This window comes from Nocardia sp. NPDC051981, from assembly GCF_040680715.1.
Lineage (GTDB): Bacteria > Actinomycetota > Actinomycetes > Mycobacteriales > Mycobacteriaceae > Nocardia.
In genome coordinates this window covers 1-56197 of the sequence record NZ_JBFAXK010000022.1, presented here as the reverse complement: position 1 = coordinate 56197, position 56197 = coordinate 1, and the positions used below count along the sequence as shown (strand labels likewise).

58 protein-coding genes, 2 pseudogenes and 1 riboswitch (1 of these 61 cut by a window edge) are annotated in these 56197 nt (G+C 67.8%); of the genes and pseudogenes, 35 read left to right on the top strand and 25 right to left on the bottom strand.

The window, feature by feature from the left end; translation table 11 throughout:
• Positions 1–435, bottom strand: partial view of a hypothetical protein gene (locus AB0L60_RS30835; protein WP_364621016.1) — the 5' portion only. The gene continues 309 nt to the left of window position 1, outside the view; only the first 435 of its 744 coding nucleotides appear in the window; its start codon is at positions 433–435; its stop codon lies beyond the left edge, outside the window.
• 2 nt (positions 436–437) lie between these two features.
• The gene (locus AB0L60_RS30830; RefSeq protein ID WP_364621013.1) at positions 438–1379 is read right to left on the bottom strand and encodes an ATP-binding cassette domain-containing protein; all 942 of its coding nucleotides are present in this window, start codon (positions 1377–1379) and stop codon (positions 438–440) included.
• Positions 1380–1487: 108 nt separating this feature from the next.
• On the opposite strand from AB0L60_RS30830, the gene AB0L60_RS30825 reads away from it, so the two are divergent.
• Entirely contained in the window at positions 1488–2660 is a 1173-nt protein-coding gene (locus AB0L60_RS30825; RefSeq protein WP_364621010.1) for a histidine kinase, read from the top strand.
• Between the two features lie 4 nt (positions 2661–2664).
• Positions 2665–3312: a response regulator transcription factor gene (locus AB0L60_RS30820; RefSeq protein ID WP_364621007.1), complete on the top strand. Its 648-nt coding sequence runs from the start codon at positions 2665–2667 to the stop codon at positions 3310–3312.
• A gap of 16 nt (positions 3313–3328) precedes the next feature.
• Here AB0L60_RS30820 and AB0L60_RS30815 read toward each other — a convergent pair whose 3' ends face one another.
• Positions 3329–4753 (bottom strand): MFS transporter, encoded by a 1425-nt coding sequence (locus AB0L60_RS30815; protein ID WP_364621004.1) that lies wholly within the window; start codon positions 4751–4753, stop codon positions 3329–3331.
• Between the two features lie 102 nt (positions 4754–4855).
• Between AB0L60_RS30815 and AB0L60_RS30810 the strand changes: the two genes are divergently transcribed.
• Complete coding sequence (locus AB0L60_RS30810) at positions 4856–5821, top strand: helix-turn-helix transcriptional regulator (RefSeq protein WP_364621001.1); 966 nt, start codon at positions 4856–4858, stop codon at positions 5819–5821.
• Positions 5822–6063: 242 nt separating this feature from the next.
• Positions 6064–7398 carry an MFS transporter gene (locus tag AB0L60_RS30805; protein WP_364620998.1) on the top strand — a complete coding sequence of 445 codons (1335 nt, stop codon included), beginning with the start codon at positions 6064–6066 and terminating at the stop codon, positions 7396–7398.
• A gap of 20 nt (positions 7399–7418) precedes the next feature.
• Here the strand turns inward: AB0L60_RS30805 and AB0L60_RS30800 are convergent, their stop codons facing one another.
• Positions 7419–8030, bottom strand: coding sequence for a TetR family transcriptional regulator (locus tag AB0L60_RS30800; protein ID WP_364620995.1), 612 nt, complete (start codon positions 8028–8030; stop codon positions 7419–7421).
• Positions 8031–8253: 223 nt separating this feature from the next.
• On the opposite strand from AB0L60_RS30800, the gene AB0L60_RS30795 reads away from it, so the two are divergent.
• From AB0L60_RS30795 to AB0L60_RS30785, 3 genes are read left to right on the top strand one after another with little or no spacing between them, the layout of a single operon-like run.
• Positions 8254–9348, top strand: coding sequence for an FAD-binding oxidoreductase (locus AB0L60_RS30795; protein ID WP_364620992.1), 1095 nt, complete (start codon positions 8254–8256; stop codon positions 9346–9348).
• 30 nt (positions 9349–9378) lie between these two features.
• Positions 9379–10527: an acyl-CoA desaturase gene (locus AB0L60_RS30790; protein ID WP_364620989.1), complete on the top strand. Its 1149-nt coding sequence runs from the start codon at positions 9379–9381 to the stop codon at positions 10525–10527.
• A complete protein-coding gene (locus tag AB0L60_RS30785) occupies positions 10528–10875 on the top strand; it encodes a hypothetical protein (protein ID WP_364620986.1) in 348 nt (115 codons plus the stop codon).
• A 9-nt stretch (positions 10876–10884) separates the two neighbouring features.
• Here AB0L60_RS30785 and AB0L60_RS30780 read toward each other — a convergent pair whose 3' ends face one another.
• Positions 10885–11511, bottom strand: a complete 627-nt coding sequence (locus AB0L60_RS30780) for a DUF4254 domain-containing protein (RefSeq protein WP_364620983.1) — start codon at positions 11509–11511, stop codon at positions 10885–10887.
• Positions 11512–11973: 462 nt separating this feature from the next.
• Here AB0L60_RS30780 and AB0L60_RS30775 point away from each other — a divergent pair, with 462 nt between their 5' ends.
• On the top strand, positions 11974–12294 hold the full coding sequence (locus AB0L60_RS30775; RefSeq protein WP_364620980.1) for a hypothetical protein: 321 nt from the start codon (positions 11974–11976) through the stop codon (positions 12292–12294).
• A gap of 339 nt (positions 12295–12633) precedes the next feature.
• Here AB0L60_RS30775 and AB0L60_RS30770 read toward each other — a convergent pair whose 3' ends face one another.
• Genes AB0L60_RS30770 through AB0L60_RS30755 form a run of 4 tightly spaced genes read right to left on the bottom strand, consistent with a single transcriptional unit; the run spans position 12634 to position 16607 of the window.
• Entirely contained in the window at positions 12634–13194 is a 561-nt protein-coding gene (locus AB0L60_RS30770; RefSeq protein ID WP_354835302.1) for an ATP/GTP-binding protein, read from the bottom strand.
• 16 nt (positions 13195–13210) lie between these two features.
• On the bottom strand, positions 13211–13648 hold the full coding sequence (locus tag AB0L60_RS30765; RefSeq protein ID WP_364620977.1) for a DUF742 domain-containing protein: 438 nt from the start codon (positions 13646–13648) through the stop codon (positions 13211–13213).
• Positions 13645–14073 (bottom strand): roadblock/LC7 domain-containing protein, encoded by a 429-nt coding sequence (locus AB0L60_RS30760; RefSeq protein ID WP_354834451.1) that lies wholly within the window; start codon positions 14071–14073, stop codon positions 13645–13647. The genes AB0L60_RS30765 and AB0L60_RS30760 overlap by 4 nt, the downstream gene beginning before the upstream one ends.
• 11 nt (positions 14074–14084) lie before the next feature.
• Entirely contained in the window at positions 14085–16607 is a 2523-nt protein-coding gene (locus tag AB0L60_RS30755; RefSeq protein WP_364620973.1) for a nitrate- and nitrite sensing domain-containing protein, read from the bottom strand.
• A gap of 312 nt (positions 16608–16919) precedes the next feature.
• On the opposite strand from AB0L60_RS30755, the gene AB0L60_RS30750 reads away from it, so the two are divergent.
• Positions 16920–17561, top strand: coding sequence for a DUF4389 domain-containing protein (locus AB0L60_RS30750; RefSeq protein ID WP_364621227.1), 642 nt, complete (start codon positions 16920–16922; stop codon positions 17559–17561).
• Here AB0L60_RS30750 and AB0L60_RS30745 read toward each other — a convergent pair.
• From AB0L60_RS30745 to AB0L60_RS30735, 3 genes are read right to left on the bottom strand one after another with little or no spacing between them, the layout of a single operon-like run.
• On the bottom strand, positions 17525–18514 hold the full coding sequence (locus tag AB0L60_RS30745; protein ID WP_364620970.1) for an ATP-binding cassette domain-containing protein: 990 nt from the start codon (positions 18512–18514) through the stop codon (positions 17525–17527). The two genes, AB0L60_RS30750 and AB0L60_RS30745, sit on opposite strands and share 37 nt — an antisense overlap.
• On the bottom strand, positions 18511–19326 hold the full coding sequence (locus tag AB0L60_RS30740; protein WP_364620968.1) for an ABC-2 family transporter protein: 816 nt from the start codon (positions 19324–19326) through the stop codon (positions 18511–18513). The genes AB0L60_RS30745 and AB0L60_RS30740 overlap by 4 nt, the downstream gene beginning before the upstream one ends.
• Positions 19319–20122 carry an ABC-2 family transporter protein gene (locus tag AB0L60_RS30735; RefSeq protein ID WP_364620965.1) on the bottom strand — a complete coding sequence of 268 codons (804 nt, stop codon included), beginning with the start codon at positions 20120–20122 and terminating at the stop codon, positions 19319–19321. Before AB0L60_RS30735 ends, AB0L60_RS30740 begins: the two co-directional genes overlap by 8 nt.
• A gap of 209 nt (positions 20123–20331) precedes the next feature.
• On the opposite strand from AB0L60_RS30735, the gene ectB reads away from it, so the two are divergent.
• A complete protein-coding gene (gene ectB / locus AB0L60_RS30730) occupies positions 20332–21594 on the top strand; it encodes a diaminobutyrate--2-oxoglutarate transaminase (protein WP_364620962.1) in 1263 nt (420 codons plus the stop codon).
• A 77-nt stretch (positions 21595–21671) separates the two neighbouring features.
• Here ectB and AB0L60_RS30725 read toward each other — a convergent pair whose 3' ends face one another.
• Positions 21672–21881 carry a hypothetical protein gene (locus AB0L60_RS30725; RefSeq protein WP_364620959.1) on the bottom strand — a complete coding sequence of 70 codons (210 nt, stop codon included), beginning with the start codon at positions 21879–21881 and terminating at the stop codon, positions 21672–21674.
• Between the two features lie 360 nt (positions 21882–22241).
• Between AB0L60_RS30725 and AB0L60_RS30720 the strand changes: the two genes are divergently transcribed.
• The 6 genes from AB0L60_RS30720 to AB0L60_RS30695 all read left to right on the top strand — a co-directional run bounded on the left by AB0L60_RS30720 (position 22242) and on the right by AB0L60_RS30695 (position 28192).
• A complete protein-coding gene (locus tag AB0L60_RS30720; protein ID WP_364620956.1) occupies positions 22242–23054 on the top strand; it encodes an ABC transporter permease in 813 nt (270 codons plus the stop codon).
• Entirely contained in the window at positions 23027–23830 is an 804-nt protein-coding gene (locus AB0L60_RS30715; protein WP_364620954.1) for an ABC transporter ATP-binding protein, read from the top strand. Before AB0L60_RS30720 ends, AB0L60_RS30715 begins: the two co-directional genes overlap by 28 nt.
• On the top strand, positions 23827–24822 hold the full coding sequence (locus AB0L60_RS30710) for an ABC transporter substrate-binding protein (RefSeq protein WP_364620952.1): 996 nt from the start codon (positions 23827–23829) through the stop codon (positions 24820–24822). Before AB0L60_RS30715 ends, AB0L60_RS30710 begins: the two co-directional genes overlap by 4 nt.
• A gap of 10 nt (positions 24823–24832) precedes the next feature.
• On the top strand, positions 24833–25978 hold the full coding sequence (locus AB0L60_RS30705; protein ID WP_364620949.1) for an LLM class flavin-dependent oxidoreductase: 1146 nt from the start codon (positions 24833–24835) through the stop codon (positions 25976–25978).
• A gap of 348 nt (positions 25979–26326) precedes the next feature.
• Positions 26327–26473, top strand: a complete 147-nt coding sequence (locus tag AB0L60_RS30700; RefSeq protein ID WP_364620946.1) for a hypothetical protein — start codon at positions 26327–26329, stop codon at positions 26471–26473.
• Between the two features lie 36 nt (positions 26474–26509).
• Positions 26510–28192, top strand: a complete 1683-nt coding sequence (locus tag AB0L60_RS30695) for a bifunctional metallophosphatase/5'-nucleotidase (RefSeq protein ID WP_364620943.1) — start codon at positions 26510–26512, stop codon at positions 28190–28192.
• Positions 28193–28225: 33 nt separating this feature from the next.
• Here the strand turns inward: AB0L60_RS30695 and AB0L60_RS30690 are convergent, their stop codons facing one another.
• The gene (locus AB0L60_RS30690) at positions 28226–28993 is read right to left on the bottom strand and encodes a glucose 1-dehydrogenase (protein ID WP_364620941.1); all 768 of its coding nucleotides are present in this window, start codon (positions 28991–28993) and stop codon (positions 28226–28228) included.
• A gap of 185 nt (positions 28994–29178) precedes the next feature.
• On the opposite strand from AB0L60_RS30690, the gene AB0L60_RS30685 reads away from it, so the two are divergent.
• From AB0L60_RS30685 to AB0L60_RS30675, 3 genes are all read left to right on the top strand, one after another.
• Positions 29179–29733: an HD domain-containing protein gene (locus AB0L60_RS30685; RefSeq protein WP_364620939.1), complete on the top strand. Its 555-nt coding sequence runs from the start codon at positions 29179–29181 to the stop codon at positions 29731–29733.
• Between the two features lie 46 nt (positions 29734–29779).
• A complete protein-coding gene (locus AB0L60_RS30680; RefSeq protein WP_364620936.1) occupies positions 29780–30688 on the top strand; it encodes a LysR family transcriptional regulator in 909 nt (302 codons plus the stop codon).
• A gap of 237 nt (positions 30689–30925) precedes the next feature.
• Entirely contained in the window at positions 30926–31201 is a 276-nt protein-coding gene (locus tag AB0L60_RS30675; protein ID WP_354834502.1) for a hypothetical protein, read from the top strand.
• Positions 31202–31374: 173 nt separating this feature from the next.
• Here the strand turns inward: AB0L60_RS30675 and AB0L60_RS30670 are convergent, their stop codons facing one another.
• Both AB0L60_RS30670 and AB0L60_RS30665 read right to left on the bottom strand, forming a co-directional pair.
• Positions 31375–33147, bottom strand: coding sequence for an NRAMP family divalent metal transporter (locus AB0L60_RS30670; protein WP_364621224.1), 1773 nt, complete (start codon positions 33145–33147; stop codon positions 31375–31377).
• A 341-nt stretch (positions 33148–33488) separates the two neighbouring features.
• A riboswitch (M-box (ykoK) riboswitch) is annotated at positions 33489–33667 on the bottom strand.
• A 447-nt stretch (positions 33668–34114) separates the two neighbouring features.
• Positions 34115–34282 (bottom strand): annotated as a pseudogene (locus AB0L60_RS30665) (molybdopterin cofactor-binding domain-containing protein); the annotation flags it as partial.
• 46 nt (positions 34283–34328) lie between these two features.
• Here AB0L60_RS30665 and AB0L60_RS30660 point away from each other — a divergent pair.
• A complete protein-coding gene (locus AB0L60_RS30660) occupies positions 34329–34577 on the top strand; it encodes a hypothetical protein (protein ID WP_364620932.1) in 249 nt (82 codons plus the stop codon).
• Between the two features lie 60 nt (positions 34578–34637).
• Here the strand turns inward: AB0L60_RS30660 and AB0L60_RS30655 are convergent, their stop codons facing one another.
• Both AB0L60_RS30655 and AB0L60_RS30650 read right to left on the bottom strand, forming a co-directional pair.
• Positions 34638–34991, bottom strand: coding sequence for a hypothetical protein (locus tag AB0L60_RS30655; protein WP_364620930.1), 354 nt, complete (start codon positions 34989–34991; stop codon positions 34638–34640).
• Positions 34992–35121: 130 nt separating this feature from the next.
• Positions 35122–36543, bottom strand: coding sequence for an amidase (locus AB0L60_RS30650; RefSeq protein WP_364620927.1), 1422 nt, complete (start codon positions 36541–36543; stop codon positions 35122–35124).
• Between the two features lie 81 nt (positions 36544–36624).
• On the opposite strand from AB0L60_RS30650, the gene AB0L60_RS30645 reads away from it, so the two are divergent.
• The 6 genes from AB0L60_RS30645 (at position 36625) to AB0L60_RS30620 (ending at position 41804) form a co-directional block, all read left to right on the top strand.
• Positions 36625–37263: a TetR family transcriptional regulator gene (locus tag AB0L60_RS30645; protein ID WP_364620924.1), complete on the top strand. Its 639-nt coding sequence runs from the start codon at positions 36625–36627 to the stop codon at positions 37261–37263.
• A gap of 4 nt (positions 37264–37267) precedes the next feature.
• Positions 37268–37474 carry a hypothetical protein gene (locus tag AB0L60_RS30640; RefSeq protein WP_364620921.1) on the top strand — a complete coding sequence of 69 codons (207 nt, stop codon included), beginning with the start codon at positions 37268–37270 and terminating at the stop codon, positions 37472–37474.
• Positions 37475–37594: 120 nt separating this feature from the next.
• Positions 37595–38014: a YciI family protein gene (locus AB0L60_RS30635; RefSeq protein WP_357011886.1), complete on the top strand. Its 420-nt coding sequence runs from the start codon at positions 37595–37597 to the stop codon at positions 38012–38014.
• Positions 38015–38025: 11 nt separating this feature from the next.
• Complete coding sequence (locus AB0L60_RS30630) at positions 38026–39306, top strand: sigma-70 family RNA polymerase sigma factor (protein WP_364620918.1); 1281 nt, start codon at positions 38026–38028, stop codon at positions 39304–39306.
• A 94-nt stretch (positions 39307–39400) separates the two neighbouring features.
• A complete protein-coding gene (locus tag AB0L60_RS30625; RefSeq protein ID WP_364620916.1) occupies positions 39401–40573 on the top strand; it encodes a serine hydrolase domain-containing protein in 1173 nt (390 codons plus the stop codon).
• 127 nt (positions 40574–40700) lie between these two features.
• Positions 40701–41804 carry a glycoside hydrolase family 43 protein gene (locus tag AB0L60_RS30620; protein WP_364620914.1) on the top strand — a complete coding sequence of 368 codons (1104 nt, stop codon included), beginning with the start codon at positions 40701–40703 and terminating at the stop codon, positions 41802–41804.
• Between the two features lie 2 nt (positions 41805–41806).
• On the opposite strand, the gene AB0L60_RS30615 is transcribed toward AB0L60_RS30620, so the two are convergent.
• Complete coding sequence (locus tag AB0L60_RS30615) at positions 41807–42820, bottom strand: AraC family transcriptional regulator (RefSeq protein WP_364620911.1); 1014 nt, start codon at positions 42818–42820, stop codon at positions 41807–41809.
• A 163-nt stretch (positions 42821–42983) separates the two neighbouring features.
• Between AB0L60_RS30615 and AB0L60_RS30610 the strand changes: the two genes are divergently transcribed.
• From AB0L60_RS30610 to AB0L60_RS30595, 4 genes are read left to right on the top strand one after another with little or no spacing between them, the layout of a single operon-like run.
• Positions 42984–43505, top strand: a complete 522-nt coding sequence (locus AB0L60_RS30610) for a hypothetical protein (RefSeq protein ID WP_364620908.1) — start codon at positions 42984–42986, stop codon at positions 43503–43505.
• A gap of 11 nt (positions 43506–43516) precedes the next feature.
• The gene (locus tag AB0L60_RS30605; RefSeq protein ID WP_364620905.1) at positions 43517–44851 is read left to right on the top strand and encodes a peroxidase; all 1335 of its coding nucleotides are present in this window, start codon (positions 43517–43519) and stop codon (positions 44849–44851) included.
• A complete protein-coding gene (locus AB0L60_RS30600) occupies positions 44848–45864 on the top strand; it encodes a hypothetical protein (protein WP_364620902.1) in 1017 nt (338 codons plus the stop codon). Before AB0L60_RS30605 ends, AB0L60_RS30600 begins: the two co-directional genes overlap by 4 nt.
• A gap of 43 nt (positions 45865–45907) precedes the next feature.
• The gene (locus AB0L60_RS30595) at positions 45908–46558 is read left to right on the top strand and encodes a GAP family protein (protein WP_364620900.1); all 651 of its coding nucleotides are present in this window, start codon (positions 45908–45910) and stop codon (positions 46556–46558) included.
• 173 nt (positions 46559–46731) lie between these two features.
• Here the strand turns inward: AB0L60_RS30595 and AB0L60_RS30590 are convergent, their stop codons facing one another.
• From AB0L60_RS30590 to AB0L60_RS30580, 3 genes are all read right to left on the bottom strand, one after another.
• A complete protein-coding gene (locus tag AB0L60_RS30590; RefSeq protein WP_364620897.1) occupies positions 46732–47865 on the bottom strand; it encodes a hypothetical protein in 1134 nt (377 codons plus the stop codon).
• Positions 47866–48135 carry a hypothetical protein gene (locus AB0L60_RS30585; protein WP_364620894.1) on the bottom strand — a complete coding sequence of 90 codons (270 nt, stop codon included), beginning with the start codon at positions 48133–48135 and terminating at the stop codon, positions 47866–47868.
• Positions 48136–48389: 254 nt separating this feature from the next.
• Positions 48390–49295 carry a TIGR03620 family F420-dependent LLM class oxidoreductase gene (locus AB0L60_RS30580; protein ID WP_364620892.1) on the bottom strand — a complete coding sequence of 302 codons (906 nt, stop codon included), beginning with the start codon at positions 49293–49295 and terminating at the stop codon, positions 48390–48392.
• Between the two features lie 79 nt (positions 49296–49374).
• Between AB0L60_RS30580 and AB0L60_RS30575 the strand changes: the two genes are divergently transcribed.
• Complete coding sequence (locus AB0L60_RS30575) at positions 49375–49980, top strand: helix-turn-helix domain-containing protein (protein WP_364620890.1); 606 nt, start codon at positions 49375–49377, stop codon at positions 49978–49980.
• A gap of 297 nt (positions 49981–50277) precedes the next feature.
• Here the strand turns inward: AB0L60_RS30575 and AB0L60_RS30570 are convergent, their stop codons facing one another.
• Positions 50278–50481, bottom strand: coding sequence for a hypothetical protein (locus tag AB0L60_RS30570; protein WP_364621235.1), 204 nt, complete (start codon positions 50479–50481; stop codon positions 50278–50280).
• Between AB0L60_RS30570 and AB0L60_RS30565 the strand changes: the two are divergent.
• Positions 50413–50577: pseudogene (locus AB0L60_RS30565) on the top strand (site-specific integrase); the annotation flags it as partial. The gene AB0L60_RS30570 and the pseudogene AB0L60_RS30565 sit on opposite strands and share 69 nt — an antisense overlap.
• Positions 50578–50995: 418 nt before the next feature.
• Here AB0L60_RS30565 and AB0L60_RS30560 read toward each other — a convergent pair.
• Entirely contained in the window at positions 50996–51394 is a 399-nt protein-coding gene (locus AB0L60_RS30560) for a YbaB/EbfC family nucleoid-associated protein (protein WP_364620887.1), read from the bottom strand.
• Here AB0L60_RS30560 and AB0L60_RS30555 point away from each other — a divergent pair.
• The 3 genes from AB0L60_RS30555 to AB0L60_RS30545 are packed head-to-tail and all read left to right on the top strand — an operon-like array spanning position 51394 to position 54718.
• The gene (locus tag AB0L60_RS30555; RefSeq protein ID WP_364620884.1) at positions 51394–51870 is read left to right on the top strand and encodes a type VII secretion target; all 477 of its coding nucleotides are present in this window, start codon (positions 51394–51396) and stop codon (positions 51868–51870) included. The genes AB0L60_RS30560 and AB0L60_RS30555 overlap by 1 nt on opposite strands.
• Positions 51870–54302, top strand: coding sequence for a WXG100 family type VII secretion target (locus AB0L60_RS30550; RefSeq protein WP_364620881.1), 2433 nt, complete (start codon positions 51870–51872; stop codon positions 54300–54302). Before AB0L60_RS30555 ends, AB0L60_RS30550 begins: the two co-directional genes overlap by 1 nt.
• On the top strand, positions 54299–54718 hold the full coding sequence (locus AB0L60_RS30545) for a hypothetical protein (RefSeq protein WP_364620879.1): 420 nt from the start codon (positions 54299–54301) through the stop codon (positions 54716–54718). Before AB0L60_RS30550 ends, AB0L60_RS30545 begins: the two co-directional genes overlap by 4 nt.
• Before the next feature lie 639 nt (positions 54719–55357).
• Here AB0L60_RS30545 and AB0L60_RS30540 read toward each other — a convergent pair.
• Positions 55358–55924, bottom strand: a complete 567-nt coding sequence (locus AB0L60_RS30540; protein WP_364620876.1) for a pentapeptide repeat-containing protein — start codon at positions 55922–55924, stop codon at positions 55358–55360.
• Positions 55925–56197 lie beyond the last annotated feature (273 nt).

Below are 56197 nucleotides of genomic sequence, written 5' to 3'. Positions count from 1 at the left end.
CGCGCGCCACGCCGCCGGATCCTCGGCCCGCACCCGCTGCTCTCCCAGCAGTGGTTGCCCGACGAAGAAACACAGCGCCGCGGTCGGCAGACCGGCCAGTAGCGTGCTGGCGCCGATCACCATGAGGTTCGCCGAATAGACCAGGCCGCGCCGCGGTACCGCCGCGAACCAGATGCGCGCTCCGTTGCTCCTGAACTGCGCTGCCGCACAGACGGCTCCGACACAGATAGCGGCGAGCTGACCGAAATTGATTCCGTAGAACGAGATCAGCAGCGCATCGAAACCCGGTTTGCCCGCATCGTGCCTGCCGAGGCTGGCGGTCCCGGTCAGCGAAAACCCCACGGTGGCCGCGAACATCAGTGCGACCAGGCCGCTCAGCACCGGCAGCGATCGGGCCTTGATCCATTCGGAGCGCAGGACAGCTGTGAAAGACATTGTCACATCACCTTTTCCGGTGTCGCCGGGGTCGAAGCGGAGGCTGCGAACTCGGTGGCATCCGCCGTCAAAGCGAGGTACGCCTGCTCCAAAGTTCCTGACTCGTCGGCAAGTTCGAGGACCGGGACCCCGGCCCGGACGAGCAGTGGACCGACCGCGTCGACCCGGGCCCCGTGGACATACCAGCGCCCCGAATCGCCCGCGACAGGATCGAAGCCGGCGTCGGTCAGCACGGTGTGCAACGGTTCGGGGGAGTCGGTGCGAATCCGGACCCGCGGCCGGGCATGGCGATCGATGAAGTCGTCGAGGCCGGTGTCGGCGAGGACCCTGCCCCGACCCAGCACCACGAGATGGTCTGCGAAGGAGGCGGTTTCGGTCATCAGATGGCTGGAGACGAACACCGTCCGGCCCTCGTCGGCAAGGCTGCGCAGAGTGCTGCGCAGCCAGATGATGCCCTCCGGGTCGAGTCCGTTGGACGGCTCGTCGAGCATCAGGATCGGCGGATCGCCCAGCAGCGCGGCGGCGATCCCGAGCCGCTGACGCATACCCAGCGAGAACGTCCTGATCCGTTTGCCGGCCACCGTCTCGAGACCGACTGCTCCCAGCACGTCGTCCACGCGCCGGCGGGGAATCCCCTCCGCGGCGGCGAGTGCCGACAGGTGTGCGAACGCGGTCCGGCTCGAATGCATCGCGAAGGGGTCGAGGAGTGCGCCGATCAGACGCTGTGGACGGCGCGCGTCGGTGAATGGGCGACCGGCCACCGTCGCACGGCCCGAGGTCGGCCGATCGAGGCCGAGCACGAGCCGCATCGTGGTGGATTTGCCTGCGCCATTGGGACCGAGGAAACCGGTGACCCGGCCCGGCCGCACCGAGCAGGTGACCCGGTCCAGCACCCGCTTCGGGCCGTAGTCCTTGGTGAGCTCGTGAAGGTCGATGGTGGTCATGGACCTCAGCCTGGTTTCGCATCGGGGTCGTGTCCTCCCGCTGCCGGGTGAATCGTCTCCCCAATTCGGGGGAGCCGAGCCCCGGGAGGCGGCTGGCACGATGAAGCCATGATCAGTTCGGTCGCGTCACGGTTTTCCGATCCGGTGACGTACTCGCGCGGGCTGCATCTGGCGCTGCCGCTCGCCATCGTGGCACTGTGGCTGTATATCGACCGCACCCACTGGTACCTGCCCGCGGCGCTCGCCGTACCGGTCGGGCTGATCCCTGCGACACGCCTGGCGGAGGGTCTGCAGGCACAGCTGTTCCTGGTAAACCGCGAACACGGTGCGCCCCAGCGTTCGATCACGGCCACCCGTTCGGTGGACCGGTCGGATCGATGGCGGACCGTGTTGTGGCTGGAAGTCCGGCTCGGGCTGAGTGTGATCCTGCTGGCGACGTGTGTGCCGGCCGTGCTGCTCACCCGGGACCTGGTGCGCGCGGCGACCGGGAGCCCGCCCGCCCACGACGCCATCGTGCGAATCACGCACCCGCACTGGTGGTTCGGGCTGCTGATACCGGTGACCATCGCTCTGCTCGGCATCGTCGTCATCGGCCTGGGCGACCTGGTCACCGTCGCGGCGCGCACGCTGCTGGCGCCGTCCGCCGCGCAGCGGCTGCGAGCCCTGGAGGAGAGCACCGAGCGACTGCTGGAACACAATCGGATCGCGCGCGAACTGCACGATTCGATCGGCCATGCCCTGACCGCCGCGGTCCTGCAGGCCGGCGCCGCGCGAGCGGCCGGTGACCCCGAGTTCACCGAACGCGCTCTGACCGCCATCGAGGACACCGGGCGGGCCGCGCTGGAGGATCTGGATCGGGTTCTGCTCGTGCTGCGCGAGCCCCACCGTCCGATCCATGAGAGACCGACCCTCGCGGACGCCGAGCGGCTGTTCGAAGCAGCCCGGTCCGCAGGTGCGACGGTCGACGCCGCCGTAATCGGTCCGCTGCATCGGATTCCGGGTCCGGTCTCGCGGGAGGGCTACCGAATCCTGCAGGAGGCCATCACCAATGCCATGCGCCATGCCGGACGGGTGCCGATCGAGGTTCGGGTGCTGTCCGGGCCGGACCGGCTCGACCTCGATATCGCCAACGAGCTGATCGGCCCGATATCCGCCGGCGCCGGAACCGGGCTCCGCGGCATTCGCGAGCGTGCCGAACTGCTGGGCGGATCGGTGCGGCTGGGTGCCGAGGACGGCAGGTGGCGGGTGCGGGTCGAGCTGCCGGTCCAGGCTCGAGGGTGATCGAATGCCGGTGACAGTTCTGCTCGTCGACGATGAACCACTCGCTCGCGCGGGCCTGCGCGCGATCCTCGACGCTCAGCCCGACATCGAGGTGATCGGCGAGGCCGCCGACGGCGTGACCGTCGTTTCGCTGTGCAGACAGCTGAACCCCGATGTGATCGCCATGGATGTGCGAATGCCGTTGATGGACGGCATCGAGACCACCCGCGCCATCCTGCGTTCCACGGCGCGGCCACCGAAGATCCTGGTGATCACCACGTACGAGAACGACGATTATGTCTACGCTGCCCTGCGCGCCGGCGCCGACGGGTTCCTTCTCAAACGTGCCCGCCCGGCCGAAATCGCCAACGCGGTACGGACTGTCGCAGTCGGGGATTCGCTGCTGTATCCCGCCGCCGTCCGCGCGCTCGCTCACGGGCGCGGGAATCCCCGCGCCCGTGAGCAACTCGTTCGCGCCGGCCTTACCGACCGTGAGGAAACCGTTCTCCTGCTGATGACCCGCGGACTGTCGAACCGGGAAATCGCCGACCAACTCCACATCGGAGCCGAGACCGTCAAGACCCACGTCAGTGGGATCCTCACCAAACTCGACGCCCGGGACCGCACCCAGGCGGTGATCCTGGCCTACGAATCCGGCTTCGTCGACCGCTGATTCGAATCCCGAGCCGTCAGCGGGCGGCCCTGACCGCGAGGGCCGCGGCGACCAGGACGGTGATGCCCTCGGCCGTGGCGGTGGCGCCGACGGCGGAGGCAGCGGAGAGGGCGGTGGAACCGGCGAGGGTGAGAAATGCGGTGCCGAAGGCAGCCACGCCGATCACGACGCCCAATTGGACGCACGTGACGAGGATGCCGCTGGCGTCGGCGGCCAGGGCGAGGGGGATCCTGCTGGTAGCGCGGGCCATGAGGGGGCTGAAGGCGAGGCCGTATCCGATGCCCATCACGCCGAAGACGGTCAGTTCGAGCGCGCCGATGTCGCGGCCGCCACGCATCTGCAGGCCCATGACGATGGTGGTCAGGGCGGCGATCAGCAGGCCGGTGGGAATCATCGCGCGGTGGAAGCGGGCGGGGATGCGGGTCCAATTCAGGCTCACCAGGCCGAAAGTCACGCCATTGGGGAGGAACAGGAGTCCGGCGTGCAGAGCGCTGTAGCCGAGGGTGGACTGGAGATGGATGGTGAGGACGAAGACCCAGCCGCCGAAGGTGCACATGACCAGGAACAGGGTGGCCGCGGTGAGCACCAGGCCGGGGGCCCGTAGCACGCGGTCGGCGAAGAGCGGTTCCCCGCCGCGGCGGTGCACCCAGCGCTCGACCAGGGCGAAGGCGCCGAAGCCGAAAGCGGACGCGCCCAGGGCGATTCGGGTCCACAGCGGCCAATCCTGTTCGTGCCCGAGCACCAGCGGCACGACCAGCGCCAGCACCGAGCCGGTCAGGACGGCCAGACCGGCCAGGTCGAGTTTGCGGTCCACGCCGGTCGTGACGGCCGGCAGGATGCGCGGAGCGGCGGCGAGCAGTGCCAGGCCGATCGGCACGTTCACCAGAAACACACCGCGCCAGCCGGTTCCGGCGATATCGCTGCTCACGATGAGGCCGCCGAGGATCTGACCGACGACCATGCCGCCGGAGATGACGGTCGCGTAGGCCGACAGCGCCCGCGCCCGGGCGGGTCCGGTGAAGGAGCGCTGCAGGATGGTCATCACCTGCGGCACCATGGCCGCCGATCCGACGCCCTGCAGGAACCGGAAGACGATGAGCGCCCCGGAACTCCAGGCCAGCCCGCACGCCAGCGAGGCGAGGGTGAACAGCGCCAGTCCGGTGACGAACAGGGTGCGCTGCCCGAACCGGTCACCCAGCCGCGCGCCGGTCACCAGCAGCACCGCGTACGCGATCACGTATCCGGAGACGATGAGCTGCAGCCCGGAACCGGTGGCGTGCAGGGAGGTTCGGATGGAGGGGATGGCGACGTTCACGATGGAGGCGTCGAGTACGGCCATGAACTGGCCGAGCAGGATGACGGTCAGGACTGCGAGGGGACGTCGGACGGCTACCGGGGCGGGAGCCGCCGCGGGTGGAGACTGGGTCAGGCTCTGTGTCATGGGAATCAGCGTGCGCGGCGGCCGAAACGGCGGACAGGAGTCTGTTTATACGGGTACTGGCACCACCTGGATACCCTTAGCGATTACCGCCACCATGGAGGCATGGTGTCAGGAGCGGGATGCGGCGATCTCATCGAGTCGAGTGTTACCGAAGCGTCCGTGCGCAACGGTGATTCGCGGTCGGTGCGCAAGGTGCGCCGGGTGGAGCTGTCGACGTTCCTCAAGTCGCGGCGGGCGCGTATCCGCCCGGAGGCTGTCGGCCTGCCCGCGGGCGCCCGCCGGCGCACCCCGGGGCTGCGGCGTGAGGAGGTGGCGCAGCTGGCCGGGGTGGGGATCACGTGGTACACCTGGCTCGAGCAGGGGCGCGACATCAATTGCAGTGTCCAGGTGCTGGATGCGATCGCCCGGGCGCTGTGCCTGGACGGCGCGGAGCACGCGCACCTGTACCGGCTCGCCGACGTCCCGACCGCGCCGACGCCGATCACCGAGGAGCTGGTGCCCGAGGAGGTGCAGATCATCCTCGACCACATGCACCCGCTGCCCGCCGCCCTGTTCAGCGCCAAATACGATGTGCTGGCCTGCAATACCGCCTACGCGACGATGTATCCGACGTTCATGAGCGGCTCCCGGAACGTGCTGCGCAAGGTCTTCCTGGCCGACGAGTGCTGCACGCCCTACCCGCCACACTCGGAGCCGGACCACCTGGCCCGCATGGTCGGCTACCTGCGCGCCGCGTACGCCCGCAACCTCGGCGACCCCGAATGGGTGGAATTCATCGACGACATGGTCTCGGCGAGCCCGCATTTCGCGGAACTCTGGGCGCGTAACGACGTCGCCCTCCCGCTGGGCCGCACCCGCATCATCCGCAACCTCGCCATCGGCGAACTCGAGATGTACATGACCAGCATGTCGCTACCGTCCATCGCAGGCGCGTGGATGCAGGTCTGGACGCCATCCGGCGCCGCGGCCTGGGACAAACTCCACGCCCTGCTGGCCATGACCCCCGAAGACCGCCGCCGCCCCTGGGCCGACCACGTCGAGCGAGTCCACAACCGCGTTCTGATCTGACCGAGCCGCATTCCCAGCTGACAGAGCTGCCCGGCGCCGATCGGCCGGCACGCACCGGCTGGAAGCCCTTCGGGCCGGGGCGAATCCGGGCCCGGCCGCCGGTCCGCACTGATTCCGGACGCGAGATCCGGTCCCCCTGGAGCGTGGTCGATGCTGCGCGCAGCCCGGGGTCTCTGCGGACGGCGGGACCACGTGCGTGAATGTTGTGCCGAATTCCGGTTCGGTCGCCTAGTCTGCGCTGCATGACCGAGCGCGCGGGCGAAATCACCGTCGGGCAGGCGACCGGGCGGGCGACGGTGCTGGCGTGGGGGTTCTGGGACTGGGCGGGCGCGGCGTTCAACGCGGTGATCCTGACCTTCGTGTTCTCGGTGTATCTGACCGACAAGGTGGGCAAGGATCTGCCGGGCGGGATCTCGCCCAGCGCCTGGCTGGGGTGGGCGCTGGGAGCGGCGGGCTTGGTGGTGGCGGTGACCGCGCCGGTGGCCGGGCAGTGGTTCGACGCCACCGCCAGACGCAAGCTGGCGCTGGGACTGCTGACCTCGCTGACGGTGCTGGTGATGGCGGCCATGTTCTTCGTGCACGGCGACTACCACTACCTGTGGCTGGGATTGGCCCTGCTGGGCGTGGGTTCGGCGACGTTCGAGCTCTCGCATGTGCCGTACTTCGCCATGCTGCGGCAGGTGTCCACGCCCGCCAATGTCGGGCGGGTGTCCGGGTTCGGCTGGGCCATGGGCTATTTCGGCGGGATCATCCTGCTACTGATCAGCTATGCCGGCTTCATCGCGGGAAAGGGCGACTATCGCGGACTGCTCGGCGTGCCGATCGAGGACGGGCTGAACATCCGCCTGGTCGCGGTGCTGGCGGCGGTCTGGTTCGCCGGATTCGCGGTGCCGCTGTTCCTGTTCGTTCCCGAGGTGCCGCGCACCACGGCCGATCCCGGTGCGGCGGTGCGGGGCCGGTCGTTCCTGCGCTCGTACGGGGTGCTCTTCCGCGACATCCGGGAACTGTGGCGCGTCGATCGGCGCACCGTGGCGTTCCTGCTGGCCAGCGCGGTGTTCCGGGACGGCCTGGCCGGGGTGTTCACCTTCGGCGCGATCCTGGCGGTGCGGGTGTACGGCATCGCGGACTCGGATGTGCTGCTGTTCGGCATTGCCGCGAATGTGGTTGCGGCCCTGGGCGCGCTGGTCGGCGGCCGATTCGACGACCGCACGGGCCCGAAGGCGGTGATCGTCGCCTCGCTGGCGGGCATGATCGTGTGCGGAGCGTTCCTGCTGGTGCTGTCCGGTCCGCTCATGTTCTGGATCTTCGGCCTGGCGCTGACCGTATTCGTCGGCCCCGCACAGGCTTCCGCACGCTCGTTCCTGGCCCGGGTGTCCCCGCCCGGCCGCGAGGGGCAGATGTTCGGGCTCTACGCCACCACGGGGCGCGCCGTATCCTTCCTGGCCCCGACTCTTTTCGGCTTCTTCGTCTGGGCGTTCGACGCCGAGCGGGCGGGAATCGTTGGCCTGCTACTCGTCTTGATCGTCGGCCTGATGCTCTTGCTGCCGGTGCGCGGAGATGATGTGCGCGGCCGCTGATTTCAGGGGCTACCCATCCCCTATCCGGGCCGCCACGCGCCCATGCCGAGCGCGATGAGCCGCACCTGCAGCACCGCACGCTCCACGGTCCGCACGCTCTCCCGGGATTCGGCCATCAGGTAGTCGGCGATCCGGTCGGCGACCGTGGACACGATGAGGTCCGCGGCCAGCTCCAGATCATCGGGCGACCACGCGTCCAGCGCCCGCACCCGAGACAGGTCGACCACCAATTCCCGTACGATGAGCTGCATTTCGACCGCGATGGCCCCGCGCAGCGCGGCCGAGCCGCCGTGGCGTTCGCGAATCAGGAAGCCCCACAGGTCGCGCTTCCCGTCGACCTGCTCGAAGACGAAGCGCACGGTCTGCGCCAGCGTCGCGTGCGGGGTGCGCCGCATTTCCCGTAGCGCCAGGCGCAATTGGCGCACGCCCTCCTCGACCAGGGTGGTGCCGAGTTCGTCGAGTGAGGCGAAGTGCCGGTAGAAGGCGGTCGGCACGATGCCGGCCGAGCGTGCGATCTCACGCAGGGACAGCGCCGCGAAGCCGCGGTCCGCGGCCAGGGCGAGGGTGCCGTCGAGTAGCGCCGCGCGGGTGCGCTCCTTGCGCTCGCCTCGGGTAGCTGCCTGCTCGCTCATCTCGATCACCATACATGCGTTCACATTCGTTCCATTCGCAAGATGTCGTGTGGGTCACACGAACTGCCGGTTGAACTGGAGTGGCTTCACCCGGCACACTATCTCAGTGTACAGATGTGCACCGAAATGGAACTCGGGGTTCGGTCTGACATCGGGGTCACGCCGGAGGCGCATCGACTGCGAAGAGGCGTCGCTCAGCCCGGCGACGCGACAGGAGGCTCACATGGTCGGACTACTCGACCTGGTGCAGAAGACAATGACCACCCCGCACCCGCTGGATCGTTACCTCGAGCTGGTGCGTCCGACCCTGACCCGGCGCTCGATGCGCGCGGAGATCACCCACGTGCGGCGCAGCGCGGTCGGCTCGGTCACTCTCACCCTCAAGCCCGCCCGGCAGTGGTCCGGGCACGTGGCGGGACAATACGTGCAGATCGGCGTCGTGATCGACGGCGTCCGCCACACCCGCTGCTATTCACCGGTCAATGCCGAGGGGCGCCGCGACCGGCACATCGAACTCACCGTCAAAGCCCATCCGCACGGCCTGGTCTCGAACCACCTGCACGAGAACGCGATTCCCGGCATGGTGGTGGACCTGGAGCCGGCCGCGGGCGTGTTCCACCTGCCCGAGCCGCGGCCCGAGCAGATCGTGCTGATCAGCGGCGGCAGCGGCATCACTCCGGTGCTGTCCATGCTGCGCACCCTCGCCAACGAGGGCTACCGCGGCCGCATCCTGTTCCTGCATTACAACCGTTCTCCGGAATGGGTGCCGCATCGCCAGGAACTCGAGGCGATCGCCATGCAGCACGGCAATGTCCGCATCGAATTCCGCTACCCGAACCCGCCCGGAGCGAAGCGTAGGGCAAATCAGGCAGAGCGCGACGCCCACTTCGGCTACGACGAGCTGGAGTCCCTCGCGCCCTGGTTCCCGTCCGCGCAGACCTACCTGTGCGGACCGCCCGGCCTGATGGCCGCGGTGCGCACCGTCTACGAGGCCGAACAGCTCGGCGATCGGCTGCACAGCGAGGAGTTCACCCTCACCACCGCGGTCGTGGACCCGGCCGACGCCGAGGGGAAGGTGACCTTCTCCGGCAGCGGCGTGGTCGCCGAGAACACCGGCGAAAGTCTGCTCGAACAGGCCGAATCCGCGGGCCTGAGCCCGGAGTACGGCTGCCGCATGGGCATCTGCTTCTCCTGTACGGCCGTCAAGCGCAGCGGCTGCACCCGCAACCTGCGCACCGGGGAGCTCGACAGCGACCCGGACCAGCCCATCCAGATCTGCATCAACGCCCCCGTCGGGGACGTCGACCTCGCTCTCTGACTCATTTCTGCCATCTGAACAGGAGGGATCATGGCGATCCTCACCGAAACCACCGAGGGCCCGCTGGTGCTCAGCGTCGATCAGGTCGAGGAGATCGGCCGCGAGCTCGACGCGCTGCGCGCCCGCATCACCACGGACCTGGGCGACCGGGACCGCGAGTACATCTACACGGTGATCAAGGCCCAGCGCGGCCTGGAGATCGCCGGCCGCGGCCTGCTCTACCTGGGCTTCCTGCCGCCGTTCTGGCTGGCCGGCGTGGCCGCGCTGAGCGCGTCGAAGATTCTCGACAATATGGAGATCGGCCACAACGTCATGCACGGCCAGTGGGACTGGATGCGTGAGCCGACCCTGAATTCCCGTGTCTTCGAATGGGATACGGTCTGCCCGGGCGACCAGTGGCGGCACTCGCACAACTACATGCACCACACCTACACCAACATCCTCGACATGGACCGCGACATCGGTTACGGCATCCTGCGCGTGGACGAGGCGCAGAGCTGGAACGTGCTGCGGCTGGGCAACCCGCTCTACGCCTTCGCACTGATGGTCGCGTTCGAGTGGGGCGTGATGGGCCACGACCTCGAGGTCGAGAACATCGTCCGGGGCAAGAAGTCCTGGCAGGAGGTCAAGACGCTGGTCAAGGGCCAGTGGCGCAAGGCCAGCCGGCAGGTGCTCAAGGACTACGTGGTCTTCCCGGCGCTGACCGGTCCGCTGTTCCTGTCCACGCTGGCGGCCAACTTCACCGCCAATATCGTGCGCAACCTGTGGACGTTCTCGATCATCTTCTGCGGCCACTTCCCGACCGGCGTACAGACGTTCACCCAGGAGGAGTGCGCCGCGGAGACCCAGGGCGAGTGGTACGTGCGCCAGATGCTGGGCTCGGCCAATATCAAGGGCGGCAAGCTCTTCCACATCATGTCCGGCAACCTGTCGCACCAGATCGAGCACCACCTGTTCCCGGATCTGCCGGCCAACCGGTACCCGGAAATCGCCCCCGAGGTGAAGGCGCTGTGCGAAAAGCACGGCCTGCCCTACAACACCGGACGCTTCTCCCGGCAGATCGGTTCGGTGTGGTTGAAGCTGTTCAAGCTGGCGCTGCCGCCGTTCCTGGTCAAGAATTCAGCACAGGCCGGTGTTATCGTGATGCGCCGGGGGCAGGCGAGCGAAGTGGGCGTGTAAATGATTTCTAAATTCGAGAGCAACAAGGATCTGATCCAGGAATTGACGTCGTCGGGAGCACGACACGTCGGCAATATCGCCTCGATCATCACCGGCACCGTCGCCGAGGTGACCCGCGAGATCGGTGACTGGATCACCGACGCCATCGAGATGCGTGAGGCCGCCGCCGCTGCCGCGCAGGACGCGGCCGCCCAGCGTGCCGCGAACCTGACCGACGACCTCGGCGACGAGGTCGACGAAGCCCCGGAACCCGCACCCGCGCAGGACAATTCGGCGACGAAGCCGGTCCGTAGCGAGCGCGTGACCGATTCCGACGTCATCGACGCAGAGGTCATCGACCCGCGTTAGTTGGGCTCCTCACCAGCTCGGCAGTCGCCGGCGATGCTGGGCGACCTCCGTGATCAGATCCCGATAGCCGTCGGCGAGCTCGGCGAGCCGGTACCACTGCAGGTGGGCCTCCGTGTCCGCTCCGCGGCGGGGCCGGTCCTCGCTGATGCGATGCGCCACTGCGCGGTGTGTCTCCTTCTCCACCCCACGGTGGGGCCGCGCTCGCCCGTCGCCTGCTTTCGAAGCCCGCGCCGGCTCGGCCTCGGTATTGCCCAGAGCCCGTTGCGCGGCAACCCATTTCGCGGCCATCCGGTCGATGACCGCGCCGAGGGTCTCAGTGTGCAACGAGGCCCCGGCGCGGTGCGGAATGTTCACCGCCACCCAGTCGTCGATGCGGGCCACCAGTTCGGCCCGGCGCTCGTCGATCCGGTCGACGCGGTGGGTGCTGTCGGCGACATCGTCGGGGGTGGCGTCGGCGGCATGCGCCGTGTCCTGGGCGCGATATCGATGCTCATGGCATCGCACCAGTTCGTGGGCTGATTCGAGGACGTCGCGATCGCGACGATCGGAGCTGACCGGTTCCCGGAAGGCGCGCAACAGCGTTGATGGCGGTGGGAGCTCGGCCCCGAAACCCGCTCCGGTGTAGTCGATTGCCATGATTCCCACCCTCGGCGTCGCATGCGTGGATGCGCCAGGGCCGAGGGGGTTTCGGGGAGGGGCTCCCCTCGGCTCCGGCGCAGCCCCGCACCCGGAACGCAACAGCCCACCACCAGCGACACGGTGAAGTAACCGGGAAATCCGCGACGATGCGATGAGAAGACTGTCCGATAATGCGGGACATATTCAGGAAAGCGCGATAGTCGGAGGGGCGCAACCATCCGGCGCGTGATCGGCGAAGCTGCCTGAAAATCGTTATACAGCATTACAAGACGGTCACATGGCCGCGGCGGTTGAAGGCCGATCGACACCTCTGCGGGGGGTGTGTGAGACAGGTTCGAGGGCTGGGCTCGACCGGGGCGAGGCCTCCCGCCGACGGGTACGGTTACCAAGGCTTATGAATAGCTATCTGTGCGGCGTGCCGAGGGCGCGACGCGCCGTAGTCCGTTAGCCTCGATATTCGTGCCCGCCTATGCGTCGTCGCCGGAACTGCGATTCGGTTTCATGTTCGCGCTGGAAGACCCCGAGCGAATTGCTGAAGTCGTCCGTAATCTGATTATTCGCCGGACGGTGTCGGTATTCCGTCTCGCGCACCTGTCCAGCGACAACGGACCGCCCGATCGGTTTGTCGTGAACTGGGGTGCGCTGCCGCAGGTCTCCGTCACGATCGCCGCACCGGACCCCGACGAATTACGTTCCAGCGGAACGATGCTGGTCAACGCGTTTCTGGGGGAGGACGGCGAGGTGAGCCTGTATTCGGCGGGCGCGGCGCCGCCGCAGTAGGAACTGGACGGTCCTCTCCTTGTGACGGGTCGCACAGCCCGTCTCAGCGACCTCTCAGCTACCGGCAAGGTTCGCCTCAGTGTCCCTCGGCAGTGTGGGGCCGGTCGCCGAACGGAAATCCCGGACGGTGGCGTTCACTAGAGAGAGGTTGAAACATGATCCCGGTTATCATTCAGACTGGTTCCGCTGCGCTGAACGGCGTGCTGGACACCGGTAGTGCGGCCCTGGGTGGTCTGCTCAACACCCTGTGGACGGGATCCTTCGGCCGTTAATTCGCATTAGAGCGAAGGGTTTTCGGGCAATCGCCCCGGGTGCGTTCGCATCCGGGGCGATTTTTTGTCAGACGGCCAGGGCGGGAGCCCGGCGGGCCTGGAGGATCTGCTCGAGCAGGGCCACCAGGACGAGTTTCACCGATTCCCGGTCGCGGGCATCGCAATCCATGAGGTGGATGGTGGGCGAGAGGTCCAGCGCCTCGCGGACCTCGTCGAGTGCGAAGCGCGGTCCGGCCTCGAAGCGGTTGACCGCCACCACGAACGGGGTGCCGCGCTGCTCGAAGAAGTCCAGCACGGGGTAGCAGTCCTCGACGCGGCCGGTGTCGACCAGGATGACGCCGCCGAGCGCGCCGTCGAGCAGGTCGTCCCAGAGGAATTCGAACCGCTCCTGGCCGGGGGTGCCGAACAGGTAGAGCACCAGACTGGGGTCGAGGGTGATGCGGCCGAAGTCGAGGGCCACGGTGGTGGTGGTCTTGCCGGTGGCCAGGCCCGGATCGTCCAGTCCCACCGACACTTCGGTCATGGCAGCCTCGGTGGCGAGCGGCTCGATCTCCGAGATCGCCCCGATGAAAGTGGTCTTGCCGACGCCGAATCCACCGCTGGTCACGATTTTCACCGAGGAGGCCAGCGGTATGTCGGCCGGGTCAGAGGTTCCGAACAAGGTCCCGGATCCTTTCCAGAGCAGCGGTGGAGAGTTCATCGGTCCGGCCGACCGAGACATGTCCTTCGGATACCAGATCGCTCACCAGCACCCGCGCCACCCCGATCGGAACCCGCAGGGCCGCACCGATTTCGGCGATGGAGTGCGGGCGCTGGCACAGTCGCACCACCCGTTCCAGCTCGAACCGCAGCGGCGCGGACAGTGCCGCGGGGGTGGCGCGCACCAGGGTTTCGATGCGCAGGCCGTCGACTACCGGCGTGGTGCGCCCCGAGGTCATCATGAACGGTCGCACCACCTGTTCCTCATCGTCGGCCAATCTCGTATCTCGCGTGGTTTTTTCGGACGCGGCGGCACCGGACCAGCCGCGCGGGCGGCCGGGCGCGATCATGCGCGCGTCCGGCAGCCGATGCGAATCATTCATCGGCTCAAGGACTCCCGCAATTCGGTGATCAGGGCCGGGGTCAGCAGCGCGCCGGCGCGGTCGGCCAGCACGGCCATCTGATAGCCGACCAGGCCCACATCGGCGCCGTTGTCGGCGATCACGCCGATGCAGCTGCCATTGCTCATGGCCGAGACCAGCAGGAATCCGCGCCCCATCTCGATCATGATCAGTCGCAGGCCGTCGAAATCGTAACTGCGCGAAGCACTTCGGCCCAGGCTGGTGAGCCCGGAGACGATTGCGGCGAGCCGGTCGCCCGCGGTCCGGTCCAGGCCCTGGGACATGGCCATGAGTAGTCCGTCGGAGGACACCGCCACGGCGTCGCGCACCCCGTCGGTGGTACGCACGAAGTCGGCCAGCAGCCAGTTGAAAGTGTGCGGATCGGTGTCGGTGTAGTGGGTCGTCACCCGGTGTCCTCCTATGCTGTCGATCCGGGCCGCGGCGGTTCGCCGGTCTGCCCGCGCTGATGGCCGGACCGGAATCCGGCGAGCATGCTGCGTATCTCGTCGGGGGAGCGGTCCGCGACCGGCGGGGCGGCCGGCCGTGCGGCCGCCGGTTGGGCGCCGCCCGGTGTGACGCCCGGATTCTCGCGAGTCTTCCGGTTCCGCTTGACGAGACCGTTTCGCGTACGTTGCACCTCCGGGACAGCTCCCGAAACCTCGGTCGCCGCTCCCGGTGAGCTCGCCGGAACCGGGCCCGCCGAGGGCCCGGCCGCCGGTAGCGGAATGGCGAACGAACCCGTGGTCGGCCCGCCGAAGAGACGCTCGGCGGCGGTGGCGTGCGGTGGCGCCGCCGGGGTGTGCGGCGCAACGGTCGGGGTGGGGGCGGGCAGCGGAACGAGCTTGATCGAGTTCGGGCTCGTGGGTGCGCCGTTCGCGACGTCGTCGTCGACGGGTGTCGCACGCTGCGGGCGTTCCGTGTCGCCGGAGCCGGGGGTGTGCCCCGAGCTGTGGCGGCCCGGTTTCGGATCCGGCATGGTGTCGGCGACGGTCGGAAGCTGCGCGCTCGCAGCGTGTTTCGAATCCTCGGGCGGGGCGGGAAGTTCCGCGCCGGGGTCGCCGAGCAGGTCGTCCGGCAGCAGCAGCCGGGCCACCACGCCACTGGTGGGGGACACGGTGAGCTCGACCTCGATGCCCAGGCGCCGGGCCAGCCGGCCGACCACGTAGTGGCCCAGGAAGCGGGTGGGTGCGACGAGGAAGTCGGCTTCGCCGCGCAGGCGGGCATTGGCGGTGCTGAGCTGTTCGGGCGGCATGCCGACGCCGTGGTCGACGATGGCGAGCATGTAGCGCGAGCCGAGTCGGCGGCCGTAGATCTCCACCTCCAGATCGGGCGGCGAGAAGGACAGCCCGTTCTCGATGAGTTCGGCCAGCATGTGCGCGACCTCGCTGACATGCGCGCCCGCGATGGAGATCTCGTCCACCCGGCGCAGCACCACCCGCCGGTAGTCGTCGACCTCGGACAGGCCGGCGCGGATGACGTCGGTCAGCGGAATGGGTTTCGACCAGCGGCGCGGGCTGGGCTCGCCGACCAGCACCAGCAGGCTCTCGGCATTGCGCCGCATGCGGGTGGCCAGGTGGTCGAGCTCGAAGAGGTTGGCCAGCGTGCTGGGGTCGAGCTCCTCCCGCTCGAACTCGCTGATCAGCCCGAGCTGGCGGCGCACCAGGTTCTGATTACGCCGCGCCAGGTTGGCCATGGACTCGGTGCTGTTGCGGCGCAGCCGCGCCTGCGCGGAGGCGAGCTCGTAGGCGGTGGTCTGCACCCGGTCCAAAGCCCGTGCCACGGATACGATCTCGGCGCCCGCGCTCTCGTCGGCGCGCACCGCTTCGGGCGGGTCCGGGTCCGCGCCCTCGGAGGTCTGCCAGGCTTCGATGAGCTGCGGCAGTCGTTTACCGGCCACCAGGTCGGCCTCCTCGGCCAGCTCGGCCAGCGGCCGCACGATCGCCCGCACGGTGGCGACCACCAGCGCCACCTCGGCGGCGATGGCCAGCAGCGCGGCCAGCACGTAGAGGGACAGGCGCAGGGCGGCGTCGCGGCGCAGTTCGCTTGCCCGGGAGGTGATCTCGCCGCCGATATTGCGCTGGACGGTGCGTTCGCCGTCGATGATGGAACTCATCTGGCGCCACCAGTCGGCGGGGTTGACCGATTCGCTGATCGGACCGCGCTCGGAGGCGAGGGCGATGGTCTCCGCGTCGCCCGCCCGCGCCGACTCGTCGGTTCGCATCGCGGTGTAGAGCAGCGAACGCTGCGCGGGTGTGGCATCACGTTCGAAGGCCGTCACCGCGGCCTGTTTGGCGGCTCGGATATCGAGGAACTTCACGTACTCGCCCGGTGCGAACGCGCCCGCGGCGAAGACACCGTTGAGGAAGCCGCGTTCCTGACCGGTGAACTCCTTGACGTCGCCGAGCGCGTAGAGGCTCTGCAGCCCCCGCCACAGCCGGCTGTCGAGAGCGTGGTCGAGGCCGGGCCGCGCCTGGTTCAGCGTGCCGATCGCATTGGTATAGAAGGTGAACGAGGCCGACCGGTCGGCGCGACCGGCGTCCACATCGGCGCGCGTGGCGGTCACTCCGGAGAACTGCTGGAGCGCGGTGCGCACCAGATCGGCGCCCTGCGGCTGCTGGTTCAGCGTGGAGTTGAGTTCCTGCAATGCGCTGTCGGTGGCCAGGCGCTGATTGCCGAGCGCCGTGCGGGACGCGGTGTCGCCGCCGAGCAGTCCATTGGTGAGACCGCGCTCGCGCTGCACCTCGTGGACCAGATCCTGTACCGCCAGCGCGAGATGGACCGACTGGGCGGTGTCCCCGGTGTCGCGGTAGTCGTTCACCTCGCGGGTGATGACGATCGTCAGCAGCGCCAGCACCAGCGCCACCGACACGATCAGAATGCGCCGCAGGCGCGCCCGTATAGTGCGTGGCCGGATCAATTCCATTGGCGGCGTGAGCTTCACGTTACCCGATGGCAACAGTTTCGCCGGACGCACTCTCACTCGGTCTCCCGTAAATCAGCTTCGTGCCGACCCGGGCCGGGCACATGGAGAATAGTCAGCAACGTCGCACACCCGACCCCGGCCCGCAATTCGAACCAAGTCGATGTGGTGTGCGGAACTCGCCGTCGCGCGCGCTATTACAAATCTGGTCACAATGTGTGAGAAGCAGATGTGATCTTCGCGTCGCCGGGGAAACATTGGGGTGAACAACGGCTCACCGCTGTTCCGGCGGCGGTCGGAAGGAGGCCGCCGCGCTCGAGAGGAGTGACGGACATGCAGCCCAGTCCCGCTTATCCGGTGCGTGTGCGAGGAGACCTCGACCCGGGGTTGGCCCGCTGGATGTGGATAGTCAAGTGGATACTCGCCATTCCACACTATGTTGTGCTGATCTTCCTGAGCATCGCGTATCTCGTGGTGAGCATCATCGCTTTCTTCGCGATCCTCATAACCGGCTCGTATCCGAGAGGGCTCTTCGATTTCAATGTCGGCGTGCTGCGTTGGAGCTGGCGAGTGCGTTTCTACGCGCTCTCGCAACTGGGAACCGACCGCTACCCGCCGTTCAGCCTGCAACCCGATCCGGACTACCCGGCTGATCTGGAAGTCGACTATCCCGAGCAACTGAATCGCTGGATGGTCTTGATCAAGTGGTGGCTCTTGGCGATTCCGCAGTATCTGATCGTCGCCGCGTTCATGGGCGGCGGCCGCAATCAGCTGTCACTGCTGCCGATCCTGTTGATCGTCGCCGTCATCGGCCTGCTGTTCACCGGCACGTATCCGCGGGGTCTGTACGACTTCGCCATGGGCGTCAACCGCTGGACGTTGCGGGTGCGCGCGTATGCGTCCCTGATGACCGACGCCTACCCGCCGTTCCGGCTCGATCAGGGCGCGAGGGAGCCCGACGCCGCGGCCTCGTAGAGGCGCCGCACCACGTCCTCGATATCGGGTTCCTCGATGGACAGGTCGCGGACCTCGACCCGTGCCGAGACGGCTGTGAGCAGCTGTGCGGCAGTGGTGATCTCGGTGTCGAAGGCCAGCCGCTGCCGCATGCCCGCGCCCTGACTGTCGAGCAGTTTGGCGCCGGGCAGATCGGCTAGGTCGGGGGTGGGCTCGGCGAGATCGACGGTGAGCACCCGTTGCGCACCGACGGTCGCGCCCAGGCCGGTCAGCGAGCCGTCGTAGACCAGCCGGCCGTGGTCCACCACCAGCACCCGTTCGCACAGCCGCTCGATATCGCCCATGTCGTGGGTGGTGAGCAGCAGGGTGGTGCCGCGCTGGGTGCGCTCGTAGCGCAGGAATTCGCGTAATCGCTGCTTGGACAGCACATCCAGGCCGATGGTCGGTTCGTCGAGAATGACCAGCTCGGGTGAATGCAGCAGGGCCGCCGCGACTTCCGCGCGCATGCGCTGGCCCAGCGACAGCTGCCGGACCGGGGTGTCGAGGGTGCCGCCCATCTCCAGCTGCTCGACGAGCTCGGTGGTGCGGGTGCGCGCCGCCGCCGGGGTGAGCCGGTGGATGGAGGCCAGGATCGAGAACGATTCGCGCAGTGGCAGATCCCACCACAGCTGCGAGCGCTGCCCGAACACCACGCCGATCCTCCCGGCCAGCTCGCGGCGCTGCCGCACCGGGTCCAGCCCGCAGGTGCGCAGCCGCCCGGCCGAGGGCACCAGGATACCGGTGATCATCTTGATGGTGGTGGACTTGCCCGCCCCGTTCGCACCGATGTAGCCGACCGCCGCGCCCGGCTCGACCCGGAAGCTCATGTCGTCCACCGCGGTGAGCACCTCGCGCCGGCGCCGCCAGCGGCCCTCCTTCTTGCTCAGCACGAAAGTCCTTGTCAGGCCCTCGATATCGATGATGGCACCGTTCACCCGCCGCCTCCTTGATAGTGCCTGGTCCCGAGTCGCCACAGGAACAGCGCGGCCGCCCACACCCACCCCGCCGCCACCGGCGCCGCCCAGGCCAGCCAGCTCGGCAGCAGGGCGGGCCCGGGCAGCCCGAGCAGCGCGATGGTGGGCAGATACGAGGTGAAGGCGACCGGAACCAGAAATCCGAACACGAGTTTCATCGGTGCCGGGAACACCGAGGTGGGTTGCATGGACGCGTACGACCCGCCGTAGGTGAAGGCGTTGGTCAGCTCCGCGCCGTCGATGAGGAAGAACTGCGCTCCGGCCGCGCACACGAAGAGCCCGGCGAAGATGGCGATTCCGGACAGCACCGTGACCGCGAACAGCGCCAGGTGCGCCGGGGTCCACTGGATGTCGTTGCGTGCCAGGCCGAATGACAGCACGGTGGCGGCCACCGCGATGCGCGCCACCCGGCGCAGCTGGATATCGCTGGTCATGAGCTGCAGCAGCAGGGGTTGTGGCCGCAGGTAGAAGGCATCCAGCCTGCCCATCCGGATGTAGGTGGGGAGCGTATCGGCGTGCCCGACCACCATGTCGGCGATGGCGAAACAGGTGTTGCTCATGCCGAACAGCAGCAGCATGGCGTTCAGGTCCAGCCCGCCCAGCCGGGGCACATTGTGGAAGATCACCCACATCTCGGCGAACTCCACCAGCCCGATCAGGAAGGCGCTCACCACATCCGCGGCGAAGGACAGCGGATAGGCGCGTTGCGCGCGCACCCGCGAACCCAGCACCGCACGGTAGGGCGTCAGCCGGGAGGGACGTGCCTCACCCACCCTGCACCTCCAGTTTGCGGCGCCCGGCCCGCAGTAGCAGCTGCCCGGCGCCCACCAGCACGACCAACCAGAAGCATTGCACGACAACGATTTCCACCGCATCCCTGCCGGCCGTGCGACCGGACAGTACATCGATGGGCCACTGCAGCATGGACGGGAAGGGCGTGGCGTAGGCAAGGTCGCGCAACCAGCTCGGAAACAGGTGCACCGGCGCGAACAGCCCGGCCAGGAAGGTGCCCAGGATCATGTGCAGGGCGCGCAGCCCGCGGGTCTCGATGAGCCAGAACCCGGCCAGGCTGACCGCGAACATGGACAGGAACGACAGCGTCATCGCCAGCAGCAGACTGAAGGCGCCCAGCACGTACGGTCCCGGCGTATCCGGGAACGCGAGCCCGAAGGTGAGCACACCGACGAGAACGCTCGGTATGCCGCGCGGTAGCAGAGAGAACGCCGCCCGGCCCAGATATTCGGCCAGGTGCCCGAATTGGATGTCGATCGGCCGCAGGAAGTCGATGGCGACGTCCCCGGTACGGATGCGCTCCACGATGTCGGGCAGCGTCCAGAAGGCGATGGCGCCCAGCAGTCCCTGCGACAGCCAGATGTAGGCGCCGATGGTGCCGCGGTCGTAGCCGCCGAATCCGCTGTTCACGCGCACGGCCGTCATGAGCACGGCCGCCCGCACGAAGCCGAACACGAGATTGGTGAACAGGCCCGCCAGCATGGCGAGCCGGTAATGCGATTGCCTGCGAAACCCAGCCTTGACCAGCTGCCAGTAGACCCCCACGTCGCTGCGCACAAGAGGTTGACACTACGGGGGCGGTAGTTGTCCTGCAATGGAGTTGCGTGGCCCGCTCGCGCGGGACCGGGTTATGCTCGATGCCGGTTTGTTGCGGTGTGCGTCACGCGCGGAGCATCCGCGTCCGATTCGCGGGAAAACGGTTTCACGGATCGGTTCCTGTGATAGAAACATCAGCGTTTCACTTAGTTGCGACGCTAGGACCGCTGATGACCATTGCCGACACGAACGTTTTCGAGGCTCTCGAATCCAATGTGCGTGGTTACTGCCGTTCCTGGCCGACGGTGTTCGACACCGCCAGCGGCGCCTGGCTCACCGACGAGAACGGCAAAGAGTACCTCGACTTCTTCGCCGGCGCGGGCGCGCTCAACTACGGCCACAACAACCCGCTGCTCAAGCAGGCGCTGATCGACTACCTGCTCGGCGACGGCATCACCCACGCCCTGGACATGTCCACCGTCGCCAAGCGACGGCTGCTCGAGGCCATGCGCGACCTGGTGCTCGTTCCGCGTGGGCTGGACTACAAGGTTCAGTTCCCGGGCCCGACCGGAGCCAACGCCGTCGAGGCCGCACTCAAGCTGGCGCGCAAGGTCACCGGCCGCACCACCATCCTGAACTTCACCAACGCCTTCCACGGCATGACGCTGGGCGCGCTGTCGGTCACCGGCAATGCCGCCAAGCGCGCCGGCGCGGGCGTCCCGCTGGTGCACGCCGCCCCGATGCCCTACGACGGTTATCTGGATGAGCCCGAGGACTTCTCATGGATGCGCCGCGCCCTCGACGACACCTCGTCGGGGCTGGACAAGCCCGCCGCGGTCATCGTCGAGACCGTGCAGGGCGAGGGCGGGATCAATGTGGCGCGCGCCGAATGGCTGCGGCAGCTGTCCGAATTGTGCTCGGCCCGTGGCATTCTGCTCATCGTCGACGACGTGCAGATGGGCTGCGGCCGCACCGGCCCGTTCTTCTCCTTCGAGGTCGCGGGCATCACTCCCGACATCGTCGCGCTCTCGAAGTCGATCGGCGGCTACGGCCTGCCCATGGCGCTGGTGCTCATGCGCCGGGACCTGGACCAGTGGTCGCCCGGTGAGCACAACGGCACCTTCCGCGGCAACAACGCGGCCTTCGTCACCGCCGAGGTCGCGCTGCGCCACTACTGGTCCGACGATCGCCTGCAGCTCGCCACCCTGGCCAAAGGCGCGCGCGTGCACGAGCACCTGGTCGCGCTGACCGAATCCTTCACCGGCATCTCCACCCGCGGCCGGGGCCTGGTGCACGGCCTCGTCTTCGAGGACGCCTCGCAGGCCGAGAAGGTCTGCCAGGTCGCCTTCGAGCACGGCCTGCTGGTCGAAACCTCCGGCGCCAAGGATGAAGTCGTGAAGCTGCTCCCACCCCTGACCGTCAGCGATGACGAGATCACCCACGGCCTGGGCATTCTCACCCGCGCCGTGGAGGTCGTCCGCGACGGCCACTAGACGTCGGCCACCGCCCACACCGGTGCCGACCCGGTGCCGGGTTCCCAGCTGCGGAGGGAACCCGGCACCACCTATTTCTATGTGGTGAAGTGCTGCTGGAACCAGGCGAGCAGAGCCACGTCGTGCTTGGGTGAGCTGCCGGGATACTCGGCTGTCGATCCGGTGACCACCACGAACAGGTGCAGGTCCTCGTACACCGCGACGAGGACGTCGCGGGCCTCGCCGCGTCCCCGATCGCCGTGCCCGGTTTCGTCCGCTGCGAATAGGCCCAGCCCGCGAAAGTCCATGAGGCCGCGTCGAGAACGAGCACACCCGGTACGGCCGCCACCCGGCGCGGTCTCCGCCCGCCGGTGTGCGCTGTGGCCTCGGCACCGGGACGCCCGCGCGGACCTGGCTCGGACGGGGGATCGGGTCGAAGAGGTTGGCGCTGATGATCTGCGCGTCATTGCCGCCGGAATAGGGGCGGTGCCGGTGCGGCATTCGAAGAGCACGCAGGCCAGGCCTTCGACGTCGGTGCCAGCAGCAAGCCCAGAATCATGCGGATTACAACCGGTGACCGGGCGAGGCCGGACCGGCAGGGTCAGGGTGTGGCGGACGAAGGCCCGCGGCCGCCACCGTCCCCGTCCCCGTTCGCCCGAGGTGCTGTCGTGTCCGCAATTGCCGTGCAGGCCAGGCCCATTACCGGCCGGCCACGCCTGCCGAGCGTCTCCGCGCTGGCGCGCTTCGTCGCGCCGGTGCTGCTGGTGGTGGTCTGGCAGCTCGCCAGCTCGACCGGTGTGCTGCCCGAACGGCTGCTCGCCTCTCCGGTGACCGTCGTGCAGACGGCCGTCGACCTGATCAAGGACGGCACGCTCACCAAGGCCGTGTCGGTGTCGCTGCGGCGAGCCGCGCTGGGCTTCGTCATCGGCGCGGTGGCAGGCATCGGGCTGGCCCTGCTGGCCGGGCTGAGCCGGGCCGGGGAGTACCTGGTCGACCCGCTGATGCAGATGCTGCGGACGCTGCCGTTCTACGGCCTGATCCCGCTGTTCATCCTGTGGTTCGGGATCGGGGAGCTGCCCAAGATCGTGCTGGTCGCCTTCGGGGTGGCGGTTCCCCTGTACCTCAACACCTTCGCGGGTATCCGCGGCGTGGACGGCAAGCTGGCCGAGCTGGCCCGGGTGCAGCGGCTGAGCCGGGCGGGCCTGATCCGGCACATCGTGCTGCCGGGCGCGCTGCCGCAGACACTGGTCGGCCTGCGTCAGTCGCTGGGCGTGGCCTGGCTGGCGCTCATTGTCGCCGAGCAGGTCAATGCCGACGCGGGTCTGGGCTTCATGATCAACGACGCCCGCGAGTTCCTGCGTACCGACGTGATCGTGGTCGGCCTGCTCGTCTACAGCGTGCTCGGGCTGCTCACCGACGCGCTCGTTCGTTCCATCGAGAGGAGAGCGCTGTCATGGCGACGCGGCTTCCTGGCACCCTGACCGATTCGGTGATCGCGGCGACGCTGGCCGAACTGGAGGAGCCGGCGGCGGCCCCGGCCGCGGCCGATTCCCCGGTGGTGCGAATTCGGGGTCTGGTCAAGGACTTCGGCGAACGCCGGATCCTGCACGGACTGGATCTCGACATCCGCCCCGGCGAGTTCGTGGCCCTGCTCGGGCGCAGCGGCTCCGGCAAATCCACCCTCCTGCGGGCGCTGGCGGGCCTGGACGACGAGACCGGCGGCGAGCTCGCCGTGTCCGGCGAGGTCGCGGTCGCCTTCCAGGAGCCGCGCCTGGTGCCGTGGAAACGCGTGCGCGACAACGTGACTCTCGGACTGCGTCACGAAAACGCCAGGGCCGCCGCCGCAGCCGCGCTGGCCGAGGTGGGCCTGGCGGCGCGCGGCGAGGCCTGGCCGCTGACCCTCTCCGGCGGTGAGGCGCAGCGCGCCTCACTGGCCCGCGCCCTGGTCCGGGAGCCGGATCTGCTGCTGCTCGACGAACCCTTCAGCGCCCTGGATGCCCTGACCCGCATCACGATTCACGGCCTGGTGCTGGACCTGTGGGCGCGGCATCGGCCCGGTGTGCTGCTGGTCACCCACGACGTGGACGAGGCGGTGCTGCTGGCCGATCGTGCCCTGGTGCTCGACGGCGGTCGGATCGCCCGCGAGATCCCCATCGACCTGCCGCGCCCGCGCCGGCGCGACCATCCCGAATTCCTGGCCCTGCGTACGGCATTGCTCGCCGAGCTGGGTGTCACCCCGGAAGGAACCACCGAATGAGATCCAAGCCCCTGTTCGCCGCCCTGGCGGTCGCCACGGCCCTCGTCAGCGCGGCGTGCTCGTCCGGCAATGACGACACCAAGGGCGTGAACGCGGACGGATCGGTGGACCTGTCACAGGTGACCCTGCACATCGGCGATCAGAAAGGTCTTGCGCTGCAAGCCCTGCTGGAGGTCTCCGGCGAGGGCAAGGGACTCCCGTACAAGGTCGAATGGTCCACCTTCACCGCCGGACCGCCCCTGCTCGAGGCCATCAATGCCGGATCCATCGACTTCGGCGGCGTCGGCGACGCCCCGCCGGTGTTCGCGGCGGCGGCCAAGTCCCAGATCAAGATCATCGGGTCCTACGACTCCGGGGCGGCCGGGAACGGTCTGGTGGTGCCGAGGGACTCGTCGATCAGGGATCCGAAGGACCTGCGCGGCAAGAAGATCGCGGTCACCAAGGGCAGCTCCGCGCACTACCACCTGCTGTCGGTGCTCACCAAGGCCGGGCTCACCTTCTCCGATATCGAACCGCAGTACCTGCAACCCGCCGACGCGCTCGCCGCGTTGTCCACCGGGCGGGTGGACGCCTGGACGGTCTGGGATCCCTATGTGGCCCAGGCCGAACTGAGCGGCAATCGGGTGCTGGTGGACGGCACCGGCTACGTGAAGCCGGACAGCTTCTTCGTCACGGGCTCGAAGACGTTGCAGAACAAGGCGAACGCGGCCGCGGTCCGGGACCTGCTGGTGCGTATCCAGCGTGCGCACGGGTGGATCACCGGACATCGGGAGGACTGGGCCAAACAGTCGGCCGCCATCACCGGGGTGCCCTACGACGTCACGCTCCTGGCCGTGAACCGCGCCAACTACCAGGATCACCCGCTCGATGACGCGACGATCGCCGCGGAACAGCAAGTGGCCGAAGGTTTCTCCGACGCCAAGCTGATTCCGGGCAAGGTCCGGATCGCCGACTTCATCGACACCCGCTACAACGACCGATTCACCTCCTAGGAGTCCCCGCATGAGCTTGTCGTTCCACTGGTTCCTGCCCACCTCCGGCGACTCCCGCGGCCTGGTGGCCGGCGGGCACGGCACCCCGATGTCGGGTGACCGCCCGGCCTCGCTGCACTACCTGAACCAGATCGCCGCGGCCGCCGAGACCAATGGCTTCGAGGCCGTGCTCACCCCCACCGGCTCCTGGTGCGAGGACGCCTGGCTCACCACCGCCATGCTGGTCGAGACCACCGAGACGCTGAAATTCCTGGTGGCCCTGCGCCCGGGCCTGATGAGCCCCACCCTGGCCGCGCAGATGGCGGGCACCTTCCAGCGGCATTCCGCGGGACGGCTCTTCCTCAATGTGGTGACCGGCGGCGAACCACTGGAGCAGGCGGCCTACGGCGACTTCGCCGACAAGGAGGCCCGGTACGCCCGGACGGGAGAGTTCCTGGATGTGGTGCGGCAGCTGTGGAACTCGCACGAGCCGGTCACCTTCCGCGGCGAGCACATTCACGTCGAGAACGCGCTGTTGAGCAATCGGCCCGATCCGGTGCCGCCGGTGTTCTTCGGCGGCTCCTCGGCCCCGGCGGGACCCGTCGCGGCCCGGTACGCCGACACCTATCTCACCTGGGGCGAACCGGTGCTGGCGGTCAGCCGCAAGCTCGACTGGATCCGCGGGCTGGCCGTGGACCACGGCCGCAAGCTGGACTACGGCCTGCGCATCCACGTCATCACCCGCGACACCTCCGAGGAGGCGTGGGCGGTGGCCGACAAGCTGCTGGCCGGAATCGACCCGGCCGATATCGAGCGCGTCCAGAACGCCCTGGCCAAGAGCGAATCCGAGGGGCAGCGCCGGATGTCGGAGCTGCACAACGGCAGCACCGACCGGCTCGAGATCGCCCCGAACCTGTGGGCGGGGGTGGGCCTGGTGCGCGGTGGCGCGGGCACCGCGCTGGTCGGCTCGCACGCGGAGGTGGCCGAACGCCTCCTCGAATACTCGAAGGCCGGCATCTCCCACTTCGTGCTCTCCGGCTACCCGCACCTGGAGGAGGCCTACTGGTTCGGCGAGGGCGTGCTGCCGATCCTGGAGCGAAAGGGCCTGTGGCAGCACCCGATCCGCCGCCCGGCCGTTCCCGTCTCGACCCCGTTCGCCAGCGCGTCCAGCAGCTAGACCCGAAGTAGCCGGGACCGGCCGCCGCACCCCGAGGGCGCGGCGGCGGGTGAGTACATGTCGTGAGGAATTCGGCGGAAGCGGCAGCGGGACAGGTCTTCCTACGCTTTGGGCAGCACCCACCGCGGGTGACACCGAGAGGAGGAGACCATGTCCTATATCCATATCAGCCACACTCCCGGCGTCGGCTCGCGGCGGTACCGGGAGGTGCACGAGGCGCTCGACCCGTGCGCGGCCGCCTCGCCACCGTGCCACCCCTCGACCAGGAACTGTTGCGGGCGGCCGCCATCCTCGAAGACGCTCCCCCGTCGCGATCGCCACGCCGCTGATCGGCCGCCCGGTGCTGGAATGCCTCCCCGCGCTGGACGCCGCCGTCACCTCGGCCTGCTCGTCCTCGAATCACCCGGCGGGACAGTGCGATTCACGCACACTCTGGTGCGCGCGGCCCTGCACGACGGACTGCCCCTGCAACAGCGGGAATTCACCCTGTCGTAGTGCGACCGTCGACCGCGTCTGCCACAGTCGACAGGTATGAACGGTCGGCGGCGTGTTCTGGGATTGTGCGCGGCGGTACTGAGTCTTGGCCTGGTGGCGGGCTGCGGCGGTGCGGAAAGCCCGACCCCCGCCACCCCGACCGCGGTGCCGCTGGTGTCGACCGGCGACCTGCCCGAGGCGCAACCGGGTGAAGTACACCTGTTCGGGATCAACGACCTGCACGGGAATCTGCAACCGCCGGACGGCGCCAACGGCAAAGTGGGGACGTACACCGCCGGGGGAGCGGCGTACCTGGCCGCGCATCTGGCGCGGCTGAAGGCGGCCTATCCGGACAGCGCCATCCTGTCGGCCGGGGACAATATCGGGGCCAGCCCGCTCGTCTCCTCGCTGTTCCACGACGAGCCGACCATCGACTTCCTGAACTCGGTGGGTGTCGCGGCCTCGGCGGTCGGCAATCACGAATTCGACCACGGCGTCGCTGAATTGCGCCGACTCCAGCAGGGCGGATGCGCCGCCGACGGCTGCATGCCGGGCGAGCCGTTCACCGGGGCGAAGTTCCCGTACCTGGCCGCCAATGTCACCGACGGCAACGGCCAGCTGCCGCCCGGGCTGAAGGCGTGGACCATGCTCGAACTGGGCGGCCACAAGATCGGCGTCATCGGCGTCGTCACGACTGACACCGAGCACATCGTCACGCCCGAGGGCATTCGCGGCTACCGCTTCGGCGACGAGGCCGACGCCATCGGCAAGTACGTGTCCGAGATGAAATCCGCGGGTGCGGAAACCGTGGTGGCGCTGCTGCACGACGGCGGCGCCCAGCAAACCCACGGCGCCCCGGTCGATTACAACGGCTGCGCCGGCATCTCACCCGACGTCCAGGCGCTGGCCCACCGCACCGATGCCGTGGTGTCGGTGCTGCTCACCGCGCACAGCCACCAGGCCTACAACTGCACACTGGACGGCAAGGTGGTCACCCAGGCCGCCTCCTTCGGCCGCCTCGTCACCGACGTCACCCTGCGCTTCCGCGACGGCACGGTCGAGGCGAAGGCCGTCAACCGGGTCGTCACCCGCGATGTCACGTCCGCGCCCGCCGCCGCCCAGCTGGTGGATTACTTTGCCGGACAAGCGAAACCGCTGGCCGATCGGGTGATCGGCCAGGCCACCGCGCCGGTGCCCGCCGAGCCTGCTCCGGCCGGGGATTCCCCGCTCGGCGATGTCATCGCCGACGCCATGCTCGATGCCATGACCACCGTGCAGGCCGTGGCGGCCTTCATGAATCCGGGTGGCGTGCGTGCTGGGCTGACCGGCGGCAACATCACCTACGCGCAGGCCTACACCGTGCAGCCCTTCGGCAATCAGGTGGTGGCGGTGGCGCTGACCGGACAGCAGATCCTGAATCTGCTGGAGCAGCAATGGGACAATGTCAGCAAGCCCGGCGTGCTGTCGGTCGCGGGCATCACCTACACCTACTCCGACGGCGCGCCCAAGGGACACAAGGTGGTCGACGGCAGCGTCCGGGTGGCCGGGCAGCCGCTGAATCCCGTGGCGGTCTACCGGGTTTCGACCAACAACTTCCTGGCAGCCGGGGGCGACGGTTTCACCGTGTTCCAGCAGAGCCGCGAAACCCTGGTCGGCCCCATCGATCTCGATGCCCTGGAGACCTACCTGCGCGGCCGCGGGGCGGTCACCCCGCCCGCGAGCCGCATCGAGAAGCACTAGCGCCGGAACTCCTCGACCGGGAGCCTTGGAGTGCTATTGGCCCATCACGTATTTCACCGTCGGCCCGGCGGTCCAGCCGCCGTCCACCGCGAGTTCCGCGCCGGTGACGTAGGAGGACGCGTCCGAGAGCAGGAAGACGATGGCCGAGGCGATCTCATCGGCCTCGCCGACCCGGGCCATTGGGGTATTGGGATAGCCGCCCTCACCCTGCTGGATGCCGACCTGTGCGGTCATCGGGGTGTAGGTCATACCCGGGTGCACGGAGTTCACTCGAATCCGGTCGATGCCGTTCTCGATGGCGGCCACCTTGGACATGCCGCGCACCGCCCACTTGGACGCGCCGTAGCTGCCGGTCAGGGCCAGGCCCATGAGCCCGGCAGCGGAGGAGATATTGACGATCGAGCCGCCGCCCGCCTGCTTGAGGGCGGGGATGAAGGTCCGCATGCCCAGGAAGACCCCGACCAGATTGATGTCGATGACCTTGCGGAAGTGCTCTACCGATTCATCGGCCAGCAGCTCCCCGGTCGAGATGCCGGCATTGTTCACCAGGCCGTGCACGCTGCCGCCGAAGGCGTCGCAGGCCGTGGCCAGCGCGGTGGCCCAGTCGAGCTCGGAGGTGACGTCGAGGTGCTGATAGGCGGCCCGCGAGCCCAATTCGGCCGCGAGCGCCTTGCCCTCCTCGTCGAGCACGTCGGCGATCACGACATTCGCCCCGGCCCCGACCGCCTGCCGAGCGGCCGCGGCGCCGATGCCCCGGGCCGCGCCGGTGATGAGAATCGTCTTGCCGCTCAGATCGTGCATGGGAGGCTCCTTCCAGAGGAACCGGCGCACAGACGTGGTGACCCGTTCGCCGGTCACACAGTTGGTTTGCTGAATAGTGTCCGATGCGTTCCGAATCGGCGCGGCGGCGCACCCGAATGCATATCGTTGATATGTCAACTATTTGTACCCGGGTGGCGGTGCGGGTATTCCCGTAGGGTGCGGGCGTGAACCGCGCGCCCATCGGCACCGTCGACGAACTCATGACCCTGCTGGCCGGCTGCGCCGACGCCTGGGACATGCCCGACCGCAGCGGCGATCCGGTCGACATCCTCGACCACGACCGGCAGTGCGCCGCGCTCCTGCGCCAGGACTTTCCCGGCGACGAGGAACTTCAGGTGGCCGGGCTGGTGCACGATATCGGGCACGTGCTGGTGCCCGGTGACGACGCGGGGCACGGAGTCCACGGCGGCGACGCGGTCCGGGCCCTGCTCGGCGCACGGGTCGCGCGGCTGGTGGAACTGCACGTGGTGGCCAAGCGGTATCTCGCGGCCACGGATTCGGTACACGCCGAGGCGCTTTCGCCGTCGAGCCGGCGCACCCTGATCGCGCAGGGCGGTCCCATGACGCCCGCGGAGATCACGGCCTTCGAGCGCGATCCCGATTTCGCCGCGGCCCTCGCGCTGCGGCGCGCCGATGACGCGGGCAAGGTGGTCGGCCTGGCCGTCCATCCGCTCGAGACCTGGCGGCCGGTGGTCGAGCGGGTGGCCGCCGCTCGCTGACCGCGGGTCGCCGGAACCGGCCGGGCGGCCTGCATAGACTCGCTCTGTGCCCTTGTCCCCGCGCGTCCCCGATCTGGCCGCCCTCGATCTGCTGTTGTCGGTGATCGAGCTGGGCAGTCTCGGCCGGGCGGCCAAGGCGCACGGCATCAGTCAGCCCTCCGCCAGCTCGCGCATCCGCTATCTCGAGCAGCTGGTGGGCGTGCCGGTGCTGGAGCGGACGACGCTCGGCTCGCGGCCGACGGCGGCGGGCTCGCTCATCGCCGAATGGGCGCGCACGGTCGTGGATGCGGCCGCGCGGCTGGACGCCGGGATCGACAGCCTGCGCGCGCAGCGGGATTCGCGGCTGCGGGTGGCGGCCAGCCAGACCGTCGCGGAGTACCTGTTCCCGAAATGGCTGGTGGGCCTGCGGGCCCGGATGCCGGACACCTCCATCGCCCTGGAATCGGGCAATTCGGCCGAGGTCGCCAAGGCGGTGCTCGAGGGCCGGGCCGGAATCGGATTCGTGGAGAGCCCGCGCCTGCCGACCGAACTGGAAAGCCATGTGGTGGGCCGGGATCGGCTGGTCGTGGTGGTCGCGCCCGGTCACCCCTGGGCCCGCCTGGCCGAGATCGACGCGGCCGAACTGGCGCGCAGCCCGCTCATCTATCGCGAACCCGGATCGGGCACCCGGAACTCCTTCGAGCGTGCCATGACCGCCGCAATGCCGGGCTGGGAGCCGAATGTCGCGCTGGAGCTGTCCTCGACCACTGCCATCAAGACCGCCGTCGCCGACGGCATCGCGCCGGCCGTGCTGAGCTCCCTGGCGGTGGCCACCGAACTGGCCGAGGGAGTCCTGGTGTCGCCCACGGTGACCGGTCTGGATCTGGAAAGACAGCTGCGTGCGGTGTGGCCGATCGGGCAGAAGCCGACCGGTCCGGCGCGTGATTTGTATGCCATTGCGCGCCGCCCACTCTGAATTGCCCGTGGGAGCCCAGGGGAGTTTTCGCGCCATTCCGGGGAGATTTGTCAGAAGTGTTGACAGAGTGACGCCCATCACCATAGTGTTCCGGCGCAGGCCCACCGAATATCTGAAGGGCCGACGCTGCCTGCACACTTCTCTCGCCGATACAATGGCTTCGCTGAATTCGCAGCCCGGAGACACAAGTGCGCCAACGCCTCCCCGCAGGCGTTATCAAAGGGTTATGGTCACGGCATGGTGCGAACCGCCGCCGCTGCCGCAGACCCGGATGAGCCAGACATTCCGGCCACTGCTTCGCGGCCGAAGCTAGAGGTTGTTCCCGAGTCGCCTGACCCTGAAGCGCCACAGTCCCACTCCTTCGGCGCACACGTTCTGAGCCCGGCCGATATCGAGCGACTGCCGTCCTCGGCCCGGCACCGCATCGCAGCCTTCATCCACCTGCAGGTGGCAACCCTGGAGGAGTGGCCGGAGCCGGTCCTGCCCCCCATTCCCGATCTCGACGATCTCTGACGGTCGTGCACCCCGGGTATTCCCCGAACCGGATTCGTCCAAACCTGTGTGGTGCCGTCCGATTTCATCCCGCACACTGCTGAGCTTCATGGAAACGTGAGCTTCATCGAAAACGGCCGCAGCCCAAGCGCATCGGTGACGATGTGCAGGAACTGCGGCCGCGCCGTGGGTGATCAGCCGCCGATGGACTGGAAGATCTTGACGCCCACCAGGATCACCGCGAGCAGCAGGTAGCCGCGCAGGGCGAACATGCCCACCGTGCGCGCCGTGGAGAACGCCGGTCGCGCCAGGGTGTCGAGCGCGGGGGTGCGCCAGGTGTCGCGGTCCGCCTCCAGAATGGCCTTGCGCTCGGCCTTGGTGAGGCGAGTGGAGTCCAGCTCCTCCACCTGATCCGGATCCAGTCCGCCGAGCTCGGCCGCGGTCCGCTCGGCCCGGCGACGCCGGCCGCGCTGCCAGGCGATGAGCATGCCCGCCCCGCCCAGGACACCGACCAGCGCGCCCGCGCCGAAGCCGATTTCGAGGGTCGTGGCGGTCAGGTCCGGGAAGAAGGTGGCCGCGGTCAGCGCGAGCGACAGCAGCACCAGCGACCAGACGATGACCCCGGCGACAATGTTCTGCCTGACCGTGTTCACCCACGGGCCGAGCACGGCCTTGTCATTGCAGAGCAGGACCAGGAACACCGTCGCCGACGGCAGCAGCACCCCGGCCAGCGCCTGCACCCCCTGGGTCAGCAGGCCCAGCACGTGATCGGGGCTGAACGACACCGCGGCGGCGACGCCGAGCAGCGCCGCGTATCCGAGATAGAAGGCCGGCGCCTCGGAGACCTTCCAGTGCAGCGAGTGCCGCCGGCCCAGGGTGTCGCCGAGGGCGTAGGTGGTGGCCAGACCGACGGCATTGGCGCCGATGAGCGAGGCGTCCAGCAGCAGGATGGCGAACAGCGCGCCGGCGGTGGTGCCCACGTGGTCGTGCAGCGCGTGGGCGACGGCCCCGGCATCGGTGAAGCTGCCGGCCGCGGCCGTGCCCGCGAGGCCGAAGGTGGTCGCCGCCATGATGGCGACCGCGCCGACCATGACCACGACGATGCCGACCCACAGGTCGATGCGCTCGTAGCGGATCCAGCGGGGAGTGATGCGCTTGTCGACGATATTGGACTGCTGGAAGAACAGCTGCCACGGCGCGACCGTGGTGCCCACGATGGACACGATGAGCAGCAGCAGCGTCGAGTTCAGCCCGCCCGGGAAGGACGGCAGAAATCCGTGCGCGACCTGGGATGCCTTGGGGTGCACCAGGAATGCCAGCGGGAACATGACGATGTTCAGCGCGATCAGCCCGAACAGGAACCGCTCCCAGCGCCGGAACGAACCGCCGGCCACCATGGCGAACAGCGCGACCGCCGCCAGCGGCACGGCGACGCCCTTGGGCAGCCCGAAGTAGTTGAGCGCCATGGAGACACCGATGAACTCGGTGACGATGGTGAGCGCGTTCACGATGAACAGATCGCCGACGCTGAACGCGCCCCAGAACTTGCCGAAGCGGTCGAAGATCAAGCGCGCGTGGCCGACTCCGGCGACCGCGCCGAGACGGACCACCATCTCCTGGTTCACGTAGAGCACCGGGATCAGCAGCACCAGGGTCCAGACCAGCGCCATGCCGTAGTTCTGCCCGGCCTGCGCGTAGGTGGCCACCCCACCGGCATCGTTGTCGCCGACCATGACGATCAGGCCGGGCCCGATGATGGCCAGCAGCATGCGGAAACGCTGGCTGCGGGAACGGCCTTCGAGGGTGTCGTGCCGGCCGATGGAGCCGAGCGCGCCGACGATATCGCCGACGTGCGCGCTGTCCATGACGGCGCCGGTGGGGTGGGCGTCGGCGGCGGGCCGGCCGGCTGCGGCCGGCACGGCGACGGTGGAGGTGCGGCGGCTGGAGCCGTTCGCGAAGAAGGCCATGGCCTGTCCCTCGCTTTCGATCATCAGGTGTGCGGGCGTGCGGGATACGCCCGGCCGCCGAGCGAGTTCGGGCACGGATCGACCGGCCCGGGGCACGCGTGGGCTACCGACCGGCGGTGGAACGCCGGGCACGCCTGTGCGGGAAACGGGTCAGCCGGTGACCGGAATGCGGCAGGCCGGGGACGTCGGAAGAGTGAAATCCGTACTCGGATACGGACTATCGCCGGAACTCATTGTTCGTCCCTCACCTCCTTGCCGCCGGGACGTACGTGGACGTCACTACATCGGGTGTCGCATCGCGCGCGGCAGGAGGGATCTGGGCCCCACACGACGGCGTGGACCCTGCACCCCTCTCGTCAGAGCTTCGGCACTGCACGACGTATCCGGGGGCTCGCGACCCGGGAAGCCACTTCGGATCACCCCTTAATCCGGGGTGATCTGTCCTAACCCTGGGCGTCTCTCGACGTCGTCGGATCAGTGGCCTGTGTTCGTACAGGAGCCTCGCCTAGCGAGGTGCTGACTGGGCAATGGTGAGCCCGGTCGTTCCGCTTGTCAAATCCGGGCCGGTCGGTTCCTCGTAATCCCTTGTGCCCCAACCCGGTCCAGCCGTGGCCACTCCGTGGCAAACATTCATGGCCACCGGGTCCGTTATCGCATCCGGCGATGGCGCCTCTCCCGCCAGGCCTACACCATCGACTGACGGGCCCTACGGCTTGCCGGTGGCGTCCCGGAGGGCATTGGCCAGGGCGGGGGCCACCGGGTGGTATCGGGATCGACCGCCACCTGGAACAGCTGCGCATCGAAGGCGACCAAGCGGGGCGTGCCGCCCCAATGTCCGTCCGCGGCAAGGGATTCCCCGGACTCGGCCGACCACGTGTGCAGCGCCTGCGGGGAGATGCGGCGATTGCCGCGGCGCACCGAGTCTCGGTCTGAGCTCGCAGTCCTCGGCGGCAACGCCGAGATGTGTTGCGGCGGTCGCACACAAGGTGGCGGCGAGCTTGCGCGCCGCGTACGGCACCGCCCTGCCCGCCACCACGGTGCCGGTGGACCCGAAGGCGCCCGTGTCGTGGCGGACCACATCGGTATCGAACGCCTGACCGGGCGCGATCTGTCCCGCCTCGACGATCGCATCGATCTCGATCTGCGGGCCGCCCTGATGGCGGCCGGTGCATGATCGGTCGGTGTCCGAACTCAACAAGCACAATGTCGTCTACTTCGAAAGCGTCACCATGCGAGGGCTCTACGCCGCGCTGGACGAGTGGCAGCAGGCCAAGAATCATCGGTTCCTGTCGCTCAGCATCCAGCAGGATGACGGGCTCTTCTGCTGCATTGCCCTGACCAATCCCGCCGAGGTGGTCATCACGAGCGCCGACGGCCACAATCACGCCGCCGTCAACCGATTCGGCCTGCTTTCCGTCACCTCCGACTAGCCGATCTTTTTCGGTTCAGTAATTCAGTAGTTCAGTTCCGGGTCGTGGCCGGGTGACCGGTCACGACTCGACTCCACGTCGCGCCTGCCACGAACTGACCTGACGCGGACGCCATTCCCCGCGGACCAGAGGGTTGTGCCCCTTCCTCCCGGCGCGCTGCTCCCGCTTGAATTCGCGGAAATATTCGAAGCGGATCATCAGCAAACCCGAGACGATGAGCACCGCGGTCGCGATCGCGCCCAGTATCGCCCAGCCGTGGTAGCCGGACGCGGCGGCAGTGAGTGTCATGCCGAGGCATGCGATGCCGAGCAGGCACAGCACCAGAGCTGGGCCTTCGCCCGGGTCCTCGATGGCGTCACCGGGATGCGGATGCCAGTGCTCTCCGTTCGGCTTGACCGCCGTCACCCTGACCATGTCCCTACCTCCCTCGAACCGAGAAGACTCCTTACCTGTAGTCCAGAATGCACCCGGTGTTGCGGCTACGTGCGAGTAATGTCCTGAAATTTCGGAGAGAGTGCCCGATTCTCAGGCGTCATTTCAGGAATCATCCCAGCAATTGTCCCTCCGTCGGGAGGTGGATACGCGGGAAAGGCTGTTCGGATTCGAGGAGATACGCCAGTTCGATAAGGGTCCGTTCGTCGCCGTGCGCACCGGAGAGCTGAACGCCGACCGGCAGTCCCGCGCTGGTGCGGCCCATGGGCAGCGATACGGCGGGGGTTCCGGCGATATTGTTCAGCGGTGTATAGCCCACGTAACCGGTGAGCCGCTCGATCAATTCGGGGAATGGAACCGTCGGTGAGACGAATCCGAGTTCCGGTGTGGTGTGCGAGAGGACCGGCGAGACGACCACTTCGTGTCGCGCGAACATCCGGGCGTAGGCGGCCGGCACCCGGCGTAGCCGCCGCAGCGCACCCGGGGTGCGGTGCAAGGTGCGGCGGTGATGGTCCCGCAGGCCGCGGGTGAGACCGTCGGCCTTGGCGGCGTCGAAGGACCGGTCCAGGATGATCTTCCCGGTGCTGACGGCGAGATCGGCGAGCAATGCCCAGTACTGCACGAAGTCGGCGGCGAACTGGGCGGTGACCGGCAGCGTGATCGGTTCCACGATGTGACCGGCCCGCTCCAGCAGGCTCGCGGTGTGCTCGACCGCCGCCCGGGTGGGCACGTCGACCTCGGCGCCGGTCACACTGTGCATGATCAGCCCCACGCGCAGCCGGCGCCGGGCCGGGCCGTGCACCGCCCCGACCGGTGCGAGTCTCGGATTGCGCCACACATCCTCGGCGGCGGCCACGAACGCCGCGGTATCGCGGACCGTGCGGGTGACCACGCCCTCGGAAATCATGTGAACGGGAAGGTGTTTCACCTGTTCACCGTCCACGTGCCGGCCGCGGCTCGGCTTGAGCCCGACCAGTCCGCCGCACGCGGCCGGGATGCGAATGGATCCGCCGCCATCGTTCGCGTGCGCGATCGGGACGACGCCCGCGGCGACGAGCGCGGCCGACCCGCCGGACGACGCGCCGATCGAATGGGTCAGGCTCCACGGGTTCCGCGCGGCCGGCTCGGTCATGTACTCGGTGGAGGCGTTGAAGCCGAACTCCGGCAGTCGCGACTTGCCGATCAGGGTCAGTCCGGTGCCGAGGAACTGGCGGGTGTAGGCCCCGTCCTTCGCGGCGGGCCGGGCCCGGAAGGCTTCGCTGCCATGGTTCGTCGGCAGGCCCGCGACATCGGTGTTGTCCTTCACGAACGTCGGGACCCCGTACAGCGCGCTGCCGGGCCGGGTGGCGTAGCGCGGGGAGTCGTAGAGCGGGCAGGCGACCGCGTGCAGCTCGGGGTCGACCGCGCGGGCCCGGTCGATGGCGGCGGCGGCGAGCTCCCGCGGGCTCACCTCGCCGGTGCGGACCAGGTCGGCGAGGGCAACCGCGTCGTGTTCGCCGAGGGCATCGTCGCGAAAGGCGTGGAGGGGCGTCATGCCGAGCAAGCCTAGAAGAACTTACAGACTTTGCCCAGGTAAATCTGTAAGGAATTACAGAGAGCGACTAGGGTGGATGGCGTGACCGAACGCCGCCATCGCCCGAGCGCCCTGGCTCGGCGAGCAGCCCTGCTCAAAGCCGCAGTCGAGGTGGCGGCCGAGGTCGGCGTGGCCGGGGTGACCCATCGGGCGGTCACCGAGAAGGCCGGGCTGCCGCTGACCACTGTCGGCTACTTCTTCGACTCCATCGATGCGCTGACCGAGGAGGCGCTGCGCGTCTACACCGAAGAGGATGCCGACACCCAGATCGCGATCGCGGAGTCGCTCGCCGAGGCGCAGGGTTCACCCGACGAGATCGCGGCCGCCTTCAGCGCGGCCGCCACGCCGCGCACACCGGAAACCCTGGCGCTGTTCGAGGCCTACCTGCACGCGGCGCGCCGGCCGGAATCCCGTGACGCGGTCACCCGCGCGCTGACCGCCGCGCGCCGGGCCGCCGCCGCGGGCGCGCGGGCGGCCGGGGCCCCGGATCCGGATGCCATGGCGCCCGCCTTCACCGCGCTGGCGCACGGGCTCGCACTGCACGAGATGGCCTCGCCGGGTTCGCTGCCGCCCGACACCGTGCACGCGGCCTTCCGTGCGATGTTCCTCGGATTCCTGCTCGACAGCGGGCATATCGAGCCGGCCCTGCAACTCAGGCGGCAGTCGGCACCGCAGGAGTAGCGCCGTGACCGACCCCGCCGTGCGGCACCGGGACCGGGTGGACGCCCGGCTGGACCTGCCGATCATTCCGCCCGCCGTGCTGATCCTGACGGGCGTGCGCCTCGCGCGTACCCTGCAGTTCACTGGCGACCGGGATTTCGCTGGCCAGGGCAACGCGCAATGGCACACCCTCTACCGGGCGGTACTTCAAGAGCTCGGCGGCTATCGCTGACCACTCGTGGCGATCGGGCCCTGTCGATCTTTTTTCGCGGCCGTGTCGATCTGCCGGGGAGGCCGTTCGACCAAGGTGTGAGAGGGTCGGACAGCGACCCGCGACAAGGAGGACAATCCCGTGAAGTACATGCTGATCTGGCGCGCTAGCGACGAGGGCAACGCGGCCATGGCCGAGGCCGACTTCGAGAAGGTGCTCGAATCCGTCGGGCGCTTCAACGACGAGCTGATCCGCGCCGGGGTCCTGCTGGCCGCCGAGGGTCTCGACAGTGCGGAAGAGGGTGTGGTGGTGGACTTCTCGTCGGAGCCGCCGCTGGTCACCGACGGACCCTACGGCGAGACCAAGGAGCTGTTCGGCGGCTTCTACATCCTGAACGTGGCCTCCAAGGAGGAGGCTGTCGAATGGGCCAGGCGGGCGCCGTCGTTCGGTCCCGGATTCAAGACCGAGATCCGGCGCGTCACCACCATCGACGAATTCCCGCAGGACAACGAGTGGATCCAGAAGGAACGCGCCTGGCGCGAGGCCACCGGGCAGCTGTGAGCCGCTGAGCCATGGCCGACCCCACCGGTCGTGACGCCGTCGCCGCGGTGTGGCGCATCGAATCCGCGCGCATCGTCGGCGCGCTGGCCCGCTACACCGGCGACTTCACCCTGGCCGAGGATCTCGCTCAGGAGGCGCTGGCCGAGGCGCTGGTGACCTGGCCGCGCGATGGCGTGCCACGCAATCCCGCGGGCTGGCTGCTCACCGTCGGCCGGCGTCGCGCCATCGACGCCTTCCGCCGCCGCGCCACCCGCGACGACCGGTACCGCGCCCTCGCCCGCGACCTGGGCGAGGGCGGGGTCGCCGCCGGCGGCGCACCCGCGGAAACGTCGGGGGCGGAACCGCTCTGGGATCCGGATCAGATCGACGACGACGTGCTCGCGCTCATGTTCGTGTCGTGTCATCCGGTGCTGTCCCGCGAGGCGCAGGTGGCGCTGACCCTGCGCGTGGTCGGCGGCCTGACCAGCGACGAGATCGCCAAGGCCTTCCTGGTGCCGACCGCGACGGTGCAGGCCCGCATCACCCGCGCCAAGAAAACCCTTGCGGCAGCGAAGGTTCCGTTCGCCATCCCTCCGGCCGAGGAACGCGCCGTCCGGCTCGGTTCGGTGCTGAACGTCGTCTACGTGATCTTCACCGAAGGCTCCTCGGCCACCTCCGGCGCACACCTGATCCGCCTCGACCTCGCCGCCGAAGCCCAGCGTCTCGCCCGGGTGCTGGCCCGCCTCGTCCCCGAGGAACCCGAGGTCCACGGTTTGCTGGCCCTGCTGGAACTGACCGCGGCCCGCTTCCCCGCCCGCACCGACGCCACCGGCCGGCCCATCCTGCTCGAACACCAGAACCGAATGCGCTGGGACCGGGCGGCCATCCGCCGCGGCCGCGCGGCCCTCGACCAGGCGGCCCGCCTCGGCCGCGGCCTCGGCGCCTACGGTCTGCAGGCCGCGATAGCCGAATGTCACGCCGTCGCCGACTCCGTCGAGGCCACCGACTGGCCCCGTATCGTCCTGCTCTACGAAGCCCTGTCCCGGCTCTCGCAGTCCCCGATCATCGACCTCAACCGGGCCGTTGCCGTCTCCATGGCCGAGGGGCCCGCCCCCGCACTCGCCATTGTCGACGAACTCAGATCGGCTGCGGCCCTCCCGAATTCCCATCTGCTCCCGAGCGTTCGCGGGGAACTGCTCGCCAGACTGGGCCGGACAGCGGAAGCCCGAACCGAATTCGACCTCGCCGTCGCCCTGTGCGGGAATGACCAGGAACGTACCCTGCTCGAAGCCAAACTAGCCGAATTGGATTGACCAGCTCCTCGGGTCGGGCTCGGGGATTTCCCCTATTCCGATTCTGGGGATGTGCCGGATTACGCAGGGTCGGTGGCGAAACTAGCGTTCAGCCATGACTTCGACTCTGCGCGGGCGCCTTTCGGTTGCCCTCGGTGCCGCCGCGTTGCTCGTCGCCGAGATGGCCACCGCGGTCGCCCGGCCCACCGGACCCTCGCTCACGGAGCAGTTGCGTCAGGACACCGAAGCGATCCACGCCCTCGGTGTCAGCGGCGTGCAGGCCCGCGTCATCACGCCCGACGGTGCGCAATCGGTCGCCACCAGCGGCACCGCCGACCTGAACACCGGCCTCGCGGTCCCCTCCGACGGCTACTTCCGCATGGCCAGCACCGCCAAGACCCTGGTCGCCACCGTGGTTCTCCAACTCGAGGCCGAGCACACGCTGACTCTCGATGACACGGTCGACCGCTGGCTGCCGGGAGTCGTGCAGGGCAACGGGAATGACGGCAGCCGGATCACCATTCGCCACCTGCTCCAGCACACCAGCGGTATTCACGACGACCTGCCCGGATACACCACGCCGGAGGAGTACTACCAGCAGCGCTACGACCTCTACAGTCCCGAGCAGCTGGTGGCCCGCGCCATGGCCCAGGCGCCGGACTTCCCGCCCGGGCAGGGCTGGCAGTACTCCAATACCGGATATGTCCTGCTCGGCATGATCATTCAGCAGGCCACCGGCCGACCCGCCCACCAGGAGATCGAAGCCCGCATCCTCGGCCCGCTCGGGCTCGACCAGACCCGGTGGACCGGCGCCTCGCCCACGCTGCCCGAGCCGCACGCCCGGGCCTACCAATTCTTCGGTCCGGGTGACGAGGTGGACGTCACCGATCAGATACCCGTTGAGCACGAGACCCTTTCGTGGGTCACCACCACCCGGGACGAGAACAGCTTCTTCCGCGCGCTGCTCGGCGGCCGGCTGCTCCCCGCGCGGCAGCTCACGCAGATGAAGCAGACCGTCCCGGTGAGTGCGGAGCTCCAACAGCTGTGGCCCGGCGGCCGATACGGGCTCGGCCTGGCCGAACGCCCCCTCAGCTGTGGAGGAACCTACTGGAGTCACGAGGGCGGGGACGGCGGCTACATCACCATCAACGGCGTCACGGAGGACGGCACGCGAAGCGCCGTCGTGTCCATGTCCGAGGCGCGCGGCGACACTCCAGAACACATCGGCGACCAGGAGAACGTGGCCGGCGCCCTGATCGACCATGCCCTCTGCGCCGGGAGCCGGTGAACAGCGCAGCCGATCGTTGTGGAGTCCCAGCGAATCGCTGTGCGGGCCTGCGGCTTTCCGTTTGTGATTGAACTCGCCCACGACGGCGTCGAGACTGGATTCTCGACGTCTGCTGGAGGTGGCGCTGGTGGGTTGGCGAAGAGCCGTGGGACTGGTCGGTGTTCTGACAGTGGGCGTCGGAACGATGGTCGCAGGGGGCAATACACCGAAGGCCTCGGCAAACGGGGCGCATAGCGAGGAATTCACCAATCCGGTGCTGGCCGCCGGGGCCGACCCGAGCATGACCTACTACCAGGGCCGATTCCACCTGGTGCAGGGGGACTTCTACAACGATGACAACATCGTGATCCGCAGTTCGGACACGCTCGGGGGACTGGAGGAGAGCGAGCCGAAGGTGGTGTGGGAGCACCCCGACTGCCCCGCCCCCGCCTGCACCAAGATCTGGGCTCCGGAACTCGTGCACATCGGCGACCGGTGGTGGATCTACTTCGCGGGGCAGGAGGACGACCGCAACGAGACCCATCGGATGTACGCGCTGCGTTCCACTGGAAGCGACCCGACCGGCCCCTACGAATATCTCGGCCCGCTGAACCTGCCCGGCGGCTGGGCCATCGACGGCACCTACCAGCGGTACGCGGGCGCCGGCTACTTCTTCTGGTCCTGCCTGCGCAACCCCGATGACACACGCGTACAAGACATTTGCGTGGTCCGCATGTCGGATCCCATGACGCCGATCGGCGACCGCGTCAGCATCGCAACACCCACCGCCGCCTGGGAAACCGTCCCCAACGACGCGGACCTCCTGATCAACGAGGCCCCGCAACCCCTGATCGCACCCGACGGCCGCCTCTTCGCAACCTTCTCCGCCAATGCCAGTTTCGACGACACCTACTGCCTGGGCCTCCTCGAACTGGCGCGCGGCGGCGACCCCATGGACCCCGACGCCTGGACCAAATCGGGCGGCCCCGTGCTCCCCGGCGGTCCCGGCGCCATCGCCCCCGGCCACAACGGATTCCTCACCATCGACGGCCGCCCCTGGATCACCTACCACGCCCGCCTCGAACCCGGCACCGGCTGGCCCGGCCGCAGCATCCGCGTCCAGCCCATGTACTTCGGCAAGGACGGCCGTCCCCAATTCGGCATGGCCTTCGGCCCCGGCGACCCCATCGTGATCGACGGCAAAGGCCACGACGCTCCGGGAACCCCGGTGACGCCCGAGCCGCGGCGCTGAGGTCAGGTCGCCTCGGCCGATGCCCGGGTGCGGCGCCACTGTGCGGGGCTGCAGCCGTGCTGTTTGCGGAACCATCGGGAGAAGTTTCCGGGGGCGGAGAAGCCGAGGAGTTCAGCGGTCTCGGTCAGGGAGCGGCGTGGGTTGGCGACCATGTGGCGGGCCAGTTCGGCGCGGGTCGAATCCAGTAGTGAGCTGAAGGTCTCGCCTTCGGCGGCGAGGCGGCGGTGGACGGTGCGGCGGTCGACGCCCAGGCTGCGGGCCACCTGCTCCACCGAACAGCGGCCGGTGGGGAGGAGCAGTTCGATGAGCTCGCGGACGCGGTCGGCGGTGGTCGCGGGACGGACCGGGTGGACGGGGTCCAGCAGCCGCTGGGTGTAGGCGCGCAGCTGTGGATCCGCCATCGCATTGGGCGCATCGAGATCGCTTGTGTAGGTGAGAATTCCATTGAAGTCCTGCTCGAAGGTCACCTGCGGTCCGAAGACCCGGTGATGGGCGCGCAGATCGGGCGGGGCAGGGTGGGTGAAGCGGACCTCGACCGGCTGCCATGGGGCACCGATGAACCCGGCGAGTAGGCCGTGCAGGACGCCGACCGCGAGTTCGACGGATTGGCGGGTATCGCCGGGCTGCCCGATATCGAGGGTCAGCCGGATGGTGGCGAGGCCGTTCTGTTCGGTGAGGCGGGTGTGCAGCGCCTCGTTGTACGTGTCCTCGTGCCGCGACATCACGGTCAGAGCGCTGCGTACGTCGGGCTCCTCGCGGACCACCAGGCTCAGCGGACCCAGATTGGCGAAGCGGCGGCGCTCGGCCAGGCGCAGCCCGAAATCTGCGCAGTTCGTCGCGACGGACGAGTGCTCGAGCAGCCCGGCGATCGCGGCGGCGGGTACCCAGCGGTCCTGGAGGCTCAGACCGGCCGGGTCCAGGCCGGACGCGCGCAACAGCCCCACCGGGTCGATGCCCAGTGATCGGCACAGCTCCACGTATTCGTTCAGCGCCGCGTAGCGGGCCAGTGGTTTCACCAATTCTCCGACGTCCCGAAATGATCAGCGTCCTGTCCCGTAATGATAAGCCGTCGGTCTCTGCGCTGCCTACAGTGGGTTTCGTTCCAGCAACCGAAGCCAGACCGAAGGAAGGGACGACGACGTGGCCACAAGCAACGAGCATTGGTCCAAGCCAGCAGCGATGGCAATCCCCGAAACGGGGTACTTCGAGTACGAACAGGGGCGCTACGGCCCGGTCTATCCGCGAACTCCAGCTAACTATGGGTTTTCCATCGTTGCCAAGGTCAAGCCGGGTCATGAGGCGGCAATCCGGGAGCACGGCAAGGTCATCCAGGCCGCGGTCGAACAGGATCCGAATGTGCTTGCGCCGCTGCGGCTGCACTATCTGCGGTGGGTGCTGTTCGATATCGGCGACGGCCTGACCTTCCAGTATCAGGGCATCTTCGACACCGACTTCGACAAGTACCTCGAGGACGCACTCGACCTGTTCCTGTCCACGGGCATCACCACCGCCTTCGTGAATCTCGAAGGCTTTCCCGAGGATTGGCGCACCAATCGGGCCGCCGCCATCGAATTCTTCCGCAGGCACCAGTTCCCGAGCTTCCTCGAATACGGCGAATACCCGTATGTGACCTCCGACGAGGTCAAGAAGGCCCTGCGGCTCAAAGCGGCATTCTCCGACATGCTCGACGAGATGCAGTAGCGGGGGCGGCGATGCTCGAATTCGACGATATCCAGCACATCCTGCTGACCCGGGTGCCGGCGCTGACCGGACGCTACGAGTTCCTGTCCTTCACCGACGCCGCCGGTGCGCGGGCGTGGCTCGCCGCCATGGCCGATCGAGTGCCCTCGGTCGCCGACTTGCAGGACTCGGTGGACACCGACAAGCAGTGGGTGTCCGTGGCTTTCACCTGGACCGGACTGCGCGCCCTGGGCGTCCCGGCCGACGCGCTGGCGAGTTTCCCGGAGGAATTCCGCCAGGGCATGGCCGCCCGGGCCGAAGTCCTGGGTGATGCCGGGGCCAACCATCCCGATCACTGGATCGATGGCACGGCCGGTGACGATCTGCACGCGATCGTGATCCTCTTCGCCCGTGACGCCGCGGAACGCGACCGGCGGGTCGCCGAACACGATGCACTCCTAGCCGCCTGCCCGGGTGTCACGGTGCTGTCGTCGCTGGATCTGGAGGCCGTACCGCCGTTCGGCTACGCGCACGACCACTTCGGTTATCGGGATCGCTTGTCGCAGCCGGTGATCGAAGGGACGGGGGAGGAGCCCACGCCGGGCAGCGGCGCACCGCTGAAGGCCGGTGAGTTCATCCTCGGTTACGACGACGAGAGTGGGCCGCCGCTGGATCTGCCGCAGCCCGAGGTGCTTTCGCGCAACGGCACCTTCATGGCCTATCGCCGCTTGCGCGAACACGTGGGTCGATTCCGTGACTTCATCGCCGAGCACGGCGACACCGCCGAGGAACAGGAGCTGGTGGCGGCGAAGCTGATGGGCCGCTGGCGCAGTGGCGCGCCGCTGGTCCTCGCTCCGGAGGCCGATGATCCGGAACTGGGTGCGGATATGAGCCGCAACAACGATTTCAACTACAAACAGATGGATCCGCACGGCTACGCGGTGCCGCTCGGGTCGCACATCCGGCGTATGAATCCACGTGATACCGGCGTGAACATGCAGCGCCGCCGCATGATTCGCCGCGGCGCAACCTATGGACCGCACCTGCCGGAGGGAACCCCCGACGACGGCGCCGACCGCGGCATCGCCGCCTTCGTGCTGTGCGCGAGCCTGGTGCGCCAGTTCGAGTTCGCGCAGAACGTGTGGGTCAACGACACGTCGTTCCACGAACTGGGCAACGAGCGGGATCCGATCATCGGCAACCAGGACGGCACCCTGGAGTTCAAGATCCCGAAGCGTCCGATTCGCAAGACCATCACCGGAATTCCGGCGTTCACCAGCGTCCGAGGCGGCGCGTACTTCTTCCTGCCAGGGCTGCGCGCCCTGCGCTACCTGGCAACTCTCACCGATATCGAGGCAGCAGCATGACATCGTTCACCCCGGCCCGCACCTACAACCAGGCCCACCTGGCGCGCCCCTACACCCCCGGCAAGCGGCGCATCAGCATCTACTGGTCGTGGAGTTATCCCTGGGAAGCGCAACGGGATACGGCCGAACTGGACAACCGCTTCTCCACCATGACCGAGGTGCGCCAGGCTACCTGGCCCGCCTACGAGACGCCTGAATACGATGCCGCGCACTTCCTGCAGGGCATCGCGGGCACCCTCGAACTTTTCCACCGCTCCACCCTCGACTTCCAGCGGGTGGCCGGGGAAGTGACGGGGCATCCGGTGGCCGTGTTCCAGCGCATCGACCAGGCCGGATTCAAACAGCCCATCGACGAACGCATCCTCGCCGACACCGACACCCTGATGGTGTTCGGCCTCGATCACCTGCTCGCGCAGGAGGAAGCGGCTCCCGAGGAGATCGCCGCGATCCAGCAGTGGCTGCAGCGCGAGGGCACCTGCCTGCTCCTCGCCCCGCACCACGACGTCGGCTTCACCGATGACCTGAAGCAGCGCCAGATCGAGTTCGAACACCACGGTGATCCGCTGGTGCCACGCCAGCAGCGGTTCGGCGCCTACACCCGCTCACTGATGACCGCCCTGAACGTCCCGGTGCACAACGTCTACGGCCTGCGGCCCGCCGTCGTCGAAGGCACTCGCTCGATCGCGCCGCTCACCTCCTTCCGTGACCTCGACACCCCGCGCTTGCTCGACGACGTCACCACGTTCAATTTCCACCCGCACCTGCCCCACTACGAATTGACCGAGCCCGAAAGCGATTCGGTGCGCCTGCTGGCGCGTCAGCCCATCGAACTGTCCCGTCCCCACCCGTTCATCGAGGCGGGCAACACCGAATTCAATACGTTGCTGTGGCTGCCCCCCACCGTCGAACGCGCCGGCGACATCGTGATGGCCGACTCCACCAACTTCACGACCCTCTTCGGCGGCACCGACAGCCTCGCCAACTTCTGGCGCAACCTCGCGGCGATGAAATGACCCCGGCCGCAAACGGCGGCCCGATGCCGCAGGGGAGGGACCTGTGATCGGAGACCTGCTGCCACTGGCCATAGGCGTTGCGCTGTCACCCATTCCGGTGGTGGCGGCCATCCTCATGCTGCTCTCCACCAACGCCGGCCGGGCCAGTGCGGGCTTCGCGCTCGGCTGGGTGACGGGCATCCTGACGGTCACGGGGGTCGTGACAGCCGCCGCCGCATCCGGGCTGATGAGTTCGGCGGGCCAGCCCTCCGCCGCGGCCTCTGCGATCAAGATCGCCATGGGCCTCCTGCTGGTGTTCATCGCCTTCCGTCAGTGGGGCAGCCGCAAGGACGATTCGATACCGGGCTGGATGAAAGCCATCGACGAACTCGGAGTCGCCAAGGCGGCCGGCTTCGGCATGCTGCTCTCCGTACTGAATCCGAAAAACCTGCTCCTGTGCGTCACGGCGGGCGTCACGATCGGCACCTCGGGGCTGAACCCGGCCGGCACCGCTGCGGCAATCGCCGTCTTCGTCTTCCTGGGCGCGGCATCGGTGGTCGTCCCCGTGGGTGGCTACGCCGTCGCGGCGAATCAGCTGCGCGGCGCACTCGCCCACTTGAAGAACTGGCTACAGGCGAACAATCACACGGTCATCGCCGTGGTGTTCATGGTGATGGGCACCACCGCTTTCGCCAAGGGCGTGAGCGGATTCTGACCAGGTACTGATCGCACTGTGCCACACGGTGTTTCACCACCGTCTCGGGTCGTCGGCGGAAGTTCGACGGCCCGAGACGGTCTCATGCCGTCGTTGCACGGTTCGCGGCATTCCGCGGTCAGAACTCCCGACCGCTTTCACACCCCACCGGTGTCGACCAGGTGAAATGTCGATCATGTACCGGCCAAGCTGCGGGGCGAGCAGATAACCGCCGCCGACGGCCATGATGAACCCGGCGCCCAGGACCGCGCCGGCCGTGTCGAGCCGTTCGCCGAGTCGGCGGGAACCACGCACGGAAACAACTGATTCCGTGTTCGAGAGGACGGACATGAGCACTCCTGGATCGGTGGGATACGCATCCCGAGCATCCAGTGCGGTCCGTACCGTTCGCTGACGGTCGCTGTCAGCGAAGTGTGCGCAGCAGTTCGAGCGCCTTGTCCGAAAGCCGGGCGCCCGCCAGGAATTCCGCGCTCAGGCGCACGGGCCCGAGCGCCGCTTCCGCCTGATCGAGCGCCCGCCGCCGGAACGGGCCGATGCGGGATCACCCCGGCCCAATCCGTGGGCGGCGGCGTCAGTGAGTTCCAGGAAGCAGTCGGCGTGGATGCGTGCGCCTCGTCCGCATCGCCGGCTGCGGTCAATTCCGCGGTCGCGTAGACCCGGATGGTCTCGGCCATTCGGTAGCGCTGTCCATCCAAGTCCACCAACGACTTCGTCACCAGTGAAGTGACCGTGTCGATGGCGTCCGGACCGCACACCCGGATGATGGCGTCCAAGGTCGCGCCACCCGCGAATATCGAAAAATGCCGGGCCGCAGCGGCTTCCGCAGCCGTGAGCAGTTCCCAGCCGCAAGCGACGGCCGCGTGCAAGGTTCGATGGCGCGGGACCGCGTGGCGAGTGCTGTTGGTGAGCAGCCGGAAGCGATCAGTGAGCCGCGCGCTGAGGTCCGGCAGCGGCAGGCTCCGCACGCGGGCGGCGGCGAGTTCGATGGCCAGCGGCACGCCGTCCAGGCTGCGCACGATGGCGCGGACATCCGCGGAATTGCTCTCGGACAGCGCGAAATCCGGGAGTGCCGCGGTGGCGCGGTCGATGAACAGCCGGACCGCGGGCGATGCGGTGGCCGCCGGGAAATCCGCGTCGGCTTCGGGCAGTTCCAGGGTCCGGACCGGATACAGTCGCTCGTCCTCCACGCCGATCGGCTCCCGGCTGGTGGTGAGCACCCGCAGCAGGGGCAGCCGCTGCAACAGGCCGTCGACCAGGCGCGCGGTCGCCTCCACGACATGCTCGCAGTTGTCGAGTACCAACAGCATTCAGCGGCCGGACAGCGTCCGCTCCAGTACTTCGGCCCACTCCGTGGACAACTCGTCGGGTCGCTCGAACTGCGCGAGCGCGTTCGCGATCGCCACTCCGACCGCGGTCACGGCCGGCCGGTCGGCTCGTTCTCGCTCGAGTGCGGCCAGTTCGACGAAGGCGTAACCATCCGCCCAGTCCACGGCGTGCGCCCCGACCGTCTCGACGGCCAACCGGGTCTTCCCCACGCCCCCGGTACCCGACAGTGTCACCGGTCGGGCCTCGCGCAACGCCCGTCGCACTCCTTCCACGTCGCGTCCGCGTCCGACGAAGCTGGTGTACCGCCGGGGCAGCAGCGGCACGTGGCGCCGCGCCTCTCGTCAACCTGGGCCAACGCGGGGCCTCGCCGCATCGCAGCCATCGAACCAGCTCGGGTGGAAGTCGACGATGGCCGACGGTCGCGAGGACCGGATCGGTGTCGGCGCCGGGGATTTCGGGCCGTTGCGGGAGGCGGCGGCACAACATCCATTGACCGGGCTGGCGGTCAGCGGCCGATCTCCATGGAGGCCAGTAGCTTCCACTGCTGCACGGGGATGGTGAACGGCTCGGCGGGCAGAGCCTGCAGACAGACGTGGTCGGCGCCGGCGGCGAGGTGGGCCGCGACCCGCCGGTCCACCTCGTCCTGGCCGACGGCGACCAGGGCGTCGAGAAGGCGGTCACTGCCGGTTCCGGCGAGATCGGCGTCGGTGAATCCGAGCCGGCGCCAGCTGTCACGGTATCCCGGATTGGACAGGTATGCACCGACATGCGCCCGGGCTCGGGTGCGGGCGCTGTCGTCGTCGCTTCCGACCACGACAGCCTGCTCGACCACGAGTGCGCGCTCCGGACCGAGAATGGCGCGTGCCTGCGAAGTGTGTTCGGGCGGAACGAGATAGGTGATCGCTCCGTCGGCGCGGTCCGCGGCCAATTGCAGGGCGCGCGGGCCGAGTGCGGCCAGCACGCGGGGCAGCGGGCCGGGGTCGGGTAGCCCGAGCCGACCCCGCAGGGCGTCGGGCTGGTCGAGCTCGTCGAGGTATTCGCCCAGCGCGGCCAGTGGTTTGCGGTACTCCAGCCCGAGAACTCCCTCCACCACAAGGGGATTCGATGTCCCGAGACCGAAGAGGAACCGGCCGGGGTGCGCGTCGAGCACCGCCCGCGCCGAGGCGCGCATCCAATGGGGATGCCTGCCGTAGATCACCGCGATCCCGGTACCCACCACCAGCGACCGGGTCGCGGCGAGCAGCCCGGCGGCGGTGATGAACGGGTCGTGCGCGAGCCCCTCGCTGAGCCAGATCGCGCCCAGCCCCATCGCCTCGAGTTCGGCGGCCAGTTCGGCGACCATCGTGGGTGGTTGTAGATCGAGGCCGTTCACCCAGAGTCCGGTGCGCGGCATGTTCGGTGGAAGAGTCACGGTCAACCTCGGTGATCTATGATTTGGAATACCGTTCCGAATATATGGAATGGCATTCCGTTTGAGCAAGGAGTAGTTCGTGAGCGATGCTGACTCGCCCCCGCCGGGCGGTGTGCGGGCCGATGCCAGGCGCAGCCGGGCGCGCGTGCTCGAGGCCGCGCGCGCCACCTTCGCTACCGAAGGTGTTGCGGTGTCGTTCAACGAGATCGCGCGCAGCGCCGGGGTCGGCGCGGCCACGCTGTACCGGCACTTCCCGAAGCGGGAGGACCTCATTGCCGCGGTGGTCGGCGAGAGCCTGGGCGAGGTGACCGCGCTGGCGGAATCCCTGTGTGCCGAAACCGATCTCGAGGACGGACTGCGGCAATGGCTGGTCGCGCTGGTGTCGCACATTCGTCGGGTCCGCGGGCTGTCGGAGGAGATCGTGCGCGCGCTCGAGACCCCAGGAAATCCGCTGGCGCCGCACTGCGAAGCGGCCATGGCTGCTGCGGAGGGCCTGTTGTCGAGAGCGCAGCGCGCCGGGCATGCGCGGGCGGGGGTCGCTGTCGACGACCTGGTCCGCATGGCGACAGCCATCGCATGGACCGGCGACCGGTCAGCCGACGACACGTCCGTCAACCGCCTGCTCGATCTGGTCCTGTGCGGAGTGCTCACCCGGCCGATCCGCCCGGCTCGGCGGCATACGTGATGCCAGCGCGCAGGACAGTGTCGTGCGGGTCGAGCGCTTGTCAGCGTCCGCGTCGACCGGTGGTGGTGAACTGGCGCGTGATGCGGCCGAGATGGTCACACAGCCATCGGCGACGCGGTAGCCGCCGGAGTCCGGGTCGCGGGTGAGGGGTGACCAGCTCCCGTACCGGCACCTCCGGGCGGAGCCATCATTCGCGTGGTGACTTCGGTTGCGTGTCACGCGAACCCGACCGCCGCGCACGCGCACGCGCCGGCGCGGCGGCGGACGCCACGGCCAAATTGCCGTGCACAGCCATGGTCAGCGGGTGGTCACCGCCGAGGACCCGCTCGCAGTCGGTGAGGCCCGTTCGTGCAGCGGGATGGCACGGGGTAGCAAGCCCTGGTTTGTCAGGAATGTGGCGGTGCTGTGGAGGATGGTTGCGGTGGTAGCGGTGCCGTAGCGACGATCTTGGACGAAGCCGACGGCTTGTCCGCGCGCGCCGCAGCCGACGTCCTCGGGCATGCCGACCCCTCGATGACCCAGCGTCGGTACATGGCCCGGGGGCGGGTGCATCCGGCGGCGGCCGCCGCGCTTCACAACGCGGTCAGCGCCGAGTGAATTAGTTGGGAGTTGGTTGGGGTTACAGTGCGGTTTGCGGGTTCCGCGGTACGGGTATTGGTGTAACTGCCAGCGTTGTCGCTGGTCAGTAACCCCGTGTGCGCCCCCGGCAGGAATCGAACCCGCGACCTAGGGAATAGCACAAGGCACCACTATCCGACGCTACTGCTCGCTGTCAACTGTTGTCGAAAAGTCTTGTCTGCCTGTCGATCTGATTGCCTCGTCGCTACCTTCTGCTATCGAACACAATTTCGGAAAACGGTGACGCGCAGCGAATTTCGTAGGAGTTTGTTGGGACTCACGATGAGCTCGCCCCCGTGTCCACTCTTCGAGTCAGAATAACGATCGCAGATCGGTTGGTCGGCTCACCATGCCTCGTAGGGCAGTCAGCGCAGTTTTTCGTCCACCGTCCCCGGTCTCAGTCAGCCGCGATACGGGACTTGCGGCGGAATTCGTAGTCGTAGGCTTCGTCGTCCCAAGTTTCATCTCTCGCCGTTGACGGTGGCGCGATGGTGGTTCGAGCAAGTGCATCGCGGGCGGTATCGGTGGCGGCTCGGACGTCCTCCCGTTCGGAGATGGTGTCGAGTTCAGTTCGGATGGCCTGCCGCGCGGTGGTGTGAGCCTGTCCGATCAGCGCGAGGAGGCTGGCGACGAGTCGGTTGGTGTGGGCGTCCGCATCGGTGATGTGCCAGTCGTGCACGGTGCCATCGGCGCTGACTGCCACTGTGATCCGGCCATCGGCTGAGGTTGCCGTGGTGGTGCGGGTCTGGATCGCTGCTTGTAGGCGTTCGGTGTCGTCGGCGACCGCGTCCAGCAATGATCGGTTACGCGCAGGTCTTTGATCAGCCATGCTCTGAGGCCCCCCCCTACTCTCTGGTCCCGGTTGCCGACCTCGTCGCGCGGCCGGAGCGTCTGTGTGGCGTTGTAAAGTACGCGCAACTAAGTTGCACCGATCGGTCGGTGTCGGCAACACGAGGGGGCTCGGGCATGGGTGGGCGGCTAGATGTGAACCCGGAGCGCGTGCGCGCGTTGGCTTCCGGATTCAAAGACGCATCGGCCACGCTCGGGGGCATGACCGACCACGATTCGGCCGACCAGATCACCGCAGGTCTGGGTGACACGGCCGTCGGTGGTGCCTGCTCGACGGTGGCGTCGGCGGTCGGCGGGGCGTTCACCGCCATCTCCGGCCACTACGACGCGCTCCATACCCATGCCCACAACGGCGCCAACGCCTATGACGCGACCGAGGACGTCTCGGTCGACAAGTTCACCAACCTGGGGGACGCGATCTGATGGGTACGCCGACCATCCCGCAGGTGAAGGCGTGGGATCCGGACGTACTCAACACTCAGGCCGGGGAGTGGGAGCAGAAGGCCAAGACCCTCGGCGACACCCTGGATGCGGCGGCACGCTCGGTCGACGGCTCGCATCACTACTGGATCGGTGACGCCGGAGACTCGATGCGGGACCGGCACGACGAAATCCACAGCGACGCAAAGACGGTCAAGACGGCGCTGGAAAACGGTGCAACCGCCGCGCGCAACGGGGCCACGGCGATCCAGGCCGCCAAAACGACGTTGCTGAGCAAGGTTTCCGACGCTGAAGGTGCGCATTTCACGGTCAGTGATACCGGCGAGGTGAAGGTGAGCACCGACATGCTCCTCATCCTCAAGCTCACCGGCCAAGACTCATCTTCCACTTCCACATTGCTGGCAAGTCTGGAGCACCGAGCCGAGGAGTACCAGAAGGCGATCCAGGGTGCGCTGACCGATTGCGGAACCGCCGACGACAACGCGATGACCGCGGTCAACAACGCCTTCGCGAATCTGACCACCACACAAATCCAGCAGCCGACCACCGACCAGCTCGATCAGCTCACCGCCGATCAGGCCCGCCAGGATCTCCAAGCCGTCAAGGACGGCACCGCCGACGACGCGACCCTGGCGCGAATCCGCATGGCCACCACACTGTCCGACTACGACAAGCAAGAACTGAACGACGGCAACAGCGTCGGCCTCGCCCAGTACCCCTATCTCCAGGTATTCACCCAGGGCATGAATGACATGTCCAGCGATGACATCAGCCAGCTGGGCAGCAAGCTCAAAGGCAACGGGCCCGATCAAGTACAAGCGGCTATCGCCAACGATTTCCGCATCGTGTCCGACCCCCAGGTGCACAGTCTAGACGGCAAGAACACCGGCGGAATGTCGCAGCTACCCAAGAACGTTCAGAAGATCCTTACCGAGAACCCCTCCGTGCTCACCGGTACCGCGACCAGTCCTGTGCCCTATCCCGTTCCCGATCAACCGAACTATGACGCGTTGCATGACGCGGACAGCATGCGGGCGGTCGGCCAGCTGATGAGTAAGGGCGACTTGTCGATTCAGGGCAGCGACATCAACCGCGCCATGATCAAACAAGGTGCTGAGATCGCCGCCTTGAACCCAAGCGCAGATCTGATCAAGAGTCAGACCGGCTCCCTCGCGAATACCTTCCTTCAGGACGCCTCGGGCGACCACACCGCCGTCCACGACGCGCTCGTGAACCCCCACGGTGTCATGGACGTCACCTGCACCCCCGGCGGCCACTACGACGCCAACAGCCACGTGCTGGATATCCTGCAACATCAATGGTCACCGGACCAGCACGGCGCGGAAAACATGTTCAAGTACATCGGTGACGACGCCGGCGCATCCAATCAATTCCAGCAGCAGCGGGCAGGAGAATCGGCCCAATCGCTGGCTACCATCATCGCCCATAACGAAGCCACTCTGTCTCACGATGTGCCCGGCGCGTCCGGCCACGTCTCCTTCGGCGAACTCAATCCGGGCCTGAGCCAGGTCGTGGCCAAATCCCTTGAGCCCTACCTCCCCAACCTCGCCGGAGTCAGTGACTCCGATCTGAAAGTCAATCATTACTGCGGCAATCTCGACACCGCCGGTAGCAGTGATAATAGCGTCACCGTTGACGGCACCCAGCTCAATCACACGCCAGGCGATCTGTCGAACCTGTTCAAGGTCATCGACTCAAATCCGCAGGCCGCCACCGAATTCAACAACGCCGCCGCTCACCTGGCCGGGCAACTCGACTTCGCTTACGGTACGGGACAAGACCCCCATGGGGCCTACGAGCAGGGACAACTCACCGGAGCCATGAAGAACGGCCTCAGCGATGAGCTGTCGGCTCTGATCAAAATGGATCACCAGAACACTCTCGACCACGACACTTCGGCGTATAACCAGAAGGCGGAGATCGCCGACATCGTCACCGGAATCGTGAACGGTGCAGGTATCGAGGGACCCGCGGGCGGCGTCGTCTCCACCGCAGCGTGGATCCTCGACCCAGTCATCAAAGCCCAGATACCTTCACCGGACACCTATGGCATCGATCACACCGCAACTCACTGGGACAGAGATCTCGGACCGACATCTCGCATCGACGCCAACAACACCTTCCTTCAGGACGCCAACATCATCAACGGCTACAACTCGGTCCATCACGACACCTTCGACCAATTCAATGACCATAAATACAACGGCCGCACCTACGACTTCTTCGATTCTCAAGGCCGACCGAATATGGATGTCATCGAGCACAATCAGGCAGCTTTCGAAGACGCGAAAAAGAACATCATCGGCCAAATGGTTTTCGATAATTACCACACTCAACAAAGTGCTGGACGGGCAAATCCAGACATTATCGCTCAGGAGGATGGACCGAAATGATACGGACCGCCGTCAAGATGACATCGATACTTGCGGTGGCACTCGGAGCATTTTTCTCGGCCGCCGCCTGCTCAACAGGGGGATCATCCCACGAAGCGACCAGCGCGACAGCACAACCCTCCGCCTCGCCCAAGTATGATCCCTATGTTGACCAGGCAAACATAGTCGTCGACTACGCGAAGATCGATCCGGGAATCTTTGATAAGTTCAACAACTACCGTAACGAACGCACCGGGGAGACGCGTAAATTCTTCGATTCCAGCGGGAAGCCCGATATGTATGTGATCGACCATAATATGGAGACCTTCGACGAAGCGAAATTTGCCCTCATTCCACATGATTTCTATCAGCGGGAATGGAATGAAAAATTCGCTTCTCACGAGTCATCCGCCGCTGCGACGTATCCCCCTAAATAGCGGCGATTACAGTGCAATTGCCTTGAAGGACGGCTCGAAACTGAGTCCAACCGAGATTTGGCGTGCGCTCTGTACCTGATGCGGCAGAGTCTTCGAACTGGCGTGTCGCGCAGATGTTTTGAACCGCGCTGGGCATCTGAGACCGCTGTCGCGGCGCCGCCGATACTGTGATAGCCATGTCGAAGGCTGACGTCGATGCTCTTGAGTTTGCGCGTGCCCAACTACACGAGCCTGTGCCACAGCCGGACCCGAAGCCGCGGCCGGCCCGCCCGAAGTCAAAGACACCAGCCTCAGGAGATGGCACAGCCAGGACCAGCGGTTCCGGCATGGTGGGCACATGCCGGAACCGGAAAGTCGACAACTCAGACCCGCCCGACCGCACACGAAAGCGGTCCCGGCAACCAAGGTTGCCGGGACCGCTTTCACCTGCCACTTGACAGAACAGGCCCACATATCAGCTGTGCCGCCTCATGAGGTTGGTCTCGCCTTCGGGCCGGCTCGCCTCGGTTCCGGGTCCGGGTGCGGCACAGCGGGTTCCGGTCGGGTGGGGGGTGTCCGCAGGATACCGTTTTGTCCGAGCCATGCGAGCTAGCGGAGCTACTACGGCCGGCGCGGGGTTTCGCGGGTGTAGGGAATTGACTAACGGCTTGGCGGTGGCGTGAAGCCCTGCGGCCACTTCGTGCCGTCGGTGTAGTGAATGTCTTTCAGGATCGGGTTGTACAGCAACGTGGCCCTCAGGTCCGCACCGGCCAGGTCTGCTCCGGTCAGGTCTGCGCCTGTCAGAGTCGTGCTGCCGGTCAGGCGCGCGTCGGTCAAGTTCGCGCCGGACAGGTGCGCGTTGAACAGGCTTGTGTAGGTCAGGTGCGCCCGGGTCAAGTTTGCGCCGGTCAGGGTTGCACCGGTCAGGTCCGTGCTGGTCAGGGTCGCGCCGGTCAGGTCCGCAGCGGTCAGGTTCGCGCCGGGCATGTGCGTGCCGGCCAGGTCGGCGCCGGCCAGGTTCGCGCTGATCAGGTCGGCGTTGAGGATCGCATCGATCACTTTCGCGCCGGTCAGGTTCGCGTTGGTCAGGTTCGCGGCGGTCAGGTTCGCGCCGGTCAGGTTCGCGCCGGTCAGGTCCGTGCCGGTCAGGTGCGCGCCGGCAAGACAGGAGTTCGAAAGGTCGATCGGGTTGGGGCCGTCGTGGCTTCTGTTGCGGCGACCGATCACAGTTACAGCAGCCTGGACATCTATCGCGATCCTGATTGGCTGTTGCGAGCATGTAGCCGTCGTGGGAGCGTGCGTACGGGTGAAGGCACCAAGGACCTCGAACACGGTGGGGTGATCGGCCGGGGAGTCCCGGGCGAGTCGCTCCAGTGAGGTTCCCCCCGATGAGTGGACACCGATGTAGCAGGACGGAGGTCCTGCTGGAAGGATGTCCGATATGCCTCCTCGTAAGCGTCGGTCGTATACGGCCGAGTACAAGGTCGAGGCTGCGCATCG

Coding starts and splice junctions, on each gene's coding strand:
- AB0L60_RS30830 (WP_364621013.1), bottom strand. CDS start 1,379: ATGACCACCATCGACCTTCACGAGCTCACCAAGGACTACGGCCCGAAG.
- AB0L60_RS30825 (WP_364621010.1), top strand. CDS start 1,488: ATGATCAGTTCGGTCGCGTCACGGTTTTCCGATCCGGTGACGTACTCG.
- AB0L60_RS30820 (WP_364621007.1), top strand. CDS start 2,665: ATGCCGGTGACAGTTCTGCTCGTCGACGATGAACCACTCGCTCGCGCG.
- AB0L60_RS30815 (WP_364621004.1), bottom strand. CDS start 4,753: ATGACACAGAGCCTGACCCAGTCTCCACCCGCGGCGGCTCCCGCCCCG.
- AB0L60_RS30810 (WP_364621001.1), top strand. CDS start 4,856: ATGGTGTCAGGAGCGGGATGCGGCGATCTCATCGAGTCGAGTGTTACC.
- AB0L60_RS30805 (WP_364620998.1), top strand. CDS start 6,064: ATGACCGAGCGCGCGGGCGAAATCACCGTCGGGCAGGCGACCGGGCGG.
- AB0L60_RS30800 (WP_364620995.1), bottom strand. CDS start 8,030: ATGAGCGAGCAGGCAGCTACCCGAGGCGAGCGCAAGGAGCGCACCCGC.
- AB0L60_RS30795 (WP_364620992.1), top strand. CDS start 8,254: ATGGTCGGACTACTCGACCTGGTGCAGAAGACAATGACCACCCCGCAC.
- AB0L60_RS30790 (WP_364620989.1), top strand. CDS start 9,379: ATGGCGATCCTCACCGAAACCACCGAGGGCCCGCTGGTGCTCAGCGTC.
- AB0L60_RS30785 (WP_364620986.1), top strand. CDS start 10,528: ATGATTTCTAAATTCGAGAGCAACAAGGATCTGATCCAGGAATTGACG.
- AB0L60_RS30780 (WP_364620983.1), bottom strand. CDS start 11,511: ATGGCAATCGACTACACCGGAGCGGGTTTCGGGGCCGAGCTCCCACCG.
- AB0L60_RS30765 (WP_364620977.1), bottom strand. CDS start 13,648: ATGAATGATTCGCATCGGCTGCCGGACGCGCGCATGATCGCGCCCGGC.
- AB0L60_RS30750 (WP_364621227.1), top strand. CDS start 16,920: ATGCAGCCCAGTCCCGCTTATCCGGTGCGTGTGCGAGGAGACCTCGAC.
- ectB (WP_364620962.1), top strand. CDS start 20,332: ATGACCATTGCCGACACGAACGTTTTCGAGGCTCTCGAATCCAATGTG.
- AB0L60_RS30725 (WP_364620959.1), bottom strand. CDS start 21,881: ATGGACTTTCGCGGGCTGGGCCTATTCGCAGCGGACGAAACCGGGCAC.
- AB0L60_RS30715 (WP_364620954.1), top strand. CDS start 23,027: ATGGCGACGCGGCTTCCTGGCACCCTGACCGATTCGGTGATCGCGGCG.
- AB0L60_RS30710 (WP_364620952.1), top strand. CDS start 23,827: ATGAGATCCAAGCCCCTGTTCGCCGCCCTGGCGGTCGCCACGGCCCTC.
- AB0L60_RS30705 (WP_364620949.1), top strand. CDS start 24,833: ATGAGCTTGTCGTTCCACTGGTTCCTGCCCACCTCCGGCGACTCCCGC.
- AB0L60_RS30700 (WP_364620946.1), top strand. CDS start 26,327: ATGCCTCCCCGCGCTGGACGCCGCCGTCACCTCGGCCTGCTCGTCCTC.
- AB0L60_RS30695 (WP_364620943.1), top strand. CDS start 26,510: ATGAACGGTCGGCGGCGTGTTCTGGGATTGTGCGCGGCGGTACTGAGT.
- AB0L60_RS30690 (WP_364620941.1), bottom strand. CDS start 28,993: ATGCACGATCTGAGCGGCAAGACGATTCTCATCACCGGCGCGGCCCGG.
- AB0L60_RS30675 (WP_354834502.1), top strand. CDS start 30,926: ATGGTGCGAACCGCCGCCGCTGCCGCAGACCCGGATGAGCCAGACATT.
- AB0L60_RS30670 (WP_364621224.1), bottom strand. CDS start 33,147: ATGGCCTTCTTCGCGAACGGCTCCAGCCGCCGCACCTCCACCGTCGCC.
- AB0L60_RS30655 (WP_364620930.1), bottom strand. CDS start 34,991: ATGGTCAGGGTGACGGCGGTCAAGCCGAACGGAGAGCACTGGCATCCG.
- AB0L60_RS30650 (WP_364620927.1), bottom strand. CDS start 36,543: ATGACGCCCCTCCACGCCTTTCGCGACGATGCCCTCGGCGAACACGAC.
- AB0L60_RS30630 (WP_364620918.1), top strand. CDS start 38,026: ATGGCCGACCCCACCGGTCGTGACGCCGTCGCCGCGGTGTGGCGCATC.
- AB0L60_RS30625 (WP_364620916.1), top strand. CDS start 39,401: ATGACTTCGACTCTGCGCGGGCGCCTTTCGGTTGCCCTCGGTGCCGCC.
- AB0L60_RS30610 (WP_364620908.1), top strand. CDS start 42,984: ATGGCAATCCCCGAAACGGGGTACTTCGAGTACGAACAGGGGCGCTAC.
- AB0L60_RS30605 (WP_364620905.1), top strand. CDS start 43,517: ATGCTCGAATTCGACGATATCCAGCACATCCTGCTGACCCGGGTGCCG.
- AB0L60_RS30600 (WP_364620902.1), top strand. CDS start 44,848: ATGACATCGTTCACCCCGGCCCGCACCTACAACCAGGCCCACCTGGCG.
- AB0L60_RS30590 (WP_364620897.1), bottom strand. CDS start 47,865: ATGCTGTTGGTACTCGACAACTGCGAGCATGTCGTGGAGGCGACCGCG.
- AB0L60_RS30570 (WP_364621235.1), bottom strand. CDS start 50,481: ATGCCCGAGGACGTCGGCTGCGGCGCGCGCGGACAAGCCGTCGGCTTC.
- AB0L60_RS30555 (WP_364620884.1), top strand. CDS start 51,394: ATGATCGGTTACGCGCAGGTCTTTGATCAGCCATGCTCTGAGGCCCCC.
- AB0L60_RS30550 (WP_364620881.1), top strand. CDS start 51,870: ATGGGTACGCCGACCATCCCGCAGGTGAAGGCGTGGGATCCGGACGTA.
- AB0L60_RS30545 (WP_364620879.1), top strand. CDS start 54,299: ATGATACGGACCGCCGTCAAGATGACATCGATACTTGCGGTGGCACTC.